The 55,913-nt window shown below is 61.7% G+C and carries 55 protein-coding genes (1 of these 55 running past the window's edge); 11 read left to right on the forward strand and 44 right to left on the reverse strand.

All coding sequences use genetic code 11. The annotated features are described in order from the left end of the window. Positions 1-171 precede the first annotated feature (171 nt). Both GIW48_RS20975 and GIW48_RS20980 read right to left on the reverse strand, forming a co-directional pair. Complete coding sequence (locus tag GIW48_RS20975) at positions 172-372, reverse strand: DUF6021 family protein (protein WP_017137593.1); 201 nt, start codon at positions 370-372, stop codon at positions 172-174. Positions 373-387: 15 nt separating this feature from the next. Continuing rightward, positions 388-567 carry a hypothetical protein gene (locus GIW48_RS20980; protein ID WP_099550507.1) on the reverse strand — a complete coding sequence of 60 codons (180 nt, stop codon included), beginning with the start codon at positions 565-567 and terminating at the stop codon, positions 388-390. A gap of 117 nt (positions 568-684) precedes the next feature. Between GIW48_RS20980 and GIW48_RS20985 the strand changes: the two genes are divergently transcribed. Further along, on the forward strand, positions 685-1,206 hold the full coding sequence (locus GIW48_RS20985) for a DUF3087 domain-containing protein (protein ID WP_099550508.1): 522 nt from the start codon (positions 685-687) through the stop codon (positions 1,204-1,206). Here GIW48_RS20985 and GIW48_RS20990 read toward each other — a convergent pair whose 3' ends face one another. From GIW48_RS20990 to GIW48_RS21025, 8 genes are all read right to left on the reverse strand, one after another. Further along, the gene (locus GIW48_RS20990; RefSeq protein WP_017137590.1) at positions 1,207-2,334 is read right to left on the reverse strand and encodes an MFS transporter; all 1,128 of its coding nucleotides are present in this window, start codon (positions 2,332-2,334) and stop codon (positions 1,207-1,209) included. A gap of 66 nt (positions 2,335-2,400) precedes the next feature. Then, a complete protein-coding gene (locus GIW48_RS20995; RefSeq protein ID WP_099550509.1) occupies positions 2,401-3,765 on the reverse strand; it encodes an MFS transporter in 1,365 nt (454 codons plus the stop codon). Between the two features lie 263 nt (positions 3,766-4,028). Next, on the reverse strand, positions 4,029-4,793 hold the full coding sequence (locus GIW48_RS21000; protein WP_236461683.1) for an HvfC/BufC N-terminal domain-containing protein: 765 nt from the start codon (positions 4,791-4,793) through the stop codon (positions 4,029-4,031). Beyond that, positions 4,790-5,614, reverse strand: coding sequence for an MNIO family bufferin maturase (gene bufB, locus GIW48_RS21005; protein ID WP_236461686.1), 825 nt, complete (start codon positions 5,612-5,614; stop codon positions 4,790-4,792). The genes GIW48_RS21000 and bufB overlap by 4 nt, the downstream gene beginning before the upstream one ends. Before the next feature lie 113 nt (positions 5,615-5,727). Further along, positions 5,728-6,000, reverse strand: a complete 273-nt coding sequence (gene bufA2 / locus GIW48_RS21010) for a BufA2 family periplasmic bufferin-type metallophore (protein ID WP_017137586.1) — start codon at positions 5,998-6,000, stop codon at positions 5,728-5,730. 39 nt (positions 6,001-6,039) lie between these two features. Continuing rightward, positions 6,040-6,807, reverse strand: coding sequence for an alpha/beta fold hydrolase (locus GIW48_RS21015; RefSeq protein WP_236461681.1), 768 nt, complete (start codon positions 6,805-6,807; stop codon positions 6,040-6,042). A gap of 21 nt (positions 6,808-6,828) precedes the next feature. Continuing rightward, positions 6,829-7,233: a DoxX family protein gene (locus GIW48_RS21020; RefSeq protein WP_138452754.1), complete on the reverse strand. Its 405-nt coding sequence runs from the start codon at positions 7,231-7,233 to the stop codon at positions 6,829-6,831. Further along, positions 7,230-7,502: a BufA1 family periplasmic bufferin-type metallophore gene (locus GIW48_RS21025; RefSeq protein WP_017137583.1), complete on the reverse strand. Its 273-nt coding sequence runs from the start codon at positions 7,500-7,502 to the stop codon at positions 7,230-7,232. Before GIW48_RS21025 ends, GIW48_RS21020 begins: the two co-directional genes overlap by 4 nt. Positions 7,503-8,079: 577 nt before the next feature. Here GIW48_RS21025 and GIW48_RS21030 point away from each other — a divergent pair. Continuing rightward, the gene (locus GIW48_RS21030) at positions 8,080-10,896 is read left to right on the forward strand and encodes an ATP-binding protein (RefSeq protein ID WP_170040710.1); all 2,817 of its coding nucleotides are present in this window, start codon (positions 8,080-8,082) and stop codon (positions 10,894-10,896) included. A gap of 51 nt (positions 10,897-10,947) precedes the next feature. On the opposite strand, the gene GIW48_RS21035 is transcribed toward GIW48_RS21030, so the two are convergent. From GIW48_RS21035 to GIW48_RS21095, 13 genes are all read right to left on the reverse strand, one after another. Next, the gene (locus GIW48_RS21035; protein WP_099550512.1) at positions 10,948-11,994 is read right to left on the reverse strand and encodes an EscU/YscU/HrcU family type III secretion system export apparatus switch protein; all 1,047 of its coding nucleotides are present in this window, start codon (positions 11,992-11,994) and stop codon (positions 10,948-10,950) included. Positions 11,995-11,997: 3 nt separating this feature from the next. Further along, on the reverse strand, positions 11,998-12,810 hold the full coding sequence (gene sctT, locus GIW48_RS21040) for a type III secretion system export apparatus subunit SctT (RefSeq protein WP_169988229.1): 813 nt from the start codon (positions 12,808-12,810) through the stop codon (positions 11,998-12,000). A 6-nt stretch (positions 12,811-12,816) separates the two neighbouring features. Beyond that, on the reverse strand, positions 12,817-13,086 hold the full coding sequence (locus tag GIW48_RS21045; RefSeq protein ID WP_016969171.1) for an EscS/YscS/HrcS family type III secretion system export apparatus protein: 270 nt from the start codon (positions 13,084-13,086) through the stop codon (positions 12,817-12,819). A 10-nt stretch (positions 13,087-13,096) separates the two neighbouring features. After that, on the reverse strand, positions 13,097-13,750 hold the full coding sequence (sctR, locus tag GIW48_RS21050) for a type III secretion system export apparatus subunit SctR (RefSeq protein WP_017137580.1): 654 nt from the start codon (positions 13,748-13,750) through the stop codon (positions 13,097-13,099). Then, positions 13,747-14,748: a type III secretion system cytoplasmic ring protein SctQ gene (sctQ, locus tag GIW48_RS21055; protein ID WP_236461677.1), complete on the reverse strand. Its 1,002-nt coding sequence runs from the start codon at positions 14,746-14,748 to the stop codon at positions 13,747-13,749. The genes sctR and sctQ overlap by 4 nt, the downstream gene beginning before the upstream one ends. Beyond that, positions 14,745-15,191, reverse strand: coding sequence for a hypothetical protein (locus GIW48_RS21060; protein WP_017137578.1), 447 nt, complete (start codon positions 15,189-15,191; stop codon positions 14,745-14,747). The genes sctQ and GIW48_RS21060 overlap by 4 nt, the downstream gene beginning before the upstream one ends. A 175-nt stretch (positions 15,192-15,366) precedes the next feature. Next, positions 15,367-16,689, reverse strand: a complete 1,323-nt coding sequence (locus GIW48_RS21065; RefSeq protein ID WP_138453891.1) for a FliI/YscN family ATPase — start codon at positions 16,687-16,689, stop codon at positions 15,367-15,369. Continuing rightward, positions 16,686-17,270: a type III secretion system stator protein SctL gene (gene sctL, locus GIW48_RS21070; protein ID WP_236461675.1), complete on the reverse strand. Its 585-nt coding sequence runs from the start codon at positions 17,268-17,270 to the stop codon at positions 16,686-16,688. Before sctL ends, GIW48_RS21065 begins: the two co-directional genes overlap by 4 nt. After that, positions 17,267-17,881: a type III secretion protein gene (locus tag GIW48_RS21075; protein ID WP_236461672.1), complete on the reverse strand. Its 615-nt coding sequence runs from the start codon at positions 17,879-17,881 to the stop codon at positions 17,267-17,269. Before GIW48_RS21075 ends, sctL begins: the two co-directional genes overlap by 4 nt. Beyond that, on the reverse strand, positions 17,878-18,660 hold the full coding sequence (gene sctJ, locus GIW48_RS21080; protein ID WP_017137574.1) for a type III secretion system inner membrane ring lipoprotein SctJ: 783 nt from the start codon (positions 18,658-18,660) through the stop codon (positions 17,878-17,880). Before sctJ ends, GIW48_RS21075 begins: the two co-directional genes overlap by 4 nt. Before the next feature lie 4 nt (positions 18,661-18,664). After that, entirely contained in the window at positions 18,665-19,099 is a 435-nt protein-coding gene (locus GIW48_RS21085; RefSeq protein WP_236461669.1) for a hypothetical protein, read from the reverse strand. Between the two features lie 9 nt (positions 19,100-19,108). Beyond that, entirely contained in the window at positions 19,109-19,351 is a 243-nt protein-coding gene (locus GIW48_RS21090) for a hypothetical protein (protein ID WP_017137572.1), read from the reverse strand. A 12-nt stretch (positions 19,352-19,363) separates the two neighbouring features. Beyond that, the gene (locus GIW48_RS21095; RefSeq protein ID WP_017137571.1) at positions 19,364-19,927 is read right to left on the reverse strand and encodes a hypothetical protein; all 564 of its coding nucleotides are present in this window, start codon (positions 19,925-19,927) and stop codon (positions 19,364-19,366) included. Between the two features lie 48 nt (positions 19,928-19,975). Here GIW48_RS21095 and GIW48_RS21100 point away from each other — a divergent pair, with 48 nt between their 5' ends. Continuing rightward, positions 19,976-20,740 (forward strand): tetratricopeptide repeat protein, encoded by a 765-nt coding sequence (locus GIW48_RS21100; protein WP_236461667.1) that lies wholly within the window; start codon positions 19,976-19,978, stop codon positions 20,738-20,740. A 461-nt stretch (positions 20,741-21,201) separates the two neighbouring features. Here the strand turns inward: GIW48_RS21100 and GIW48_RS21105 are convergent, their stop codons facing one another. From GIW48_RS21105 to GIW48_RS21135, 7 genes are all read right to left on the reverse strand, one after another. Beyond that, a complete protein-coding gene (locus tag GIW48_RS21105; protein WP_017137569.1) occupies positions 21,202-21,582 on the reverse strand; it encodes a hypothetical protein in 381 nt (126 codons plus the stop codon). A 14-nt stretch (positions 21,583-21,596) separates the two neighbouring features. Further along, entirely contained in the window at positions 21,597-22,877 is a 1,281-nt protein-coding gene (locus GIW48_RS21110; RefSeq protein WP_017137568.1) for a type II and III secretion system protein family protein, read from the reverse strand. Continuing rightward, positions 22,874-25,012 (reverse strand): type III secretion system export apparatus subunit SctV, encoded by a 2,139-nt coding sequence (gene sctV / locus GIW48_RS21115; RefSeq protein ID WP_017137567.1) that lies wholly within the window; start codon positions 25,010-25,012, stop codon positions 22,874-22,876. The genes GIW48_RS21110 and sctV overlap by 4 nt, the downstream gene beginning before the upstream one ends. Continuing rightward, complete coding sequence (locus GIW48_RS21120; protein ID WP_099550521.1) at positions 25,009-25,344, reverse strand: tetratricopeptide repeat protein; 336 nt, start codon at positions 25,342-25,344, stop codon at positions 25,009-25,011. The genes sctV and GIW48_RS21120 overlap by 4 nt, the downstream gene beginning before the upstream one ends. Further along, positions 25,344-25,700 carry a hypothetical protein gene (locus GIW48_RS21125; RefSeq protein ID WP_138449208.1) on the reverse strand — a complete coding sequence of 119 codons (357 nt, stop codon included), beginning with the start codon at positions 25,698-25,700 and terminating at the stop codon, positions 25,344-25,346. The genes GIW48_RS21120 and GIW48_RS21125 overlap by 1 nt, the downstream gene beginning before the upstream one ends. Before the next feature lie 172 nt (positions 25,701-25,872). Next, positions 25,873-26,757 carry a SctD/MshK family protein gene (locus tag GIW48_RS21130; protein ID WP_186618289.1) on the reverse strand — a complete coding sequence of 295 codons (885 nt, stop codon included), beginning with the start codon at positions 26,755-26,757 and terminating at the stop codon, positions 25,873-25,875. A gap of 85 nt (positions 26,758-26,842) precedes the next feature. Beyond that, positions 26,843-27,004 carry a hypothetical protein gene (locus GIW48_RS21135; RefSeq protein WP_016969018.1) on the reverse strand — a complete coding sequence of 54 codons (162 nt, stop codon included), beginning with the start codon at positions 27,002-27,004 and terminating at the stop codon, positions 26,843-26,845. Between the two features lie 609 nt (positions 27,005-27,613). Here GIW48_RS21135 and GIW48_RS21140 point away from each other — a divergent pair. Further along, positions 27,614-30,829, forward strand: coding sequence for a type III effector HrpK domain-containing protein (locus GIW48_RS21140; protein WP_236472922.1), 3,216 nt, complete (start codon positions 27,614-27,616; stop codon positions 30,827-30,829). Positions 30,830-30,900: 71 nt separating this feature from the next. Next, positions 30,901-31,311: a winged helix-turn-helix domain-containing protein gene (locus GIW48_RS21145; protein ID WP_017137562.1), complete on the forward strand. Its 411-nt coding sequence runs from the start codon at positions 30,901-30,903 to the stop codon at positions 31,309-31,311. A gap of 163 nt (positions 31,312-31,474) precedes the next feature. Here GIW48_RS21145 and GIW48_RS21150 read toward each other — a convergent pair whose 3' ends face one another. Continuing rightward, positions 31,475-32,335 carry a Dyp-type peroxidase gene (locus GIW48_RS21150; RefSeq protein WP_017137561.1) on the reverse strand — a complete coding sequence of 287 codons (861 nt, stop codon included), beginning with the start codon at positions 32,333-32,335 and terminating at the stop codon, positions 31,475-31,477. Positions 32,336-32,363: 28 nt separating this feature from the next. Continuing rightward, positions 32,364-32,492 carry a hypothetical protein gene (locus tag GIW48_RS29720; RefSeq protein WP_017137560.1) on the reverse strand — a complete coding sequence of 43 codons (129 nt, stop codon included), beginning with the start codon at positions 32,490-32,492 and terminating at the stop codon, positions 32,364-32,366. 237 nt (positions 32,493-32,729) lie between these two features. On the opposite strand from GIW48_RS29720, the gene GIW48_RS21155 reads away from it, so the two are divergent. Continuing rightward, on the forward strand, positions 32,730-34,346 hold the full coding sequence (locus GIW48_RS21155) for an NADP-dependent glyceraldehyde-3-phosphate dehydrogenase (protein ID WP_138449200.1): 1,617 nt from the start codon (positions 32,730-32,732) through the stop codon (positions 34,344-34,346). Positions 34,347-34,509: 163 nt separating this feature from the next. Continuing rightward, on the forward strand, positions 34,510-35,571 hold the full coding sequence (locus GIW48_RS21160) for an FUSC family protein (protein WP_236462278.1): 1,062 nt from the start codon (positions 34,510-34,512) through the stop codon (positions 35,569-35,571). A gap of 63 nt (positions 35,572-35,634) precedes the next feature. On the opposite strand, the gene GIW48_RS21165 is transcribed toward GIW48_RS21160, so the two are convergent. Beyond that, complete coding sequence (locus GIW48_RS21165; protein ID WP_236462276.1) at positions 35,635-39,312, reverse strand: hypothetical protein; 3,678 nt, start codon at positions 39,310-39,312, stop codon at positions 35,635-35,637. A gap of 301 nt (positions 39,313-39,613) precedes the next feature. Continuing rightward, positions 39,614-40,366, reverse strand: coding sequence for a TetR/AcrR family transcriptional regulator (locus GIW48_RS21170; protein WP_099550527.1), 753 nt, complete (start codon positions 40,364-40,366; stop codon positions 39,614-39,616). 359 nt (positions 40,367-40,725) lie between these two features. Here GIW48_RS21170 and GIW48_RS21175 point away from each other — a divergent pair, with 359 nt between their 5' ends. From GIW48_RS21175 to GIW48_RS21190, 4 genes are read left to right on the forward strand one after another with little or no spacing between them, the layout of a single operon-like run. Continuing rightward, positions 40,726-41,433 (forward strand): ABC transporter ATP-binding protein, encoded by a 708-nt coding sequence (locus tag GIW48_RS21175; RefSeq protein WP_017137555.1) that lies wholly within the window; start codon positions 40,726-40,728, stop codon positions 41,431-41,433. Further along, positions 41,430-42,629 (forward strand): ABC transporter permease, encoded by a 1,200-nt coding sequence (locus tag GIW48_RS21180; protein WP_236462273.1) that lies wholly within the window; start codon positions 41,430-41,432, stop codon positions 42,627-42,629. Before GIW48_RS21175 ends, GIW48_RS21180 begins: the two co-directional genes overlap by 4 nt. Beyond that, entirely contained in the window at positions 42,622-44,103 is a 1,482-nt protein-coding gene (locus tag GIW48_RS21185) for a TolC family protein (RefSeq protein WP_099550528.1), read from the forward strand. Before GIW48_RS21180 ends, GIW48_RS21185 begins: the two co-directional genes overlap by 8 nt. Then, entirely contained in the window at positions 44,093-45,340 is a 1,248-nt protein-coding gene (locus GIW48_RS21190) for an efflux RND transporter periplasmic adaptor subunit (RefSeq protein ID WP_138449190.1), read from the forward strand. Before GIW48_RS21185 ends, GIW48_RS21190 begins: the two co-directional genes overlap by 11 nt. A gap of 103 nt (positions 45,341-45,443) precedes the next feature. On the opposite strand, the gene GIW48_RS21195 is transcribed toward GIW48_RS21190, so the two are convergent. The 10 genes from GIW48_RS21195 to GIW48_RS21240 form a co-directional block, all read right to left on the reverse strand. Then, complete coding sequence (locus GIW48_RS21195; RefSeq protein ID WP_236462270.1) at positions 45,444-46,838, reverse strand: FAD/NAD(P)-binding protein; 1,395 nt, start codon at positions 46,836-46,838, stop codon at positions 45,444-45,446. A gap of 12 nt (positions 46,839-46,850) precedes the next feature. Next, complete coding sequence (locus GIW48_RS21200) at positions 46,851-47,618, reverse strand: ABC transporter ATP-binding protein (RefSeq protein ID WP_017137550.1); 768 nt, start codon at positions 47,616-47,618, stop codon at positions 46,851-46,853. Between the two features lie 3 nt (positions 47,619-47,621). After that, on the reverse strand, positions 47,622-48,962 hold the full coding sequence (locus GIW48_RS21205) for an ABC transporter substrate-binding protein (protein WP_017137549.1): 1,341 nt from the start codon (positions 48,960-48,962) through the stop codon (positions 47,622-47,624). Positions 48,963-48,979: 17 nt separating this feature from the next. Beyond that, the gene (locus GIW48_RS21210) at positions 48,980-50,029 is read right to left on the reverse strand and encodes a branched-chain amino acid ABC transporter permease (RefSeq protein WP_236462266.1); all 1,050 of its coding nucleotides are present in this window, start codon (positions 50,027-50,029) and stop codon (positions 48,980-48,982) included. Between the two features lie 4 nt (positions 50,030-50,033). After that, entirely contained in the window at positions 50,034-50,915 is an 882-nt protein-coding gene (locus GIW48_RS21215; protein ID WP_034106908.1) for a branched-chain amino acid ABC transporter permease, read from the reverse strand. Next, entirely contained in the window at positions 50,915-51,685 is a 771-nt protein-coding gene (locus GIW48_RS21220; RefSeq protein WP_236462263.1) for an ABC transporter ATP-binding protein, read from the reverse strand. Before GIW48_RS21220 ends, GIW48_RS21215 begins: the two co-directional genes overlap by 1 nt. Continuing rightward, entirely contained in the window at positions 51,682-52,593 is a 912-nt protein-coding gene (locus tag GIW48_RS21225; RefSeq protein ID WP_236462260.1) for an AMP-binding protein, read from the reverse strand. Before GIW48_RS21225 ends, GIW48_RS21220 begins: the two co-directional genes overlap by 4 nt. Positions 52,594-53,408: 815 nt before the next feature. Next, a complete protein-coding gene (locus tag GIW48_RS21230; RefSeq protein ID WP_017137544.1) occupies positions 53,409-54,788 on the reverse strand; it encodes an LLM class flavin-dependent oxidoreductase in 1,380 nt (459 codons plus the stop codon). Then, a complete protein-coding gene (locus tag GIW48_RS21235; protein WP_138453846.1) occupies positions 54,788-55,114 on the reverse strand; it encodes an acyl-CoA dehydrogenase in 327 nt (108 codons plus the stop codon). Before GIW48_RS21235 ends, GIW48_RS21230 begins: the two co-directional genes overlap by 1 nt. 12 nt (positions 55,115-55,126) lie before the next feature. Next, positions 55,127-55,913: the 3' portion of an SfnB family sulfur acquisition oxidoreductase gene (locus GIW48_RS21240; RefSeq protein WP_169988207.1), read on the reverse strand. Its footprint extends 410 nt past the window's final position; 787 of the gene's 1,197 nt are visible here — the last part of the coding sequence; its start codon lies off the right edge, out of view — the gene reads right to left on this strand; the stop codon is at positions 55,127-55,129.

The following is a 55,913-nucleotide window of genomic DNA, read 5'->3' on the forward strand; positions in this document are numbered from 1 at the left end:
CACGGATTCAAGCCGGAGTGAGGGCACACCGAGCATTAGCGAGGTGCCGAGTGGTGGGGCGAAGACCTTTTGGTTACTTTTGGGGCGTTTGCCAAAAGTGACCCGCTGTAAGAGCGGAACCATAAGCCGCCGTTACCGCAACAAAGGATATGTACACCAAAAGCGCCAACATCACCCAGGCTTCTTAAGATCCCCCAACGGATCATAATCCACCTTTTTCCGCTGCTCCTTGTCCTTATCCAACGGCGCAATCGCCGGCCCAACAGGATCAACCTGCGGGTCCGACACATCAGGCGAATCCGGATCAAACCCCAATTCATTCTCGCCGCTGGCATGCTCGCCCGAACCCGGGCCTTTCGGATGATTACTCACAGTCACCTCCTGAACCTATAGCGGGCGCGCCCTGTCATGCAGGTTTTCCAGGTCTTCCTCAACCCGCTCCACATCATCTTCGTCCTGACGCTCGGCCGGGTCATTGGGCCGCAACGCATCATTGTCACGCTCCTCCTCTCCCGGCGTACGGTCAGGGTCAGGTGTACCCGGCGGCGGTTGCTTGTACTCAGACATGATGGCTTACCTCAAAAGGGCTACACAGATTTAGAGAAACCACCCCAAGCCATCGTTCAACTTGTTTGCCCAAAGCATGCGAAGATGCCACCCCGCCTTTCTTGAGACCTGACCCGGATGTTCGAGCTCAAACCCTGCGACCCCGCAACCTTCCGCCAACAAACCCGCCGCAGCACGCTGATCATCGCCGTGCTGTTCATGGCCCTGGCCATGCTGCTATCAACCCTGGCGGTGATGCTGTTCGGCGAACCCGGCGGCGATAATTTGCGTTTCAACATCGGCGGCGTATTCGCCGGGGTGCTGATCACCGTCGCCCTGGTGCGCGGCCCATTTTGGACCCAACCATGGCTGGCGCCTGCAGTGTACGGCTGGCAGCTCAAGCGCAACCTGATGCGCGTGACCAATGTGATGCACACCCTCAAGGACCGCGCACAGGCCAACGACCCCACTGCCCTCAAAGTGCTGCGTTTTTACCACTTGGGCCTGACGCAGATGCATGACCTGGACGCCAACTCCAGCGCCCAGGCGCAACTGGTCGGCGAGATGGAAGCGCATAGGGCGAAAATGCAGGCCCTGGGCATCGACACCGAACAAACCCGCTTCGACCCCGCCTGGCTGGAAGGTTTCAAAAAACCATAATCAGTTGGAAACCTTCGCGCGCCAGCAGAACACGGCGCTGACGGCAATCGCCGCGCCTGCCAGACCGAACACCCACGGCGCCGACGCCACCGGTAGCAGCAACCCCGCCATCAGCGGCCCAAGGCCAGCGCCGACATCGCGCCACACCGCGTTGGAGGCCAGGGCCGAAACGCGCATCGAACCAGGGTTGCGCTCAGCCACCAAAGTGGTCACCAACGGCAATTGCAAGGCGCGCAGCACCAGCACCGCGGCCGCGCCGACGATCACCCAATAACTGCCAAATGCCGTCAGCGCCAAGGCACTCAAGAACGAAAACAACAGCAGCATCGAGGTGGCACCAAAACGCTGCGCCGCACGCCCACCCAGCGGGCTCAGGAGCATCTCCGAGGCATAGCGCAGTGCCATCAGGCCGCCGGCGATCAGTACCGCATCGCCGCCAAGAATCTTCTGCGCCTGGATCGACAGGCCAAAGATAAACAGCCCGTCCAACGCCACGCCTTCGATAAACGACCACACCGCCACGCTGTCCGGCCACTTGAAGCGGCGCCCGGTGCTGTGCAAATCATGCCCGGCGGTCGGCAAACCACGTGCCACCCACACGCCCGCCAGGCAGCAGCCGGCCAGAATCATGAAGATAGGTCGCGGCCCGGCCCACAGGGTCAGCCAGCCCCCCAGCGGCAGCGCCAGCATCGGCCCGAGGGCGATCACCGCCCTGGAGCGCCCTGCCCTGCGCGCCGCGCCCGCAGGCTCAGAGGTGGCCAACACTTGGGTCGACAGGTTCAGCGCGGCAAAACACAGGCCCCAAATCAGCCGCAGCCCCAACAAAGCGGCAAAACCTGACAGCATCGAGTTGCCCAAGGCGCACACCGTGGCGGCACCCGCGGCGATCATGCAGGTCAGCCGGTCGCCATTACGGGCGTAGAAATTCAACACATGGCGGTAGCCGAAAATCCGCACCAGGCGGTTGGCTGCGAGCAACACCCCGGCCTGGGCCAGGGTGATGCCAAAGGCCTGGGATTCCATGGGCAGCAGCAAGTAGAGCAACACATCACTGGGCAGGCATAACGCGAGGGTCAGTGCGGCACGTCGGGAGGTGGTATCAGCAGTGCGTAGAGCCAGGCTGGACATAAATCTGAAACATCCCGAAATATTCAGGCCGCCACGTTAGCGTTGCCGCCGCGTGTTTTACAAGGGCTAAACCTTGTGTTTATACGGCAACAAGCGCAGCCCACTGGCCACACTGCCCACCAGCGCAAACCCACAGCCCAGCCACAGCGCGTATTGCGGGCCGCTGCCCAGGGAGAGGTGAAAGCAGAACGCCACCAACGACGCCCCCAGCGTTTGCCCCAGCAAACGTGAAATCGCGACGATGCCACTGGCCCCACCGCTGCGGGCCAACGGCGCGCTGGTCATGATCGCCTTGAGGTTGGGTGACTGGAAAAAACCGAAACCGGCGCCGCACAAGGCCATGCGCCAGCCAATATCGAAGGCGCTGGCGCCGCTGCCCAAGGTCGCCAACGCCGCCATGCCCGCGCTGAGCATCAGCAAACCGATGCCGCACAACAGGCCCAGCGACACACGATCCGCCAGCCGCCCCGCCACCAGGGCCATCACCGCCACCACGGCAGGCCACGGCGTCATCAAAAAACCGGTTGCCACCTGGCTGTGCCCCAGCACCGCCTGCAACAGAAACGGCAGCGATACAAAGGCCAGGCCCTGGGCGCTGAACGCACAGATGGCCGTGAGAGAAGACAGCGCAAACACCGGGCGCTTGAACAAGTCCACGGCCAGCATCGGCGCCGGGTGACCGGCTTCACGGCGCAACAGCAATGCGCCGCACACCATCGCCAGCGCAATCAAACCGAGGGTCAGTGTGCCTTGGGCGCCATGCACCGCCGTGCCCAGGCCCAGCACCAACAGCGCGAACAGACCAGCACACAACAGCGCCGAAAACCGATCGAACGCGTGACCGGTCAACGGCAGTGTCGGCAATGACCGCAGGCCCAGCCCCAGGGCCAGCAGCCCCAGCGGCACGTTGATCAGGTACAGCCAATGCCAGCTCGCCACCGACAGAATCGCCGACGCGGCGGTCGGCCCCAGCGTGAAGGCCAACCCCACCACCAGCGAGTTATAGCCCAGGCCGCGCCCGAGCATTTTTGACGGGTAGATATGCCGCAACAACGCCGTGTTGACACTCATCACCGCCGCCGCCCCGAGCCCTTGGGCCACCCGCGCGGCAGTCAGGGTGAGCAAAGAACCGGCCAACCCGCAAAACAGCGACGAGACAATAAACAGCAGCAAGCCGCCGAGGTACACGCGCCGGTGGCCCAGCACATCACTGAGCGACGCGAACGGCAGCACCGTGGCGATAATCGCCAACTGGTAGGCGTTCACCACCCAGATCACCGAGGCCGAATCAGTGCCGATACCTTGTGCCAGCGTCGGCAGCGCCGTATTGACGATGGCGGTGTCCAGGGTTGCCATGCCAATGCCCAAAGACAAGGCGATCACCGCCGGCAAGCGTTTATTGGAAGGCAGCCCATCGGCAACAGAAGACATGAACAATCCGCACAGGTGACAAAGGCCCTTAGATTAAGGGTTGCGCGAATTTTTTTCAGTGGCCGATTGCCTGGCTGTCCGAATTTTCATGTTTGGATGGCTAAGACTATCCAGACCTTCGCTGCGAACGGGGCTGTAGTGGAGAACTGGCTTGTTATGACGAGCGGGCTTGCCCCGCGTTGGGCTGCGAAGCGGCCCCAAAACCTGGCTGACCAGGTCCGTCAGGAATACCCGAGGTGGCTTCACTGGGAGTGCTTCGCACTTCAACGCGGGGCAAGCCCGCTCGCCACAGGGTCAACGATCAACTCACTGCCTAACCACCCGGCCAGGTATTCACCGGCCTGGGCCACTCCCGCCTCTTCACCCAGGCGCGCCACCAGAAACTCGCACAGCCCGGCAAAGCTGCCGTCGGCCTGCAGGTGCAACACGGCCTCAAGCTCCAACGCACTGACCTGACGTAAACGTGAGGTGTACTGACGCCGCCACACTAACAATCCACCTGCCTGTTCCAGCATCATTGCCTGCGGCGCAAGCGCGTCTTGCCACAGTGCCGACCAGATAGCCTCAGCATTGGTAGTCAGCCCATGGCAGCGCAACGACGGCGTCAGGCGCAAAACGGCGCTGTCCCAATCCAGCTCGGCCAGGGCTTGCAACGGCAAGGGCGTCGCATCGGCGGCGACAAACGCCTCATTCAGCGCCGACTCGATCCAGGCCAGTTCATGCACATCCGGGTTATTCGGCAATACGGTCTTCAAGGTCGCGTAAAACCCTTCGGGATACGCATCCAGGGTCCAGGCATGCGGGGGTTGCTGGTCGATATGGGTAATGCTGGCCGCCAGAAACGCCTCCTCGCCCAGCCAACGTCGCACAATCGGAAACGCCTGTTCCAGGCAACCCACCAGCTGCGCGCGATAGTTGTTCTGGTACACCGCCAGGCCTGCGTGCCGGTCGCCCAGCAGTCGGGCCGAATCATCCGACGCACTCACCAGCCACGTGCGAAATGCCTGCTGCCACTGCGCCAGCTTCATTGCGCCAGCCCCAAAGCCCGCGCCATTGACAGCTCCTCAAGCAATTCGGCCAGCGGTGGGATGGCATCATCGCGCTCAATCATCGTGGCCACCGGCCCGAGCAACCCGACAGCCTTGGCATACAACGCCCAAACCCCGCTGCACACCGGGCTGTCGTGGCTGTCGATCAACAGCTCACGGCCCTGGCTATGGCCGGCCAAGTGAATCTGGCGCACGCGCTCAGCGGGAATGCCTTCGAGAAAGGCCAGGGCATCAAAGCCATGATTGCTGGCACTGACAAACACATTATTGACGTCCAGTAGCAACTCGCACCCCGTGCGCTCGGCCATGGCGGCGATAAATGCGCATTCGCTCATGCTGGCACCGTCAAACGCCAGGTAGCTGGACGGGTTTTCCACCAGCAGCGTGCGGCCCAACACCTCCTGGGCCTGGTGGATATTGGCGCAAACGCGGTCCAGAGCCTCGTCCGTATAGGGCACCGGCAACAAATCGTGGGCATTGAACCCCCCGCTGCGCGACCAACTCAGGTGGTCGGAGACAAACAGCGGCTCCACCTCATCCACCAGCGCTTTGAGACGCCGCAGGTACTCCGGGTCCAGCCCTTCGGCCGTGCCGATCGACATCGACACCCCGTGCAGCGCCACCGGGTAACGCTCGCGAATCTGGCGCAGGATGTGCCGTGGTTGCCCACCTGCGACCATAAAATTCTCAGAAATCACTTCGACAAAATCCACGGGCACCAAGGTTTCCAGGAAGTCGCAGTAATGCTCCTTGCGCAGCCCCAGGCCATAGCCGGAAAAGCGCGGGTTAAATGTCGGCATCATCGGTACTCCAGCAAAAACTGTGGCGAGGGAGCTTGCTCCCGCTCGGCTGCGCAGCAGTCGCCCGTTTCTGGAGGCGCTGCACAACCAAGCTTGCTCGCCACAGGAAGGCGTTATTTCGGCTCAGTCAACGTGCCACCGGCCTTTAGGCATTCAGACGGCGTCTTGACGATCACGCCCTCGCCCTTGCAACTGTTGAGGCCCTTGCAGTCGTGCTTGGCGGTGGCGCACAGGCTTTCGCCCTTGCAACTGTTGACGCCGTAGCATCGGCCGGGCTTTTCCTGCTGATCGGCGGCGCTGGCGGCACTGGCGAATGACGCCGACGCCATGGCAATCAGGGCGGCGGCGGCGGCGAGGCTCAGACGGGATTTAAGTGCAGTGTTCATGGTTATTTCCTTTTGAGGTCTTGTGTGGGGTGAGAGGGATTATTTGATAACGGAAGCCGCGTCTTCGATGACCTTCGCCACAGCCTCAGGCTGGGAGATGTACACCAAGTGGCTAGCCTTGATTTCGGTGACCTTGGAACCGGCGCGCTGGTACATCCAGCGTTGCAGCGCGGGGCTCAGCGCACGGTCTTCGGTGGACACCACGGCATACGTCGGCTTTTTGTGCCACGCCGCCGCCCACACGGTGCCGCCGAACAAGGCGGTGGTAGCCGGCACTTGGGAGGCGGCCATGAAGTCGGTGCGGTTGGGGGTCAGGTCGGCGGCAAAATCGGCGTTGTATTTGCTGCGATCAAAGAACAGGTGGCCGTCGCGGCTCTGCTTGATGTCATCGCTGGGCGCCGGCATCGAGCCGATCAACTGGGCCATGTTCTCGCCCACTTCCGGCTGCAGCGCCGAGACGTAGACCATCGACTTGACCTTGTCGCGGTCGCCGGCAATCGAGATCACCGCGCCACCGGAACTGTGGCCCACCAACACCACGGGGCCGACTTGTTGCTCCAGCACTTCACGTGCCTCGGCCACATCCGCCGCGAGGTTTTCGTGGCCCTGGTGCACCACGGTGACCTTGTAGCCCTTGTGAATCAGGATGTCGTGCACCACACGCCAGCCGGAACCGTCGACAAACGAGCCGGGCACGATCACCACACTTTTGCCGGTGCCGGGCTGCGGTGTATCGGCCGCCTGGGCCAGCACGGGGACAGTCAGGGCCATGGCCATGGCCATGGCCAAAGAAGAAAGCATGCGCATCGGGTATCTCCATCAGGGTTGTTAAGGTTTGCCGAACAGCCGGCGATCCAGCGACCACGCCCCGCCGCCATAGGCCAGCAGCGGCAGCAACAGGCCCGCCCAAGTCAGGTGCGTCGGCCAGGCCTCGGGGTATACGAACACCTCGATCACCAGGGTCATGCCCAGCAGCGCGGCGGCCGCCGGGCGCGTCAGCAGGCCCACTAGCAGCAACAGCGGAAACAGGTGTTCGGCGTAGGTCGCCAGGTGCGCGGCCCAGTCCGACGGGATCAGCGGCAAGGCGTATTCCGAACGGAACAAGGTGTAGGTCGACGGTTTGAGGCTCAGAAAACCGCTGACCTTGGTGCGTCCCGACAGGAAGAACACCGCTGCGATGCCCAGCCGAGCCACCAGCAACAGCAGCGCTTGGGGCAACAGGCGCTGGATCACGGCTGTTCCGTCAGGCTGCCGAAGCCTTTGGGCGTCTTGATCTGGGTGCAGGTGCCCTTGTCGACCAATACCCAGGCGTTGCCCTGGTAATCGGCGGTGGCGGTACCGGCGCACGAGGTGCCTTTACCGGCAGCGCAGTCGTTGGCACCGGCGAGGGCGACGCCGAAGCATTTTTCCTGGGGCTTGGCGTCGTCGGCATGGGCCATCGCCGCAAAGGCGCTGAGGGACAGGGCGAAAGTGGCCGCAAGGGCCGCGTAGGGTCGCTTCATCGGTGTATCTCCTGGCTTGACTGAGTGTGGCCAGGGCGCGTGTGGCGGTGGGTGACCGCCTGCGCCAGCTGGTGAACAGAGTTAAAGCCAGGCGTGTATCCGGTCTGTGTCGCCGACACGCCAGAACGTCATGCCGATGTATCAAGGTGGTGCGGGGATACTTTGTAATACAAAGCCAATAAACCACCGCCAAATCGCCAGCGTTTCAGTCGGCATCCCGAACGACACAATTAGAAATATTCGTGTTTCCGAACGAAGGCATTCGCTGGTCGCCAACGACCCTAAAAATCACCATAAATTTCATATGGTTGTTGTCATCTTTGGTACATGCCAACTGGCATACATTCTGCTTTATCAGGGTTTCTGGTAATAAAATGTTTCAGCTTTGCGACAGTCTCATCCTCCGGGACATGCGCTGTGATACGCCCATAACAACGACTACGCCCCAAAGGAGGGCGGCCTTTCCGACGTTTTGATCGACATCAACTTTCCAAGACTGCTGCTGCACATCTGTACCCCAAAAAGGGCGAATGGCCTGATCGCCAATAACAAGCCCGACTATAAAAAGGACGATTTGATGAGCTCGAGCAAGAACCACGCGGTGTCCTTGATGGACGCCGATCACCCGACCCCGGCAGCCGCCGAGAATGTCCTGGGCTTTGGCCCCTTCCTGTTACTGGCCAGGCAGCACGTGCTGCTGCGTAACGGCGAGCCGGTCAGCCTGGGGAGTCGCGCCCTCTACCTGTTGATCGCCCTGGCGACCCGCGCCGGTGAATTGCTGGAGAAGACCGAGCTGATCGCCTTCGCCTGGCCCAAGGTGGTGGTGGAGGAATGCAACCTGCGTGCACAGATCGTCGCATTGCGCCGGGCACTGGGCGACGATGGCAACTTCAGCTATATCGTCACCGTGCCGGGGCGTGGTTATCGCTTTGTGGCGCCGGTGACCGTGCAAACCGCCGGCGAAGAAAGCCTGCCGGTGCTCTGCGCACGCACCGAGGAGCCCGCGCCGCCAGTGCCGTCCTGCGAGGTCATCGGCCGCGACAGCTTGATTTCAAGCCTTGCCGAGCAGTTGCTCAGCCAGCGCTTCGTCACCCTCACCGGCCCCGGCGGCATCGGCAAGACGACCGTGGCCACCGCCGTGGCGCAGCGGCTGGCGCATGAATCCAAGCTCGACACCTGCTTCGTCGACCTGGCGCCCGCCACCAGCGGGCAATGGGTGGCCGGTATGCTCGCCAGCGCCCTGGGGATCCAGACCGTCAGCACTGAACCGCTGCCGACCATCGCCGCCGCCTTGGCCGAACGCCGTCTGCTGCTGGTACTGGACAACTGCGAACACGTACTGCCGGCCGCCGCCGACGCGGTGGAGACCCTGCTGCGCTGCGCCCCACAATGTTATGTACTGACCACCAGCCGCGAACCACTGCGCGCCGACGGTGAGCGGGTGCATGATTTGGCGCCACTGGAAGTGCCCGACGAAGGCACCCGCCTCAACGCCAGTGAGGCAATGGCCTGGTCCGGCGTGCGCCTGTTTGTCGAGCGCGTGCGCGCCCTCGACCCCGACTTTGTGTTCAACGACACCGACGTGGCAGCCGTCTGCGCCATCTGCCGCAAACTCGACAGCAACGCGCTCGCCATCGAAATCGCCGCGGCCCGGGTACGGACCTTTGGCGTCCAGGACCTGGTCGGCCTGCTTGACGGCAGTTTCCGCCTGCAAATGACCGGCCGACGCACCGCCCTCGCCCGCCATCGCACACTCAGTGCCACGCTGGACTGGACCTACTCGATGCTCAGTGGTGACGAGCAGGCCATGTTGCGTCAACTGGCGGTGTTCACTGGCTCCTTCACCCTGGATGCGGTCAAGGCCATGACCGCCAGCAGCAGCCTGGACCCACGCAACGCCCTGCCGTTGCTCGAAAGCCTGATGGACAAATCGCTGTTGATCGCCGGTGAGGCGCAGTTGCTCAAACGCTATCGCCTGCTGGAAACCACCCGCGCCTATGCCCTGGAAAAGCTCGAAGAACACGGCGAAGTCAATGCCACCAGCCGGCGCCACGCCCACTATGCCCTCGGCGTATTGCAAGAAGCCGGGCAAACCCTGGACGGCCTGTCGCCAGACACCTGGATCGCCCTCTACGGCCCCGAAAGCAGCACCATTCGCTCGGCTCTGGACTGGGCCTATTCCGCCAGCGGCGAGCTGCCCCTGGCCATCGAACTGACCCTGGGCGGCGTGCCGTTGTGGTTGCGCCTGTCGCGGGTCAGTGAATGCCGAACCTGGGTCGACAAGGGCCTGGCCAGCGACGCCGTCGCACCCTTGGCCGTGCGTCAGCGCATGCTGCTGCAAACCGCCCTGGCCAGCGTACTGATGCTGACCTACGGCACCGGCGCGGAAATGCGCGAAGCCTGGCGCCAAGTCCGCGATGATGCCCGCGACCTGGGCGATGCCGAACACAAAATGCGCGCCTTGTGGGGCCTGTGGACCGACCGCTGCGGCTGCAACCAATACACTGAAGCCCTGGAACTGGCCGAGCGTTATATCGCCCTCAACAGCGGCGGTAATCAGCAATTGCTCGGCAAACGCATGCGCGCCGTGGCGCTGTTTCATATGGGCGACCTGCTGGGCGCGCGGCAAAACATCGATGAAGCGCTTGGCTCGCCGTCGGCACCGCGCTCGCACATCATCGACGTGCATTTTGACCAACGCATTGCCGCCCGTTGTCTCAAGGCCAAGGTGCAATTGCTCGAAGGCGACGTCGACCCGGCGCTGCGCCTGATCGCCAGCTGCGTCGACGATGCCATCAGCCTCGACCACCCCGCCACCCTCTGGTACACCCTGTGCCTGGGCGCACTGCCGCTGGCGCTATTGGCGTCCAACCTGCCGCAGGTGCGCTATTACCTGGGCCTGCTGCAAAGCAGCACTACGCTCCAGGACTTGCCGATCTGGCGGCAATTTCGCCTGTGCTTCGAGAACATCCTGCTGATCCGCGAGGGCTCACCGGAAACGGGCGTGCCGCAACTGGGTGAAGCCTTGCACCACCTGCAAAGCCAGGGCGACAGCCAGCTCTACAGCCTGCTGCGCTGTGAATACGCCTTGGGCCTGGCGCGCCTGGGCCTGGAAAAACTGGCTTTGGAGGTGTTGGAAGATACGCTGCAATTGGCGATTGGCCATCATGAGCGCTGGTTTGTGCCGCAGATGTTGCGGATCAAGGCGCAACTGATCTTGCGCCAAGGTCACTATGGTTCGGTTGACAAGGCCAAGGTGCTGCTGCGCCAGGCGTGGGTGGATGCGCAGTTGGCGGGGGCGCATTTTTGGCGGGCGCAGATTGCTGCTGACTTGGCGCGGTTGCAGGAACCTAAGTTGCGGATTGCTGCGTTGCCGCGGTTTCAGCATCGGTGATGGGGTGGGTATATATCCGTCATTTGGGTAACGGCTGAGTGGTGTGTTGGGTCAGATCAGGCGGGCGGCGACCAGCCAATCCGCCACGGCCTGGAATGAGGCGTCGGGCACCGGGTCACCGGGTACGGTTCTGCGCGCAATCTCCGCCGCCAAAGCCCGGTCCGGCGCATGCGGGATGCCTAAATCGTAAGCCTCCTGCAACATCAGCAACGCCTCCTCCGGCGCGGCGCGGCAGACAATCACTGGCACCGGCGTTTCGCCGCGCACATAGCGCACGCCGATCACCCAGCCATCGGTAGTCCCGATCATCATCGACGCACGGCCCAACCCCAGCTTGGTCGCAAGTGCCTGCATTTCATTGCGCTGGCGCCGGCGCTCGCTCTTGATCAGCGGGTCGCCGTCGATGTCCTTGCGTTCACGTTTGGTTTCGCTGCGGGTCATTTTCATGTCGCGGCCGAACAGCCAACGCTGCATTAACACGTCAACGGCGCCCACGGTGATAAAGGCGCACAGCACGGTAAACACCAGCGGCTTGAGCACCAGGAAAAACGTCGACTCCATGCATTCGGCGCCACAGCGCGAAGACTCCATCAGCGCCTGCAGCGCGTGCTTGCCGACCACATAGAACGCAATCGCCAACACGTGCACCTTGACCAACCCCTTGATGAACTCCACCAGGTTACGCAGGGCGAAGATCTTCTTCATGCCCTCTGCCGGGTTGATGCGCTTGAACTCCGGCTTGATCGGGTCCACCGAGAACACAAAGCCGCGCATGGTGATGATATTGGTCAGGATCACCACCCCGGTGGTCACCGCCATCACTGGCAGGGTAATACCGATGATCAACTGCTCGGCATGGTCCAGCACCCGCGGCCACACGGTGGCGAACGGCTCGATATAGATTTGCGCGGTCAGGTCGATCAGCGCCGTCACCTGGGCCATGGCCCGTGGCGCCAGAATCGAGATGCACAGGGTGCAGAACAAAATGACCATGCCCGACACCAGGTCCTGGCTCTTGGCGACCTGGCCTTTCTTGCGCGCGTCGCTGAGTTTTTTGTCCGTTGCCGGCTGGGATTTCTCTTCGCTGGTATCGGCCATGGGCTACTCCATGCCCGCCAGGGTTTTAAGCAGCTCGACGGTGCCACGAAACTCGGCCAGTTGGTCGAGCATCAGCGGGATCAAAAAGCCGATGTAGATCACCATCAGAATCGAGAAAAACAGGTTTTTCACCGGCAACGACAAGTCGAAAATATGCAGGTTCGGCGCCATCCGCGACAGGTACGCAAGCATCAAGTCGGTGACCAGCAACGCGATCAGCAACGGCGAGACCATCAGCACGCCAACCCGCATGATCTGGTCGAGGATCGACAGCACCGCCAGCAACGCGGAGCTGGCAAATACCGGCGTAAATGCGGTCACCGGCCATAACTGGTAACTGTGGTAATAGCCGTCGACCATCAGGATAAAACCGCCGGACATAAAGAACAGCGTGATCAGCATCACCGTGAGCAAGGTCGACATCACGCTCGACTCGCCGGTGGACAGCGGGTCCACCAGCTGCGCCATGGTCGAGCCGCGTTGCAGGTCGATCAACTCCCCCGCCACTTCCGCCGCCCAGAACGGAATGCCGAATAGCAGGCCGATAAGGATGCCGATCAAGAACTCCTTGATCAGCAAGCCGGCGATAAACACGCTGCCGTGTTCGGGCATGTGGGTCAGCGCATCGAACACCGGAAAGAACATCGGGATGGAAATCGCCACGGCCACACAGCCGCGAATCATGCCGGTGAGGCCCAGGCGGTTAAACGCCGGGGTGATCACCACCACACCCATGGCTCGACAGGCGGCGAGCGAGGCAGAACTGATCACCGGATAGGCGACTTCCAGGAACTGCGCGGTCAGGCTGGCATCCATGGGCGGTCAGCGCGTCCACATCGGGAAGTTGTCCAGCACCTGGCCACCCAGTTCCGCGACTTGCCCGGCCAATACCGGGCCGAGAAACACGATGGTCAGCAATACCGCCACCAGCTTTACCACCTGCGGCAGGGTCTGGTCCTGGATCTGCGTCAGCGCCTGGAACAGCCCTACGCTCAAACCCACGATAATCGCCACGCCCAGCGCCGGCGCCGAGAGCATCAGCACCGTCATCAGTGCCTGTTTCATCAATGACAGGAACACATCCTGGCCCATGGGTCGTGCCTCAGCCGTAACTCAGAATCAAACCGTGCATCAAGCGCGACCAGCCGCTCAAGGACACGAATAAAAAGATCTTCAGCGGGATCGAAATCAGGTTCGGCGAAACCATCGACATGCCCATCGCCATCAGCACGTTGGACACCAGCAAGTCCACCACCAGAAACGGGATATAGAGCAAAAAGCCGATCTCGAAGGCCCGCGTCAGTTCCGAACTGACGAACGCCGGAATCAACACCACCAGGTCATCGTCGCGCAAGTCGGCCCGCGCCTCCGGCGACCAGATGGTCTCGGTGGCCTGCACAAAAAAACCGCGCTCGGACTCGTTCGCAAAGCGCTTCAAATGCGCCTGCAAGGGCGGGCGCAGCGCATCGCCCAGATCCTTGAGCTGCTCCACATGCTCGATATTAAGGTCGCGGCCCTCCACTTGCCGGTACATGTCACCAATCAACGGCGTGGTCACATACACCGAGAGGATCAGCGCGATGCCGTACAGCACCAGGTTCGGCGGGGTCTGCTGCACACCGAGGGCGTTGCGGATCAGGAACAGCACCACCGAGATCTTCATGAAACCGGTGAGTGTCACCACCGCCAACGGGATCAGCCCGATCGTCGCAACGACCAGGATGATCTCGATCAGGTTGGGCTGATAACCGGTCATGGGGTGGCAAAACTCAGCAGGCGCACACCCAGGCCGTCACCGATTTTCACCAATTGGCCCTGGCCGACGCGGCGCCCGTTGACCATCAAATCGACGCTGTCCACGCCGGGTGTATTGAACTGCAACAAGCTGCCGGCGCCCAGTTCACGCAGTTGCGCCAGGGTCAATTCCAGGCTGCCGACCTGGCACACCAGTTTGAGCGGCAGATCATCCAGGGCCGCAGCCGCATCAACATCAGTCATAGTGTTCTCCATGTGCAAAAGAGGTGCTTGCAAGGCTTCCTGCAAGCGCAAGACTTCACCCTGGTATTGGCAGCGGGCCTGCAGGCGACCCGCCAGCTCCAGCAGCAAACCCGGGCCGGGTTCGAGCATCAGCACATCGCCGGGGCGCAGGCTGCGCAGCTCACCGAGGCTCAAGTGCTGCTGCCCGGCCAGCAGCGCCAGGCTCTGGCGCAGGTCGGGCAATGGGTCCGGCTCAAGCTGGGCGTGTTGATCCAGCAACTGCGCCAACAACACGGCGGCGCCTTCGCTCAGGTCCAGTTGCGCGTGCGTGGCAGGCTGGTTGGCGAAGGACAATTCCAGCGCCAGGTGCAGCGCATAAGGCTGTTGGTCTTGCGGCGCTTCGAGCAATTGCAGCGGCTGACCCAGCAGCGGTTCGAGACGCTCGATCAGGTCCAGTACCGCCAGTTCCAGCAGCAATGTACGCGGCAGCGCCGGCAGCAGTTGCACGTCAAACTGCAACGCCAGCGGCACCAACACCTGCTCTAAGGCGGCGGCCGACAGCCGCAAACGCACTGGCGCGCGACCAAGCAACAGCAGCACCTCGCGTGCCGCATCAAGCGGCTGCGGTTCAGCGGCCCAGTTCACGCGCAGGTCTTGCCCGGCGCAGCGGCCCCGCCAGGCGCGGCGGCGCCGGTGCAGTTGGTTATGCAGCGCCAGCAAGGCCGGGTCGTAGTGCGTCAACCATGGCGACAGCGGGTCGGCAAGGGCTGCAATCATGTGCCGGTGCCTTCATCACGCAGTTCACCGACGCGGCGCTCATCGCTTTCACGCCCTTCCAGCAGGCTCTGCCAGGCATCGGACTGACGCTGGCGGCTCAGGCGTTCCTGGCGGAACAGGTCGCGCTCACGCTCCTGGCTTTGCAGGGTGGTGGACACGTGGCTCACGTCGTTTTCCAACTGCTGCTGGTCATCCGACAGCCCACGCAAACGATCCTGAGCCGCCTGCCAACTGGCTACCGACAAGCCCTCGGTGAGCGAGGCGTACACCTGACGGGCTTCCTCGGCAATTGCCTCACGGTGCAGGCGCAGTTGCTCCTTGGCATCGGTCAACACGCCATGGGTCTGCTCGCAGCGTTGCTGCTGGGCGGCCAGCTGGCTGGCAGCACGTTGTTCGCGCAGTACCCGCAAGGTTTGCAGGGTGCGCAGTTGGTCGGTTTTCATTGGGCGTTTTCCTTTCTAATGCCAGCGACTACCGTTTCCGGATCAGCGAAGATCGACTGTGGGAGCTGGCTTGCCTGCGATAGCGGTGTATCAGTCACAACAGGGCTGACTGACCCACCGCTATCGCAGGCAAGCCAGCTCCCACAGGGTTTTGCGTGTATCTCGATTGCGCGGCTCATGCCAACACCTGGCGCATGTGCATCAGGGTCTGTTCCAGGTTGCTGGGCTCGCCCGCGTTCTGGCGCAGGAATGCTTCGATGGCGGCGTGGCGTGCAATGGCTTCGTCCGCCAGCGGGTCGCTGCCGGCGGAGTACTCGCCCACACGGATCAGCATTTCGATTTCGCCGTAGCGCGCCATCAGCTCACGGATTCGCATGGCCAGGCGCTTGTGCTCCTCCCCGGCGACCTGCTCCATCAAGCGGCTGCGACTGCGCAGCACGTCCACCGCCGGGAAGTAATTGCGCTGGGCCAACTCGGCGCTCAGGGCGATATGCCCGTCGAGGATCGAACGCGCTTCCTCGGCCACCGGGTCGCTCGCGGCATCGCCTTCAGTGAGCACGGTGTACAGCGCGGTAATGCTGCCGGTAGGGCCGGGGCCGGCGCGTTCGAGCAGCCGTGGCAACGCCGAGAAGAACGACGGCGGGTAACCGCGACGGGTCGGTGGCTCGCCCACGGCCAGGCCGATTTCGCGCTGGGCGCGGGCAAAACGCGTGAGGCTGTCCATTAGCAGCAATACATTGCGGCCTTGGTCGCGGTGGTATTCGGCCAGGGTGGTGGCGACGAACGCGGCACGTACACGCTCGGCCGCCGGGCGATCCGAGGTGGCGACCACCGCCACCGTGCGCGCGCGCGCCTGGGCATCGAGTTGCACGTCGAGCAACTCGCGCACCTCCCTGCCCCGCTCGCCGATCAGGCCGATCACAATCACATCGGCTTCGCTGTTACGGATGATGCTGGCAAGCAGCGACGATTTGCCCACGCCTGGCTCGCCAAAGATGCCCATGCGTTGGCCCTGGGCCAAGGTCAGCAAGCCGTCGATGGAGCGGATGCCCAAGGCCATGGAGCGCACGATCAGCTGCCGCGAAAACGGTGCCGGAGGCTCGGTGTGCAGCGGATAGCTTTTCAGGGCCAGAGTCGGTGGCAGGCCATCACCGTCGAGAAAGTCGCCCATAGGGCTGATCACACGCCCCAACTGCGCATCACCGACCGCCACGCCGAGGGTTTCGCCGGTGGCGGTGATCTGCGTGCGGGTCGACAACCCTTCCATCGAGCCGATGGGCGACAGAATCGCCTCGTCACCATCAAAACCAATGACCTCGGCACTCAAGCTGCGGCTGCTGCCGGGATCGCGCAATTGGCACAGCTCACCAATGCTCGCACCGGCCACACTGGCGCGCAGCAGCACGCCGCGAATGCTCAGCACGGTGCCGTGCATTGGTCGCGGGCGCGCCTGGGCCAGGCGCTCAGTCAGGCGTGGCAGCAACTGCTCCAGGTTCATGCCACACCTTCTTCGGCAAAGGGCAGCAAGCTGCGGCGCAGGGTTTGCAATTGCGCTTCCAGGCCCAGCTCCACCGAGCCGGCCGGGCTGCTGAGGCGTGCCTGGCCGGCGCCAAGCTGTTCATCGGCGTCCACTGCAAGCGCCAAGCCTTCAAGCTTAAGGCGTTGGCGCAATGCGTCGACCTCGGCGGGTGGCACCCACAGGGTCAGTGCCTGGTCCTGGCGAAACGCGCTCAAGGCTTGGCGGGTGCAGCGCACGACGCGCTCGGCGTTATCCAATTCACCCAGCACTTCACGCACGATGCCCAACGCCAAATCGGCCAGCGAAGTCTCCAGGCTGCTCAGGTAGTGCTGCACCTGGGCTTGGGTCTGCACCAGCAATTGCGCGACCTGCTCGGCACCAGCCTGCCGGGCGCTTTCAAAGCCCTCGGCGCGGGCGGCGTGCAGCCACTGGTCGCTGTCGGCCTTGATCTGTTCGGCCTGGTCTTTGGCCGCTTGCAGGAAGGCAAAACCGTCGGTCCACAACGCGGCTTCTTCGGCCCGCAAAATACGCGCAGCCGGACGGCTCGGTAGTTCATTCATGGGGCAACCTCCTCGGCCAGCAGGCAAGCAGCGGCGGCCTGGACGATTTCCAGGTCACGCGGCACGCGTGCGCTGTAGCCCTGGGGAAAGTCAAAACGCAAGCGCAGCCAGCCTTGCCAGTCAGCGTGCTGGGCCTGCAGCCAGGCGGCGACACAGCCAAGGCCGTCACGGTCGATGGCTTCGATCAACTCGACCGGTTCACGCAGCAGATCCGCCGCGCCCCCCAGTTGGCGCAGAGCCAGGGCAGCCACAAAGACCTCGGCGCCGAGGCCTTCACGCAGCTCATTGACCACCTCGCGGCGGATCTCACGGCTCAAGGTTGCGCCGTGCCAGATAGCCCCGCATAACCTCGGCAGGCGCGCAAATTGCGCGGGCGACAGCAGCAACACCGGCAGGTCGGCCGCCAACGGCGTGACCAATTGCTCGATCGGCGCCAACTGGTAGTGCTTGACCAGCAACTGCTGCAGGCGCGGGCGAAAACGTGGCTGGGCCTGCATGGCCTGCAACACGTCATCTGGCAGCTCAGCGGCAAAACACGCGCCCAGGCTAGGCCCGCGCACAAACTGCAAAGGCTCGGCGATCAACCCCTGCCAGCGTTCGAATAAACTCATTCACCCTCCTTGAGCACATACAGCGCCTGGGACTGGCGCCGCGCCCACTGCTGGCGTGCCAATACACCGAGGGCGCCAAGCGCAATCAGCAACAACGTGCCGAACATGAAACGCGCCTGAGGCACGTTGTCTTCCAGCATCCACAAGCCCATAAAGCGCGCCAGCCGTGGTTGTGCCGGGTTCTGGCTGATGGCGACAGCTGCCTTGATCGCCGTGACCGAAACGCCTTCGTAGCTCAGACCGGAAATGCCGTTGGCCACCAGCGTCTTGATCTGCGGGATCAGCGTATTGATGTCGGTACCCGGGTCGTAACGCACCAGTACCGAGGCCGACGAGGGTGAAATCACGCGTTTGAGCAGGTCGTTATCGGGCAGCACCACATGCACGCGCGCAGCGACGATGCCGTCGATCTGCGACACCGAATGCGAGAGCTCCTCGCTCAGCGCATAGATCATCTGCGCGCGCTCCTGCACCGGCGACGACACCAGGCCGTTGCCCTTGAACACTTGGCCCATATTGGAAAAGCTCTGTTGCGGCAGGCCGGCGTTGTCGAGCAGCGTCATGGCTTCGGCGAAACGCTCCTCGTCGACCACCACTTTGAGCTGGCCGTTGTCCTGGGTCTTGCGCTCCGCCGGGATACCACCGCGCAGCAGCACCGCGACCATGGCGTTGGCATCGCGCTCGCTGAGGTTGGTATAGAGGTCGGTGTTGCACGCCTGCAACAGACTGGCCAGCAGGCCGATCAGCAACAGACGCAGGGCGCGGTTTGGGCTTGGCATGGCGTTATTGACCCTTGAGCAGCGTGTTGGCGGAGCCGGAAATCTGCGTTGCACCGCGCACCACCATCTGGGTTTCGATGGAGTAGTCGAACATCTTGCCCAGGGAATGGACGATCTGGTCGACCTGCTGCTCGCCGACTTTTTTTCCCGACTCAGCCAGGGGAGAAGCACTGGCCGTACGGATTTCGGCCTGCGCGGGTGGCGGCGCCGAGGGGTTGTTGGTGAGCAAATCCGCACGCTCGGAGAACGCTCGCGAACGGTCGATAAAGCTGTTCATGCGCTCCATCAAGCCCGAACCGATCTGGTGCGGGCTGGCGCCCTCGGGCATGCCCTTGGCGGTGTTGGCCATGTGTTCGAACAGGTTCTGCGAGGCCCCGGCGGGCCCCGCACCGGCGGACGGCGGCAAGGCCGTGGCGCCGGCGGCGAGACTGATAGTCATAGGGGCCTCCTACTCGTCGTCGTCATCGGACATGGCGTCGTTCAGCAGTTCCTGCATCTTCGGCATGATGATGAACTGGCCGCCGATGGTGACGGCCTGGGTAATCAACGCGTCGTTGAATTTGGCGTCGTCGGCGTCCGAGGTGTCCGCCGGTTTGTCGGCGGCCTTGGCGTTATCCACCGCGGCATTGAACTTGGCTTCAGGGCTGGCGCCACCGGGGGCGAGGTTGCTGTCTACGGCCGTTACGGACATGGTGCTGCTCCTTTACTGGGTTGGGGTTTCGGTACTGACTTGCGCGCCGCGAAACACCCGCACACCCCGCTCGCGGGCCACCGGGGCGGCCACGGCGTTGGGTTGCAGGTGATCGACGTGCTGTTGCACCAGCGCCAGGTACGGCGGTGGCCCGGACACGAACACTTCATCGCCTTCGGGGCCATTGCGCATCGACAGCTGCTGGCCGAACACATCAAGGGTGTTGAGGTAAGCCTGCAATTGGTCGAGGTTCAATGCGCTGGCCTTGAACAGTTTTGTGCCGATCTCATCGTTGGCGTTGAGGTACAGAAGGTTGCCGTCGAAGTACCAGGTCAGGCCGTTGGTGTTGCACAGGGTTTGCAGGAACTCACCGGCGCTGGCGGCGCGAATCGTGCTGCGCGCCTTGCCGCGCACCTTGTCCGAGAGCACCACGGGGATGTCGAGGTTGTGGCCGAACTCTTCCAGTGCGCCGCGCACATCCTGGTCGACCAACACGTAGGCATAGGGTTTGGAAAACCATTCGGGCGCTTCGGCCGCGTGGGCCAAACTGGCGCCGAACAGGCATAGGATGGCCATGAAAAATATGCTTACATGGCCTGCGCCTTCGCCCGACGAGTTGTGACGATGACCAAGAATTTCCTGCTTGCCAGTACCCTGCTGTTGGCTGCCTGCTCCAGCAAACCTGCGACCGATTCCGACAAGTCCCTGCAACTGGCCAACGACCTGAACAAGCGCGGCGATTACGCCAGCGCGGCTGCGCTGTACGAGCGCGCCACCCAGCAACCCGGCGCCGGCATCGACCTGTGGCTCAAGCTCGGCCAGGCCAGGCTCGACGCCAAGGACGCGTCGGGCGCCGAGCGCGCCTTCCAGCAAGCCCTGGGTTTGGACGCCCGCAACGCCGACGCCCTGCTCGGCCTTGGCACCGCGCAGTTGCAACTGGGCAAGACCCAACGCGCCGTCACGGCGCTGGGCCAGGCCGCCGAGATCAACCACCTGCCGGTCGCCTACACACGCCTGGGCATCGCGCAGGTCTTGAACGGCCAGGCCGTCGCCGCACAAACCGCCTTCGCCCAAAGCCTCAGCCTGCAACCCGACAACCTCGACAGCCGCTGCAACCTGGCCCTGGCTTATGCGCTGGGTGGGCAATCGCAACAGGCGCTGGACACCATCGCCCCCGTCACCCAATCGCCCCGGGCCTTGCCACGGCATCAGCGTAATGAACTGTTGGTGATGGTGTTGGCGGGGTATGAACAAAAGGTTGCCGGGCTGGCGCTGGATGATATTCCGGCGGCTGAGCGGGCACGTTTGATAACCGAAGCCAAGCGCATCAAAGCGATCAGTGATCCGGTGGCGCAAGCCAAGGAGCTGGGGTTGGTGGACCCGCGCTGATACACGACCAACCCGCTTTTGATCTGGCTTGTGATCTGGCTTTTGATCTGCTTTTGATGTTGATCTGAGTCGCCCCGTTAAACCACGCTGGCCGAACGCAGGCTTTGGAGCGAGGGTAACCCGGCAGGACGCCGGGTTAGCCGCGTTGGGCCAAGGATGGCCCATCGCGGCGGCCCACGCTCCAAAGCCGGAGTGAGGGCACACCGAGCCTAAGCGAGGTGCCGAGTGGTGGGGCGAAGACCTTTTGCTTACTTTTGGGTCTTTCCAAAAGTGAGCCGCTGTAAGAGCGGAACCATAAGTGGCCGTTACTACAACAACGGATATGTACGCCGACTCACCGCTATCGCAGCGGTGCGGCGATCCGACAAGCCAGCTCCCACAGTTAGACCGGGTAGCTTCAGTTGGGTAGTGGTCGACCATGAGGCCGCTTTCGCGAGCAAGCCCGCTCCCACATTGGGGCCTCATTGCTGGCCTCCTGCAGCGCCGGCCTTGGCTTCCTGCTGGTCCTTGCGCCGCTGCAACTGCTCGCGGTCGAACCCTTCGATATACACCTGCGCCGCCCGGCCCACCGGCGCGGCCATTGCTGGCCCGGTCGCGCGGCCCTGGGTCAGGTCCTGCTTACGCTCGACCATCTGCATCAGGTTCAAATTGTTCGCGCAGCCCAACGGCAAGGTCGGTTTGAAGTCTTCATCCAACCCAATCTCATCCTTGGCCGCCGGTTGCTGGCACTGGCTCGGCACGCCATCGGCGCGGTATTCGGGCGAGTAATACGTCGGCGCCAAATGGGTCTTGCAGCCCACCAACACCAAGGGCAACAGCATCAACACACGCAAAACAGTCATGGCAGGCCCCTTAGTCAATTCATGTAGAAACCGAACGCCCCGCCGCTGCGCGGTCCGCTGGCTGCGGCAGTGGTCGGTAAGGCGTCCAGGGGCGTGGCCAGACCGCGACCGCGTACCGGCTCGACCAGGTACGGGGTAATCAGGATCACCAGTTCGGTTTCATTGCGTTGGAAGCGCTTGGAGCGGAACAGGTTGCCGAGGATCGGCAGGTCGCCCAGCAATGGCAGTTTTTCGATGTCCTGGCTGCTCTCGCGCTGGAACAACCCGGCGATGGCGAACGTCTGCCCACTGCCGACTTCCACCCGCGTGTCGGCGCGGCGCACGCTGAAGGACGGCACATGGAAATTGCCGAAGTCCACAGTGCCGCCGCTGACCACGCTGCTGACTTCCGGGCGCACTTGCAGGGCGATACGCCCGTTAGGCAGCAAGGTCGGGTTGAACAACAACGACACACCGAAGGACTTGTATTCGATGCCCACCAGGTCGCGGTTGACCGGCACCGGGATCGCCACTTCGCCACCAGCGAGGAAGCTCGCGGTCTGGCCGGTCATGGCGGTGATATTCGGCTCGGCCAGGATCTGCAAGATGCCATTGGCTTGCAGCGCATCGAGCATGCCGTCGATATTCACATTGCCGGAACCGGTGCCCGCCGTCGCCAAGCCACCGGCCGTCGCTGCCGCCAATGGGCCGCCCGTGATCAGGCCGAAGGAAAACGTGCCGTTATTGAACATCGCGTTCCAGTTCACGCCGTAGTGCAGCAACTCGGAACGCGACACTTCGGCAAAGCGCACCCGTAGGTTCACCTGGGCGGCACCGGCATATTCGGTGGTGTTGATCGCGCTCTGGAAACCTTGGCCCTGAGGGTTGAGCAGCGCGTTGAGGTCGGTGGCCTCGGCCACCGAACCGAGCGTGCCCTTGGCAATCAGGCGGTTGCCGGCGCCGCTGATCTGCGCACCGTTGCCGGGGTGCAGGGTCTGCATCGGCGTGGTCACCGCCTGGCTGTCACTGCTGACCGAAAGCGTCAGGCTGGCCAGTTGTTTGCCGTCGTTGCCCAGGGCTATCAGGCTGGTGTTGCCCGGCGCCTTGCCGAAGATATAGATAGTGCCGGGCGACACCACTTGCAGGTCGGCCACATTGGGTTCGGCCACCAGCACCGAATCCACCGGCGCCACGAAATGCAAAATGCGCCCTTCACCGGACGCCAGGTTGATCGAGCCGCCAGCACCTCGGGCAATGTCCTGGGCCTGACTGGCACACGCAATCAAAGCGAGTAACAACACACAAAAACGCATCATGAGGCAGACGCCAGGGGAGTGACAGAAGCCGCAGCAGGCGCGCGGCGATTGGAAATATCGGTGAGGCTGATGGTCACCAGCGCTTGCAGGTTGTACTCGGTGGCCAATTCGCGGAACGACAGCACCGCCAGTTCCAGCTCGCCGCGCAGTACCAGGCGACGCAAGCTGCGGCGCAGTTCCGGGTGCACCAGCAACACGGCGCTGTTGGCCTCACGGGTGTTCTCGCAAGCCTGACGCAGTTGCGCAAGCAAGGCGCGGCTGACGTCTTCGGGGATCAACTCGCGCTGCGGCTCCTGGCGACGCAAGGACGCACGAAGCTGGTCTTCCAGGCCCGGCGCCAGTACCAGTGCGCCGATCACCCGGTTGCGATCCGCATACTGATGACTGATCTGCCGCGCCAGCGCTGCACGCAAATGCTCAGCCAGGCGCCCGGCATCAGTTTCACGCGCGCCCCACTCCACCATGGCTTCGAGCAAGGCGCGCTGGTTGCGGATCGACACGCCTTCGCCGACCAGCAAGCGCAGGGTTTCGGCCACGCGTTGCAGCGGCACCAGGCGCAGGGCCTCTTTGACCAGTTCGCCGTAAGTGGCTTCGGTGCGCTCGAGCAACAGACGGGTTTCCTGGATGCCGAGGAAGTCCGCGGCATAGCGGCGCAGGCTGCGTTCCAGCACACCGCGCAGCACTTCGTCAGGCAGCAAAAAGCCGATGCCGGCATTGCGCAAGGTGTCTTCGTGCTGACGCTCGATCCAGTGCGCAGGGCGGCCATTGAGCGGCGAATCGGCTTGTACGGTAGCGATATCGAGCAACTGCACATGCACCGGGTCGTCCTGCAACAGCAGGCAGTTGATCGGCAATTCGCCCTCGCTCACCGGCACGCCTTCCAAAGACACGCGAAAACTGCCCGGCGTGGCCTTGGCTTCCATGTAGATGCCTGGCACTGGTACGTCCACGCCAAGCTCGGTGCGAATGTCGTGACACAGCGCTTCGACACGCTGGCGCAGCATCTGGCGCGGCGCGCTTTGGGACAGGCCGCTGCCGAGGGTCAGCAGTACACGGGTGTCGGGCAGCAGGTTGTCATCCTGTTCGACCGGCACCTCGACCACCGGCTCAGGTGCTTGCACCAACGCTTCAAGTTCACCCTGGGGCTGACGGGCCTGCCGGCGATACATCAAAAATGCCGCACTGCCAAAGGCTAAGGACAAACCGATAAATACCCAGGTCGGAAAACCCGGCAGCAGGCTTACGCCGATCATGATCAGCGCCGTCAGGCCCAGCGCACGGTAGCTGGCGCCCAGTTGCTTGATGATCTCGCTGCCCAGGTCGCCGGCCTCGCCGTCGCTGTTGACGCGCGTCACGACGGTGCCCGCCGCGACTGAAATCAACAGCGCCGGGATCTGGGCGATCAGGCCGTCACCCACGGTCAGCAGCGAATAGGTGTGCACCGCCACGCCGAACGGCATGTCGCGTTCGAGCATGCCGATCAGCATGCCGCCCAGCAGGTTGACCGCGAGGATCACCAGCCCTGCGATGGCGTCGCCTTTGACGAACTTCATCGCGCCGTCCATTGCGCCGAACATCTGGCTTTCCCGCTCCAGGCGCGAGCGCCGACGGCGGGCTTCGGCCTGGTCGATATCGCCATTGCGCAGGTCGTTGTCGATGCTCATCTGCTTGCCGGGCATGGCGTCCAGGGTAAAGCGCGCCGCCACTTCCGCGACGCGCTCGGCACCTTTGGTGATAACCACGAACTGCGCCACGGTGATGATCAGGAACACCACCATGCCGACCACCACTTGCCCGGCAATCACGAAGTCACCGAACGCCTTGACGATATGCCCGGCGTCACCGTGCAGCAGAATCAGGCGCGTGGTGGTGATCGACAGCGACAGGCGAAACAAGGTGCTGAGCAGAATCAGCGGCGGCAGCGCAGAGAATTCCACGGAGTGGCCGATGTAGAACGCTACGATCAGGATCAGGATGCTCAGGGCAATATTGAGGCCGATCAGCATGTCCACCAGGTAGGTGGGCAGCGGGATGATCATCATCACAATCGCCATCAGCATAAACGCGACGATGATCACGTCAGTGCGCTGCGCAGCCATGCGCGCCACATTGTTCAGACGATTGAGTACGCTCATGGGTTGGCCCTGCGTGCGGCTAAGTAGCGTTTGAAGCACTGGCGCGCTTCGTCCTTGCGCTCGCCGTACCACAGCGCACGCGCGCGCAGCAGCAACAGGCTGGCGGACTCACCTTCCAGCGCCACCAGGCGGTCGAGGGCGCCGAGTGCCCGCGCGGCATCGCCACTGTCGGTGAACGCCAGCACCAGCGCACGCAACAGCACGCAGTCGTGGGGCGCGACACTCACGGCAATCAGCAACATCACCAGCGCGCGCTGGGACTGACCATTGCGCCGGTACAGCTCGCCAATGCCCTTGAGCAGTTGCACGGCGTCCTCGTTATCGCGGGCCATCAGGCATGCACCTGTGAGCGCTGCTGTTCGAGGTTGCGGCGCATCTCGATCTCTTCGCTGATCAGGTCATGGGCCAGGGCCTTGATCTCGGGCTCAGCGTCCAGGCTCGGCAGGATGTGTTCCATCACATGCTCCAACAGCTCCAGGGAACGCGCGCTGCCGAACAGCAGGGAGTCCACCCCGGCGGCGCTGGTGAGGGCTTCGAGGTCGCTGCGCAGCGAGCGGCGGGTTTGGGTCTTGCGGGTCTTGAGCACCGCTTCGAAGGCGGTGGCCTGGCGTGAATTGACCGGGTGAATCGCTTCGATAGGCGCGCTGCGCACATCACTGGGAATTAACGGGCGGGGTTCGACTTTCATGCCGGGGCCTGTTGATCGTTCCCACGCTCTGCGTGGGCATGCATCCTGTGACGCTCTGCGTCACCTTGCGCAGGGGTCACGCATTGCGCTGATTTCAGGACGCGGAGCGTCCGGGGCGGCATTACCACGCAGAGCGTGGGAACGATCATGTGTATACGTCCCATAGACCGACTCATAAGGTGAAGGTAAAGCGCTCATCGCCACGGGCGAGGATCACTTGGTTGTTCTCGATGCGTTCCAGCACCCAGTTGTCCGCCAGCGCAGCGCCGGGGTACAGGCGCTTGCCGCTGTCATTGATCACGTAGGGGTGGGCGCCGAACCACACGGCCTGGAAGCGCACGCGTGGGCTCGCGGCATCGGCACGCGCGGCAACGCGGGGGTTGAGCACGATCTGCTGGCCGTAGCGCTGGTCGAAGGCTTGTTGCAGGGCCAGCCATTGAGGCTTTTGTGACTGTTCGAAACTGCCCTCGGCGCTGAGCTGGCCGTTGCTGTTGGTGACGCTCACCGCATCCAGGCGGGCGGCTTGCAACTGTTGCTCCAGCCAGGCTTTGGCCTGTTCGCGAGACGGCTGTTTAATCGCCGGCACATCGACCACTGCCGCCACCTGCGCCAACGGCGGGTCACTGCGAAAGGCCAGTGCCCCTGCACAGATAAACAGCAGGCCGAGCGCGACAATCCAAGGCGTTAATCTGCGCGGAGCGCGGGAGGGTTGCTCTGCCTCTTCAGGCAGCGCCAGGCTCACACCGGCGGTGCCGATGCGCAGTTGCAAAGGCAGTCGCGCGCGATGACCATTGCCCCGGGGAATTCGCACAGTGCCGGCGACCAGCACCTCACCGCCCAAGGCTTCGACCGCCACATGGCCGCCCTCAAAACGCAGGCGCAGGTGCAGGCCGGCGATACCGGGGTCGCTGAGCACAAGGTCGGCCGCGAGGTCCGCGCCGATGGTGTAGACAGGCTGATCAAGCACCAGGGAACTGCCCTGGTGCAAACCGGCGGTCACAGTGAGGGTCGGTGCGCCAGTCGCAGCCACCGGCCCCAAAGAAATCAAGGCTGTCATGTGTGGGTTTGCCCCCTTGAAAATGTGCAACGGGGTCAAGAATCAGCAGGTAAACGGGCAGCGCCAGCGCCGCCCGTTTGGCAAATCAGTTCTGCGGACGCTGTTTGGTGGCGTCGAGCTCAGCTTTTTTCGCGGTGCTGATTTCGGTGATCTTGGCCGACTTCTCGATAGCCATGTTGAAGGTCGCTTCCATCTTCGCGATAGCGTCGTCGGCGCCGCCGGCTTTTACTGGTGGGACATCAGCCATGTTCATCTCCTTGCATCGATAGGGAAGTTATTCAGTTGCGCAACAGCAAGCTGAAAGTATGCAAACCCGGTAAATGCCCAAAACGTCAGACAGTGAGCGTTTGAACCGTCGTTGGTTTGCATGGGGGCCATACTACTCACGAACAAAACGCCTTCGTTGTGAAAGCTTGTGAAACGTTTCGGCTACAAGGTGTGAATTGTTTGGCTCAACCCGGCGTTGAAAAAAACTCATGCCGGTTCGCCCGCGGAACTTTTAGCGAAACGTTCAAACAAGGCCAAAGCCCCTTATTACGCGGCGTTGCACGCACACCCCGACATTCTCTTGAACAATAGGCGGCAGGTTTACAGCGTAAAAACGCGCAGTCCGTCACGACGTCGACGTCTTTTTTGTATCGACTTCACATTTTTCGCTAATAGCCTTTTGCCCAACTTCGCAGATATTTCCATTTGTAACAAAAGCGACTTACTCATCGCGTTTCATAGCTCGGCGCGAGCGACCTTAATGCTCGCGGGCAACTAATTTCCTGCGCCTGATTAGTACAGATGCACTAATAGCTAAATAGTCAGTGTGCAGGCCCTGATATATGAAACAACTTCCAGGTGAGCATGTATGCCAGCGATCCCAAGTAGTCGTGACCCTGCGCAAACACCGGGCACAGACGGCTCGCAGAAAAAATTCGAAACCGCGTTGTACACCGCCGTCAACCAGCCGACCTTCGACCCGTCGAAGATCCGCGGCCCGTCGATCCCACTGCCCTATCAAAACGTTCAGGCGCCGGTGAACAACAGCATCACCTACACACCGTTGGGCAGCGACAAGCCAGTCACTCTCAAGCAGAGCGACAACCCGCGTCTCTACGAAACACTGGTCAACCAGTACAACACCCAACAGAACGATGCGAGCTTCGAAAAAAACCTCAGTGACAGTAAAGCGGCCGGCTACACCCATGCCGATGCGAGCACCGTGGCGCCGGGGCTGGGCAACTACACGGCCATCGGCAGCCCGACTGAACTCGGCCCCGGGCTGATCCGCTATGAGACCGCCTCGGGTGACAAGGTGGTGGTCAGCCAGAAAGACACGCCGCAGCTGTTCGATCAGGTCAGTGGCGACTTCACCAAGCTGTCGGCGATCAATGCCAGCGGCGCCGAAGGCTATCGCCTGGCCGGTGCCAACGAGAGCATCGACCCAGCCACCCATATCGGCCCGCCCGAGGAAGTCGGGCCAAGGTTGATCCGCTACCAGACCGCGTCCGGCGACAAAGTGATCGTGTCCCAGGACATCACCCCTGCCCTGTACGACCAAGTGGCCAAGCTTTACGCCGGCACTACTGGAGCGGCAGGCGCCTGCGATACTTCGTGGGTCGACAACTCGTCGTTCGGCGTGTCCGGCGCCAAGGACTGGAACAGCATCACCGGCAACACCAGCGGCACGCCGACCAAAGAAGAACTCGACCTGAACCGCCCGCGCGCCGCCGCACAATTGCTCTCGCAGAACTGGGACGCCTGGGGCCTGCACGGCGCGCCGATCGACTTTGCCAACCCGCCGACCACCTTGCCGCCCCAGGCTCAGGCCGTGCTCAAGTACGTGGCCAGCAGCCCGAACCTGATGGCCGCGCTGGACAGCGGTGGTCGCGGCAAAGCCGACAATGTGATCACCCATTCCGACGTTGACCATTTCATCAGCAACACCAACAGCGATATCGGCGCGGCGGCGAAGTCCTATGGCAGCTTTATGGGCAGCCACCCAGGCGACTTGGCCAAGGCCAACGCCAAGTCCGCCGCCATCGTGATGGCCAACGAAAGCCTGGTCGCCAGTTCCGGCACCGCCATGCGCCCAGGTGACAACCAGCGCAGCAACGACGGCATGATCCGCCCCGATAACCTGCAAGCCCTGGGCAGTGATTCGGCCTTGAGCAACGAGCTGACCGGCGCTGCAGCAATGTGGTCGCGCCCCGGCCTGTTCCACGCCCTGGAAACCGGCGGTGACAACCCCGCCACCGGCAAATCCGACAACATCGGCACCCGCGACAACATCGGCGCGTGGCTGGAGAAACAGGCGCCGAAAACCGACAGTGACACCCTGACCTTCCTCGACGGCGCCGCCACCCGCGATGCCGTCGCCGGTGTGGATACCTCCAAGCTCACCGCCGATATCCTTGCCAACCCGCAGAACTACACCGGCGAACAAAAAGCCGCCGTGATGGTGCAACTGACCGATGCACAAACGCGCCTGCTGGTCAGCGACTACGTCGGCAACGCAGGCTTGATGGACAAGTACACCTCGCCCAACTGGGGCCTGAACCCCAACGAAGACAAGATCAAGGCGCAGCTGCAAAGCGGCATCGAGACCCTGTCGGCAGACCCGGATGTGCAAAGCTTCCTGCAGAACAATCGCGGCCCCGCGCTCAGGGATATCGTTAGCAGCGACCCGAGCATGAAGGTCGCGATGCAGAACTACTTTGAAGGTGGCATCGAGTCGGGCAAGAACCTCAACGACAACCTCAATGCCAAGGACCAGAACGGCAAGCAGATCGACATGGGCATGGGCCTGCAAAACGCCGCCAACGACGCGACGATCGCCAACCTCGCACTGGGGGGCAACGGCCATGTGGACCTGACCAAGGTGGCGGCCAACGCCGGGCAAAGTGACGCGATCCTCAGCTACTACAAGAACCAGCTGGTGACCGGCAAAGCCTTCACCGATGCGGTAGCCGGTGGCCTGGACCCGACCGTGGCGGCCAGCAGTTTCGCCGCCAGCACCGCGTCGGCCCAGGCCTTTCTGGGTGACAAGGCCACGGCGGATGACGCGGCGACCTTGCAGGTCAACTTCAACGAAAACCTCGGCGATGCGTTGCTCGGCGGTGCGACCACCGACACGTTGAACGTCACGCTCGGCGATGGCAACGGCAACTTCGACGACGCCAAAGTCACCGCTGCGATCAACGACGCGCAGCAAAAAGACCCCGAGATGTTCACCACCTCCGACGGCGGCAAGATCGACCCGGCACAGGTGGTGTCGATGCTGCGGTCGGTATGGGACATCGGCCGTCAGGGCAACAAGATTGCCGATGCCTTGCCCAAGGCTATCGAAGGTATGAAATTCGGGGATGTCAGCCCGGCGTTCAAGCAAGGCCTGCTGCACATTGGCAGCGCGGTGTTGATGAGCGGCGTGCTGATGGCGCGTTCGGCCAGCGGCAGCACCACCCCGGTGGCGGATGCCAACCGCGTATCGGCGGGCCTGCAATTTGCCGGGTTGCTGCTCGAAGGCGGGACCAAATACGCCAAGGAAGCCGGCTATGGCGTCACCTGGGTCAACCGCCCGGACGGCGGTACCATTGGCGATTTTCCCGGCAAAGTGCCGGTGGGCAAAGGCCCGCTGTCGGCGCAACAGATCGCCAATATCGGCGCGGCGGGCAAGATCATCGGTTCGGCCGGCGGCATTATCGGCGGCGTGATCGGGATTATCGGCGGGGTCGACTCCTTGAAAAAAGGCGACTACCTCACCGGCAGTTTCTCGGTGGCCACCGGTGTGCTCGGCACAGGTGCGGCCGTCGCCGGCCTGGTGGAAGCCGGTGCCGGTTTGTATGGCGCCACCGAAATCGGTGCAGTGGCCGGCACCATCAGCGGCATCCTTGGCGGCGCCACGGCGATTCTCGGGGGTATCGGCAGCGCGTTCCTGCCGTTCGCCCTGGCCGATGCCCATGGCAAGGCGCAAGACGCGTTCTACGGGCAACTGACACCTGTGCTGCAGCAATACGGCCTCACCGGTGGCCCGACGATGGATGGCGATTATCCGTCTGACCCGATCCCGGCGATCAACACCTGACTCTCCCTGGCAACCCGGCGTAAAAAGGAGCCGCGTCGGGCTGCAATGTCCACGCACAAAGGTTAACTGACATGACGTACTCGACTCGCAGCCACCTCACCGATGACGCCTCTTTCGGCATTCACTTCGGCCCGTTCCAACTGCTGCCCCACCGTTATCTGCTGCTCAAGCATGGGCAACCCGTGAACCTGGGCAACCGCGCCCTGACCTTGCTGATCGCCCTCGCCTCCCGGCCTGGTGAATTGCTGCATAAACACCAATTGCTCGACATCGCCTGGCCCAGGCTGGTGGTGGAGGAATGCAACCTGCGCACACAGATCAAGACCCTGCGCCGCGCGCTGGGCGACAATGACTCGTTCTACATCGCCACCGCAGCGGGCCTGGGTTATCGGTTCGTCGCGCCCACCTGGTTGGAACCCGAGCCGGTGCAGGTGATGAAACCGTCGGTGGATGGTGACGATAAGCGCCAGTGGGTGGCGTGATCTACGCCCCCACACAATCAAACTGTGGGAGCTGGCTTGTGTGCCGAGGGAGCTTGCTCCCGCTGGGGTGCGAAGCGCCCCCAGGATAGCTGCGACTGCTGCGCAGCCGAACGGGAGCAAGCGCCCTCGCCACAGACCCCCACACTGTTTCAGATCTGGGGGATCAGACGAGTGCGCTCACGTCCAAATGCCCATCCTTCACCGGTGGGCACCAGTAGTAGCCACCGGTCAGCGGCGTACTGATCCGATACAACCCATCCACAATCCCGTCTTCCAACCCGCTCATGCGCCGCAGTTGCGCTTCAAACGCATCGAAGGAATGCCCAAACGCCAGGAACATCAACCCCGCTTGGCCGTTCTCGGCCCACGGCATCGAGCGGCGCACCACAAAGGCTTGCGGGGTAAAACTTTCCTGGGCGGTACGCTTGGTGTGAGCGGATTCGGGGGCGTCGTCCAGCTCTTCGTTATCGCCATGGCGGCGGCCGATGATGTGGTCACGCTCCTGGGCGGGCAACGCGGCAAAACCGTCGAGGTCGTGTTGCCATTGCTGGATCGCGGCAAAGCTGGCGCCGCTGTCGGTCAGGGCGGCTTCGACGGCGGCGGCGGCGTGGGGGTTTTCGGTGCCGTCTTCGTAATCGGTCAGATCGAAGCCGGTTTTGTAGCGGAAGCCTTCGGTCATCTGCACCAGCCGGAATGCCGGAGCCAGGGCCTTTTCAAATGCGCGGCTGCGCAGCAGCAGTTCACCGCGATCCACACCGTGCAGCCACACCCACAACGCCTGCTGGGTGGACGGGTTATGGGCGCCTGGGCCAGTAACGGCAGGGAATGCGCGCAGCCCTTCAATGTGCGCGCCGAGCGAAGTTACCAGCGGCTCGCCAACACCGACCACTGCGCCCGCGTCCGCCAACTGCACCAGCGCGTCTAACGCGGCGGGTACGGCTGCCAGTGCATCAACGGCAAAAAACAGATGGCGTGCCTGCAACGGCACCGGTGCGGCAAGAATGCCCGGCTGGTAGTGACTCATGTGAACTCCTTCTGAAAAGCCGCGCAGTTTAACCGGCCAGCGCGGGCTTTTGCTCAAGGTTTTCCAGATCACGCGGTTCCAGGCCCAATTGCGCCTTGAACTGCGCCCAGCCTTTGGGCGTGACCCGCACCGCACGCGAATCCCTGGCGCTGATCAATCAGGCGTGCGCCACGGCCTGCTGTATGGCCTGCTGTTTGTACTCAGCCTGTATTTCTGGGCGTCTCGCCGCTGCGCACCGGCGTGGCGTTCCTGCCACTGACGGTGTTGGTGAGCATCGGCAGCCTGACGGCCGGCGAGTGCGTGCGCGCCTTCGTAACGCGTCTGGCGCTTGCCACACAGCCCTTGGATGGGTGACTCTCTAGTCATGTTTTGCAACTATTCCAGGGGTAGCGACATGACCACCAGTAACCTGCTCGCCCAGCTGTTTCCCACCGCCGCCAGCGAAATTCCCGAGCAATTCCGCCTGGCCGCGCCCATCGAACAGCGTGATTACCTGGTCGACGGCCAGTTGCAGGTGTGGAACGGCCCGCTGGCCAAGGTGCAAAGCCCGGTGCAACTGGGCGATGAGCGCGTACACATCGGCAGCACGCCGCTGCTGGATGCCGACACCGCCCTCACCGCCCTGGACGCCGCCGTGCGCGCCTATGACCGCGGCCAGGGTGAATGGCCGACGATGCGCGTGGCCGAACGTATCCAGCATGTCGAAGCCTTTTTACGACGCATGCGCGAACAGCGCGACGCGGTGGTCAAGCTGCTGATGTGGGAAATCGGCAAGAACCTCAAGGACTCACAGAAAGAATTCGACCGCACCTGCGACTACATCACCGACACCATCAACGCCCTCAAGGAACTCGACCGCCGCAGCAGCCGCTTCGAGCTGGAGCAGGACACCCTTGGCCAGATCCGCCGCGTGCCACTGGGTGTGGCGCTGTGCATGGGGCCTTACAACTACCCGCTCAACGAGACCTTCACCACGCTGATCCCCGCGTTGATCATGGGCAACACCGTGGTGTTCAAGCCGGCCAAGCTCGGCGTGCTGTTGATTCGCCCGCTGCTGGAGGCGTTCCGCGACAGCTTCCCGGCCGGCGTGATCAACGTGATCTACGGCAGCGGCCGCGAAACCGTCAGCGCGCTGATGGCCAGCGGCAAAATCGATATCTTTGCGTTTATCGGCACCAACAAGGCCGCCAGCGACCTGAAAAAACTGCATCCAAAGCCACACCGCCTGCGCGCAGCCTTGGGCCTGGACGCAAAAAACCCCGGCATCGTGCTGCCCGAGGTCGACCTGGACAATGCCGTGAGCGAAGCGGTCACTGGCTCCCTGTCGTTCAACGGCCAACGCTGCACTGCGCTGAAGATCCTGTTCGTGCACGAAGCGGTAGTCGACAGCTTCATCCAGAAATTCAACAGCAAACTGGCGACGCTCAAACCCGGTATGCCCTGGGAAGACGGCGTATCGCTGACGCCGTTGCCGGAAGTCGGCAAGGTCGATTACCTCAACGCGTTGGTGGCCGACGCCGCGCAGCACGGCGCCAAGGTGGTGAACCCCAATGGCGGCGAAAGTCGCGGTTCGTTCTTCTACCCCGCCGTTTTGTACCCGGTGAACCCGCAAATGCGCGTTTACAACGAGGAACAGTTCGGCCCGGTTGTACCGATCGTGCCGTACCGTGACCTGGAGACCGTGATCGAATACGTACTGGACTCGGACTTCGGCCAACAGTTGAGCATCTTCGGCACCAACGCCGTGGAAGTCGGGCGGCTGGTGGACACCTTTGCCAACCAGGTCGGGCGTATCAACATCAACGCCCAGTGCCAGCGCGGGCCGGACACCTTCCCGTTCAACGGGCGCAAGAACTCGGCCGAGGGCACGCTGTCGGTGCATGACGCGCTGCGCGTGTTCTCGATCCGCACGTTGGTGGCGACCAAGTTCCAGGAGAGCAACAAGGCGTTGGTCAGCGATATCTTGCGTAATCGAGATTCGAGTTTCTTGACCACGGATTACATTTTCTGAAGACAGCGCCGCTCCCTGTATAAACAGGTCAGAGTGGGAGCTGGCTTGCCTGCGATAGCATCACTGCGGTCTGACTGAAAGACCGAAGTGCCTGCATCGCGGGCAAGCCCGGCTCCCACACGCGATCCGGTCCACCCTGCATAATGAGGCCACTTTAATACCGATGAACCTGCCCTTCTTCGCCCGGCGCCTGCTGCGCCCTTTGCTCGACCCCTACCGCCGCTACCGCCACGCCAAGCTGATCCACGCCGTGCGCGTGTCCATCGGCCTGCTGGCGACCATCCTGCTCACCACCGGCATCAACCTGCCCCACGGCGAGTGGGCCTCGGTGACCATGCTGATCGTGATCGGCGGCTTGCAGCACCACGGCAATATCGGCAAAAAAGCCGTGGAGCGCGCCTACGGCACCCTGATCGGTGCCAGCGTCGGCCTGCTGCTGGTGGTGCAACAGGCCTATTTCGGCATACCACTGCTGACCTATCTGCTGATGTCGGTGGTGTGCGGGTTCTTTTCCTATCACGCCATCGGCAAAGGCGGTTACATCGCGCTGCTGTCGGCGATCACGGTGTTTATCGTCGCCGGCCACGGCGACAACCCGATCTCGGATGGCTTGTGGCGCACCGTCGATATCCTTATCGGCATCGTGTTGGCACTGGCGTTTTCCTTTGCCCTGCCGCTGTACGCGGTGTATTCGTGGCGCTACAACATGGCCAGCGCACTGCGCGACTGTGCGGCGATTTACAGCCGCATCATCAACGGCCAGTCAGTCACTGACGATGAACACTTCAAGCTGCTCAACCGCCTGAATGCCGCCATACTGCAACTGCGCTCGCTGATGCCTTCGGTGTCCAAGGAAGTGCGTATCTCGATGACCGAGTTGGACATGATTCAACGGCACCTGCGCATGTGCATCAGTACCCTGGAGATTCTTGGCAACACCCGGCCGGACCCGCGTGATGAGCAGGCAATGGTGCGGATGCAAGTGATGTTAAAGGCCGAGCACCGGCAGATTCGCGTGCAATTGGTGGGGATGGCGCGCGCACTGAAATCCGGGTTTACCGAGCGCCTGGAGCGGCCTGCGGTGCACGCAGCGGATGAAGCTGGGTTGGATGCACCGGTGCAAAGTGCATTGGATGGGTATCGGTTGTTGACGTTGCAACTGGTCGGCAATGTGGAGGCGATGCGGCAATTGCTGGCGAAGACGGCAAGTCATTGGAAGATTTGAGTGGTGCAAAAAGGGACAGCCTACGGTTAGGTAGAGCTGTCCCGATTGTTCAGCGAGGCAGGATCATGTCAGGCGAGAAATGTAGGCCGAGTGAACGAAAAAATCGTTACCCCAGCCGCTATTCTGGTAATTGTGAAGGACAACCGCCTTTGTTCCGTTCGTCGAAACGCCAAAGTCTGCGGTAAACATGTACCAGGTATTTTTGGGCGGCACGATCGTACCCGACATCTGTACACCGCCTACGAATATCGCGAGTGAGGGATCCACATTGATCCCGCCCGATGGGGAATAATTAAAGATGTAGAATGAAACCCGATATCTATGGCCTATATAAAAATTTGAATTAGTCGTTACTACTACACCGGCATAATTCGATCGATCCGCATGCGTACGTATGTTCAAGCCTGATGCTTCAATACTGGCTCGATCTGCGTTATTACCTAACGCCCAAGGCCCTACTCCGTACATAAAACTAGTGGTCAGGGCGGCAAATGAATCAGACTTGACATACTGCGCCAACGGGAACACCAACGCTCGGGCTTTGTCCACACCGCCATTGAAGGCAACCCTCACCTCCAATTGAAACGTCGTACCATTAGGCAGTGCCGTCAGCGTGCCACGCAATACGGGCATATTGACAAAACCATTTTTTACTTCATCCACAGTGATGGTATGAGCGGGCACTATTTCCACCGACCTGCCACCACCAATAAGGTCAATCCATAGTGTTTGCCCTGCCTTACACAGTGGGAACGTGACCATGTCCGTTCGTGTATTGCCGGCAAAGGTATTCAAATCGATGGTGGTACCAGCAGCTTGATTATTGATCGTTGCCTTCGGAAGGTTAGCGGGCGCAATCGTAGTAACCGATACTGTCTGCACTTTCGACGGTGTTGTTTTCCCACCCCTCACAAGAAAACACTGTAACTGAATCACACTGTTTACACTATTGTGCACCACTTGAGCCGGCGTCAGATCAAATACCAGCGTACCACCCGCAGTGCCTGGAAGGGTCTTTGAATACTTAGTACCGTCCTGGTGAATCCAATCCAGCGTAACGCTGTCCTTCACGGTTCCATTCGGAATCTTAACCGTAACGCTGGTGCTCTTTTCAAGCGACAACGGATCTACCGTAATCTCCTGCGCGGTGCTTGAAACACCGTTAAGGGTTGGATAAGGCAACTCCATGGGCAGTTTCTGAATAATATAGTTTGCCACTGGAAACGGTGTTGCCGTTTGCAAGCTGGGGATTTTTGGAAAACTCACAAAAAAACTGATGGTAAAAGGACTCCCCTCTTTGAGGGTATCCAAGCCCTCCGGGACCCGCATGGAAACGCCTTTTTGAAGTTCGTTCTCGGTAACCTTTTCGGCGATAACAACTTCCTTTATATACGCCTCGCCGTCCTCCAAGGTACCTTTGCACGTGCACCATTTCACCTCATCTACCAGCATGAAGTCCCACACAGGCACATTGATGCGCGCCCCTTCGGCTACTAGGTCAATCGGCAGCACTGTAGAGTGTTCAAACCCATCGATATGAGGGGTAGGCAGAACCTTGAGAGGTAGCAGCAGAATATTCAACGTCTCAAACGGGTAACTCCTTTTCCCCTTATTCAAAACAGCTGTCACGGTAATATTGTTGCCATCAGGACGTAGACCTTTTGCGATCACATCGTACGGAATATCCACATCGACGAAACCAGTCTTAGGGTCTACAGATGCTCTTCCCTCCATTTGACTGACATCAAACTTGCCAAACAATTTCCAGGAAACCACACCGCCTATCACCGGCGAATGACCGATACGCAGGGTCGCCCCCTGAGTGACCTTGCTCGGTTTGAGCGTTCCATTGACCTTATCAGCCTCAAGAATTTGAAGTGGTTGGAGTACTACTGGCGGACCAACGCTGATCTCATGTTGTTCCGAATACAGGAACGTAGACGGTGAGCCCGGGGTTTCCACGTTATAGTAGGCTTTGAAACTGCTATTGTTATTTGCCTTTAGAAAATCCAGGGGTATACGTATGCCCAATTGCGTGAGGTTGACACCGGCTAGCGCCGCGCTGATAGAAATGGTGCCCGTGATAAAGTTTTGTGATGATGACGCTTCTCCAACAAAAGTATAATTCACCTTTTGCTTCTCGACCGTGCCGGTGTAGGTAATGAATGCCTCAATGTAGGTACCCGATACGTTAGCAAGGTCCACGTTACCATCCAACGCATCTGGAACATGCATTTTTTGCAACTCTGCAATAACGTCTCCAATCTCGACACTCAATGGCTCTGACCTGCGAATAGAGCCCGGGCGACTTTTACCGTCGTCGGTTTGGTAATAAAGGTTAAAAGGCCCTTTTTTATCAAAAACTTGCAATTTCGCCTTGGCAAGCTGTCGTATATCCCCCTGTGGGCCAGCTATCTCTATGAAGGGAACAAGTTGGGAGCCGCCCGTTGATGCATCACTGGCATAAATAATTTCCACATTCTGCTCGTCGTGAGGCGAGTAGTAAGGCATTTCTACAGACGCAGTTGTATCGCGAGGAATAACCCTTCCTCGACACGGAGGAAGTAGCTTAACCGGCGGCATTATTGTCGGCGTGCCCACCGCCCTGATCAAAATACTACCGGATGTACCGAGTTCCACCCCCGCAGGCGTTTTGTACTTGCACGACACCCGGAACTGCCCTCCCGCCAACTTGGCGACAATACTGTTGGGAATAGGGACTTCTATAGTCCTGCGCCCCGTAGCCTTAATTATCGGCAAAAATACCGTTTCCAAGTTACCAAGTTTATCCCTCGTTTCCAGCGCCACATGGACCTCATTCGGTGACTTAAGTACTACATTTTTTATCACTAATGAGACTTCTACGCTGAGAGCAGACTGACTGTGTTCGTCCAGATCAAGTTGTAAGGCAACCTCACCGGCTACCAAAAATATCGGAGCATCCACAAGACTGGTATCAAGTTCACTGATATATTCCAAGGGCATGGAATACGTATATTTTCCTTCAGGTTTGTTTTGCACCACATCTTCAACTGTGAATGCGAACCCCACTGTACCCTTCTTCGACATCTTGAGCAGATCTGCCTCCTCGATAGGGATCCTGATCGGCTGAGTACTTTTTGCCTCTGCGGGACTCACAATGTGGGTCACCGGCCTCCCATCAACGGAAACTGTGATTATGTCGTTCGAACGAATATACAAATACGGTTGAATCAGGCACGTCAGGCCACCGGCAGCAACCTCCGCATTAATGATCGAACCCGGGGCGAAATCTTCGATCCACATAATGAAACCACTGTGCCAGGGCTCCCAAGGCCTGCGATCATACCCCCCCGGAATTGTCAACTTGATGAGCATCGTTTGAATCGGTGAGCGACTTTCATTCCCACTACTGCGCACCACCCGACAGAAGTACGGGACGGCGTCGCCCTCTGCCAGCTTATTGGCTGGAACTTCAAAAATGTGATGGGGAAGACCATCTTTATCGATTTTTTCGATATCCTCAAGCGTGAACTCAGTTGATGCAATCGCCTCCCCCAAATTACCCACGCGCAGGCCGAGATAATTGCTAGCCACCAGGCCGGGCCAATAGGGAACTAAGAATAACCCGTAGGGATATAATGCGCGCCGGCCTGCTCCAATCTTGGACTTTTCAGGGTACTTAGCCTTGTTCGTATCTGTCAGATCGACGGTGAAACTATTAAGAAAAGGGGGGAGGAGGTCTTCTTCATAGGTCGCCATAGTTATCACCTTGCTGGATTAAGGCCGCGCAGGAATAGCGCGACGAGCAAGGTAAATAAGGCGCTTGGAGCAATCGGCAAATCTACTGTCAGAACTGACAGTGGCGACGAGTGGCTGGCGCGTAGGTAAAATCCGACAGACCACGCGACCAGCGTAAATCTGTCTACCCCAGCCATTTTCTTACATTTTTTTCACGATTTATTCACATCCGCAGCCGTAGGGTGAAGCCTCATCCGTTACAAACGCTGCACATCAAAACCCGCCGCCCCAGCGGGTTTTTTTTTGCTTTGGATTTAGGGATTTAACGTGCGGCTTTGGTGGCGGGCGCAGCGGCTTGTTCGCGAATGGCGCGCTGGGTGTCGAGCACCTTGGCCAGTGCGGTTTCCGCTTCGGGGCTTTGCTGCGGTACGCGAATTGCGGCCGAGACCAGGGTGATCAGCTTGGCCATGACCTCGGCATCCGTGGCCGGGCGGCCCAGGCTCATGGAGTTCATCAGCAGGCGCAGTTCAGTGCCGGCCATTACCCCGGAAATCGCCTTGAGGGCGAATTGCAGACGCACGCCCAGCTCATTGCGCGGCAGATCCGGCAGGGCCAGGGCGAAGGCTTCGAAGAAGCGCTGGAACACCGGCTGGTAATGCACCTTGAGGTATTCCTGGATAAACGGCGAGGTGTCGCTGTACACCCGGCCCAGGAAACGGATAAATGATCGCCCTTCCCCGCTGGCCGGGTCACTGCGTTCCAGGCCCATGGCCGGGGCGAACAGCACGCCGAGCAAGGTGTCGCAGTCGAGCGGGCCATCGGCCTCGGCTTCGCAGCGCGCGAGCAGCTCCAGGCGCTGCTCGTTGAGCGGCTCCAGGCGTTGCATCAGCAGGGTTTTCATCAGGGAGTCCTTGTCCCCGAAGTGGTAGTTCACGGCGGCCAGGTTCACCTGGGCGCGCTCGGTAATCTGCCGGAGCAACACGGCGTCATAGCCGTATTTGATGAAAAGAGCCTCTGTCGCATCCAGCAGTCGAGTCTTGGTAACGTTTGGAGCGCTGAGTTTCTTCGCGACCATGAAAGGTTCCACGTGGGAAATATTGTTTTAAAAAATAATTTGATTTTTTATACCGGGGCAGCCCTTCGAAAGCAAGTAGTGACACTGCGCCATGCTACGAAAGGCCTGTATAAACAGGCCTGTCGAGGGTAGCCGAAGGGATTTTCAGGCGCCGCAGCCGAACGACCGGCAAATCGTCACAAGAGGTGAAACCGCTCTACATCCATGGCTGGCGAAGCGCGTTGATCGCGGTTACTATTCAAACAATATTTTAAAAACAAGAAATAAAACCAGTCCGTGGCGCGTATCAGGCAGTTCCCGAACTTGTTACAAGGCTTTGCCGGGGGCGTGGCGATAGCGTCGAGACTGCAGGCGTAGTCATGATGACAGATACCCCCGCGCACCCAGGCTTGATCTCCCTGCAAGGCATCGGCAAGAGCTATCAGCTCGCCGGGCAACACCTGTCGATTCTCAATGACGTGTGCCTGTCCATCGCCCCCGGCGACAGCTGCGGCATTCTCGGCGCCTCAGGCTCCGGCAAAAGTACCCTGCTCAATATTCTTGGCCTGCTGGACTTGCCCGACGGCGGCCAGTACCACTTTGCCGGCCACGATATCTTCAGCGCCACGCCGGATGAGCTGGCGGCGATCCGCAACCAGCAGATCGGCTTTGTGTTCCAGAGTTTCAACCTGCTGCCCCGCCTCAGTGCCCTGGACAACGTCGCCCTGCCCCTCAGTTACCGTGGCGTGTCGCGCCATGAGTCGGTGGAACAGGCGCTGCGCATGCTCGCGCAAGTCGGCCTGGCAGAGCGCGCCCACCACCGCCCGGCCGATCTTTCCGGTGGCCAGCGCCAACGCGTAGCGATCGCCCGCGCGCTGGTCGGCAAGCCGTCGGTGATCCTCGCCGACGAACCCACCGGCAACCTCGACAGCACCACTGCCCAGGAGATCATGGACCTGCTCCTGGCCCTGAACCGCGAGCAGCAGGTGACGCTGATTATCGTCACCCACGATGCACACATCGCCGAGCGCCTGGAGCGCAAGATCCTGGTACGCAATGGCGTGGTGCATGAGGCTGGGCGCCTATGAGCCAGCGGATCGAACAGAGCCTGAGCCAACTGCTGCATGAAGCCTTTGTGAGCCTGCGCACCCTGGGCAAACGTTCGATCCTGGCGTTGCTGGGCATTGTGATCGGCAGCTCATCGGTGGTGGCCCTGATCAATATCGGCCATAACGCGGCGGTGGACGCTGCGATGATTTTCAAGGACATGGGCACCGACACCCTGATCGCCCAGTTCCCGCCCAAAGGCAACAGCAATGCGCCGATGCTCGCCAGCCTCGACCTGGACGCGGTGCGCCAGGCGGTGCCGGGCATTGCTCATATCGGCGCGCTCAGCCTGTTCAGCGGGCCGCTGGTGTTCCAAGGCCGCACGGCCAACGCCAACTTCGTCGGCAGCACCGCGGACATCAAGGACGCCATGCGCCTGGCCCTGCGCGAGGGGCGCTTTCTGTCCGCCTTCGACGCCAACGAAACCTACGGCGTGATCGGCGATCAAGTCGCCCAGGCCTTGGGCACGCCGGGCAACCCGCTGAAGCTGGGCGACCGTGTGCGTATCAACGATTACCTGTTCCTGGTGGTGGGCATCCTGCACAACCAACCCCGCGCGATGCTGATGCCGGTGCAGGCCAACGAATCGCTGTTTATCCCCGCCGAAGGCATGCGGCGCATCTACCCGACGCCGCAGATCGGCAATGTGATCATTCGCGCCGCACCCGGCCAGGACATGGAGCGCATCGCCCGTGAGGCCGCGATTGCCCTGAAAAGCCAGCTCACCGACCACGATGTCGACATTCAGGTGCCCCAGCAAATGATCGATGGCATGACCCGGCAAAGCCGCACGTTCGCCTACTTGCTGCTGGCGCTGGGCGCGATTTCCCTGGTCGGTGGCGGTGTCGGCGTGATGAACGTGATGCTGATGAATGTCTCGGAGCGCCGCCGCGAAATCGGCATCCGCATGGCCCTGGGCGCGCGCCAGCGTGACATCCGTAATCTGTTTTTGCTCGAAGCGGTCACGCTGACGGCAGTGGGCGCGCTGTGTGGTGCAGTGCTGGGCATGACCGCCGCGTGGCTCTACGCCTGGCTGTCAGGCTGGGAATTTGCCCTGGCCGCCGCAGCGCTGCCACTGGGGGTGGGCAGCACCTTGCTGGTGGGCTTGTTCTTTGGCATCTACCCGGCGGTCTCGGCCTCGCGGCTGCAGCCGGTGGAGGCCCTGCGCGATGAATAAATGGCTATGGTTACTCGCCCTGGCAAGCCTGCCAGCCATGGCCGCCGATGTGGTAATCAACCCGTCAGCGCCGAGCACCACCCGCAGTGGTTATGACCGCAGTGTGTCGCTCAATAACCAGGTCACGACGCTGACCCTGGGTGATGCGGTGTACCTGGGCCTGCGCAAAAACCCGGCGATCCGCAGCGCGTACCTGCAACGCGTGGCGCAAAAGTTCGACCTGCGGGTGGCCGAAGACACCTTCAACCCCAAGCTCTCCCTCAACAGTTACTACCGCCAAAGTCGCGGCTCGGCCGACAACGCGCGCAATGCCAACCTGGCACCGAGAGCGACCTTGCTCAGTGAGTACGGCACCCAGTTGAGCATGGCCTGGACCCAACAACTGAACAACGCCGACCGCGCCGGCCGCTACCGCAGCGACGGCCTCGACCTCACGCTGATCCAACCGCTGATGCGCGGCGGCGGCTGGGACGCCACCACCGCGCCGCTGCGCCTGTCGCGCCTGTCGGAGCAGGCCAACCGCCTGAACCTCAAGGCCACCGTGGCGCAGACCATCAGCCAGATCATCGCCACCTACCGCGAACTGCTGCGCGCCCAAGAGCAGTTGAGCATCGTCCAGGACGCACTCAAGCGCTCCAACACCTTGCTGGACGTGAACAAGGCGCTGATCAGCGCGGGGCGCATGGCTGAGTTCGAAATCGTGCAGACCGAAGCCGATATCGCCACCCAGCAATTGGGCGTGGAAGAGGCCCAGAACCAACTCGACACCAGCCGCCTGGCCTTGCTGCGCCTGCTGGCGCTGGACCTGTCGACGCCGATCCGCGCCAGCGAAGCCCTGGAAGCCAAGCCGATGACCATCGACAAACGCCAGGCCTTCAGCCTGGCGCAGACCCAGCAGCCGGAGTACCTCGCCGCCCTGCTCGGCAGCCAACAGGCCGACCTCAACCTGGTGATCGCCAAAGACTCCGGGCGCTGGCAGGTGGACCTGGTGGCAGGCGCCAACCAGCTGCGCGATGCCTACAGCAACAATGACAGCGGCAACAACAATAACCGCACCTGGAACAGCTACGCCGGGGTGCAGGTGCAGATTCCCATCGGCGACATCAGCACCCGCCAGGCCGAGGTGCGCGCGCGGGTCAATGTGGAAGACCAGGAGATCCGTATCACCGATGCGCGCCAGGAACTGGAACGCAGTGTCAACGACGTGGTGCGCGACCTGGGCACGCGTTGGCGCCAATATGAAATTTCCCAGCGCGCCGTCGAGCTGTCGCGGCGCAAGATCGAAATCGAGCGGGAAAAACTCAGTGCCGGGCGCTCCACCAACTTCCAGGTGTTGAGTTACGAAACTGACCTGCGCAACGCCGAAAACGCGCGGCTCAATGCACTGATCGCTTATCTGAACGCCCAGACCCAGCTCGATTTGACCCTGGGCATGACGCTGGAAAGTTGGGAAATCGCCCTCAATGACTACTGATAAAAAATACCTGCTGGGTGCCGTGATCGTCGTGCTGTTGGCGGGCGCAGGCATTGCCCTGCGCAGCCCGGCTACCGATCAGCCGGCCGCAACCGAGCAATGGCTGGCAGTCAAGCCCGACCCGTTGGTGCACCAGATAGGCCTGGTGGGCAAGATCGAACCCGACACCACCATCACCCTCACCGCGCCGTTCGACGGCAATGTGCTGGTCAACCTGGTTGAACAAGGCCAACGCGTCGAGGCCGGCCAGGTACTGTTGCGCATGGACCCCTCCACCCTCGAAGTGCAACTGCGCGACGCGCTTTCCGCCCAGCTCAAGGCCCGACGCACCGTGCAAGAGATGCAAGACTGGGACAGCAGCCCCGCCGTCAGCCGCGCACGCCGCAGCCTGCGCACCGCAGAAATGACCGCCGGCAACACCCAGCGCAAACTCACCGAGAGTGAAAACCTGTTCAAGCGCGGCATCATCCCGCGCAACGAGCTGGACGATCTCAAGCAGCAGACCCAACAGCAACAACTGGACCTGGCCTCGGCCCGCAGCGAGCTGCAGCAGGCGCAAGATCAGGGCAAAGGCGAATACCGACAAATCGCCGAGATGGAGCTGACCAACGCCACGGTGAAATACGACGCCCTGCACAAGCTGCTCGACGGCCAAGAGGTCAAGGCGCCCTTCTCCGGCATCGTCGTGCCGGCGCCGGGCAGCAATAACTCCTCGCCAGGGGGAGCCAATAACAACGCACCGGTGCAGGCCGGCAGCAAGGTCAGCCAGGGGCAGGTGCTGTTCGGGCTGGCCAATATCGAACGGCTGAAAATTGTCGCCAAGGTGTCGGAACTGGACATCAACCAGTTGCATCAGGGCCAGGCCGTGGAAGTGATGGGTGATGGCTTTGACGGCGAGCGCCTGACCGGCTCCGTCAGCGTGGTCAGCGGCCTGGCGATTGCCAGCGATAGCCAGGGCAGCGCGCAGTTTCCGGTCACCTTGTCGATCCCCACGCTCACTGCGCAGCAATTGCAGCGGGTGCGGCTGGGGATGAGTGCGCGGTTGACCATCGTCACCTACAACAATGCGCAGGCGATTGTGGTGCCGAGCCAGGCGATCCAGCCGGACATGAGCGTGGAATATCGGGCCGCGATGGATAAGCCGGTTGAGCGGGTGAAAGTCACCACAGGACAGTCAACCGCCGAAGGTGTCGAGGTGTTTGGGCTCAAGCCGGGGTTTGTAAAAACATCAAAATAGCCGGAGATCCAAAGGTGGGAGCTGGCTTGCCTGCGATGGCGGACTGTCAGTTAGAACAGCTGTGCCTGACCCACCGCTATCGCAGGCAAGCCAGCTCCCACATTCATGCTGAGGTGAGTTTGGCGGCCAGGGCCTTGGCTTGAATCGCCACGTCGGTGACTGCCGTGCTCTCCCACCACATCCCCCGCAAGGGCGGGCCCATGGCAAACAGGCGTTGGCTGACCTGGCCTTGAGCATCCAGCACTGCACCTGATGTATCCGCCGCAATTCCCAACGCCAACGGCCCAGGCTTGATCAACCCACGTTTGAGCAACTGCTGCGGCAGCGGTTTGGCCACTCGCCGCCAGTCGTACTCAATACCGCTGGAGTTAATCAACGCAGCGCCCGACACTTGAGTGACGGCTTGTTCGCCGCGCCGTCGCAGCTTGATCGTCACCCCGTTGTCCGACGCCACCAGCCCCTTGAACGACGCCGCCTGAATCCGCAGCCGTCCTTCTGCATGCAACCGCGCCACCAACTGCGCGCTCAATGGCGGCGAGCGATGGTGATGGCTCTCCCACCACGGCCTTACATGGCGCACGAACTGGCGTTTCTCGCGCTCACTGGCCTGGCTCCACAAGCGGCCGATATGCGCTCGCACCGTGTCCAGCGGCGCTTGCCAATCAATGCCCTGTTCCACCGCCAGTTGGCATTGGCGCCGCACCTCGCGCAGCAACTGTCGAGGGCTGCGCAGGTTGTGGTCGTCGGCCAGGAAGTCCACCCAGCTCGGCGGTTGCCGGCGTACGTGGGGCAGCAGGCCGTGGCGCGAAAATATCTCGATTGGCCCACGATGGCCGGCCTGCTCCAGGGACACCACGGCATCCACCATGGTAAGCCCGGACCCGATGATCAGCACCGTCGACTGCGGCTCGATCTGGCGCATGGCCTTGACGTCCCACGGGTCCACTGCCGCTGCATTCAAGCCGCTGGATTCGGTCTGCGGCGTGCGTGCCGCCGGGAACATGCCAGTGGCCAATACGGCCTGGGCACCGCGCAATTGTTGGCCGTCATCCAGCGTCAGCCGAGTAGAGTCCCCTTCCACTTGCAAGTCGACCACCTCGGCACGAATATGCTCGACCGTGGAAGCCGAGAGCGCCTTGGCCTCAGCCAGACGCTGTTGCGCATACACGCCAAAAATCCCGCGTGGCGGGAACAACTCACTGATGGGTACAGGCTGCTGATTCGACTCCGGCCAGCCCCCAGCGCCGATGTAGTCGGTGAGCCATTGGGTCAAGTCATCGGGGTTGTCCGGGTCGACACTCATGCGCGCCGCATTGCCGTTCAGGGTGTGCCCCAGTTCGACGGCACTGTAGGCCTCGCCACGGCCAAGTTCCTCGCGTGGTTCAATCACCAGGATCTGCCGCTTGCCAGGCTGGCGCAGCAGTTGCACCGCCAGCATGGTGCCGCTCAAGCCGCCGCCGATGATCAGCACATCAGCGTTGCGGATGGATTCAGTCATGCACATTCGCCCTTACTGTTTGCCCAGATAAATATCATGCAAATCACCCCGCGCCAGCAGTTCAGCCGCACTGCCGCTCAAAACCACGCGCCCAGTATCCAGCACATAGCCGTGGGAGGCATAGTTGAGCGCGACATTGATGTTCTGCTCGGCGATCAGGAAGCTCACCTGTTGCTCGCGGTTAAGCTGGGCGATGATTGCGAAAATCTCCTGCACGATCATCGGCGCCAAGCCCATGGAAGGCTCGTCGAGCAAGACTAAAGTCGGCCGAGTCATCAATGCGCGGCCAATGGCGACCATTTGCTGCTCGCCGCCGGAGGTCAGCCCGGCGCGGGTGTGGCGCTTGGTCTTGAGCCGAGGGAACCAGGCGTAGATACGCTCCAGGTCGTGCTCCATGTCTTGGCGGCTCAGGCGCCGCACAAAGCCGCCGCTGCGCAGGTTGTCTTCCACGCTCAGTTGGCCGAACACATGGCGGCCTTCCAATACGTGGACCATGCCCTGGCGCACCCGTTGGCTGGGGTCGATGCCGGCCAGGTCGCGGCCGGCATACTCGATCACGCCACGGCTGACTTCGGCGCGCTCGGCGCGTACCAGCCCCGAAATGGCCTTGAGCGTGGTGCTTTTGCCGGCGCCGTTGGCACCCAGCAACGCCACGATGGCGCCCTTGGGCACGTGCAGCGAGACCCCGGCCACCGCCAGTATGGCGCCGTCGTAGATCACTTCGATGTCATTGACGTTTAACAGTGACGGGCTCGCAGGTTCAGCGGCGGGCTGGCTCATGGCTTATTCATCCCCGGTGCAGGTACGCGGCGTCAGGCCTTTTTCCTTGGCAAACGCGGCGGACTTTTCATCGATCAGCGGGCGCAGCAGCGCACGGTCGGCGGCGATCCAGTCGCTGATCAGCGTCCAGTTGGCGCCGTCCCACTGTTGCACACGCGCCGAGCCGCCGCCTTCGTGGTCGCGGCACGACAGCTTGAGGTTCTGCATCAGGCCCAGATAGCCCATGTCTTTAAGGCGCGCATCATCGATATTCAAGTGTTCCAGGCCCCAACGGCCTTCCTCGCCATTGAGTGGGCGCTTGCCGAACTTGGCCTGGGCAGTGCGAATCGCTTCCACCGCCACGGCGGCATTCACGAGGCCGGAGTTGTAGTAGACGCTGCCGAAGTTTTTCAGGTCCTTGAGGTCGCTGTGGCCCTTGTCGAGGATGTACTGTTTGAGGCGTTTATGGATCTCGAAATCAGCGCCTGCCGGGTAAGGCGTGAGCGCCAGGTAACCTTTGGCGGCGGCACCTGCGGGCAGCACGTCTTCGCTGGAACTGGCCCAGATATCGCCAATGATGTGGTCAACCGGGAAGCCAAAGCGCGCAGCGGTCTTTACCGCCACCGGCGTGGACACGCCCCAGGTGCGCAAAAACACCCAGTCCGGATTGGCCTGGCGCACCTGGCGCCATTGCGCCGACTGCTCGTTGCCCGGGTCGGCCACGGGAATCTGGATATTTTCAAAGCCGTATTTCTCGGCCAGTAACTTCAACGGGCCGAGGGTTTCACGGCCGTAAGCCGAATCGTGATAGACCGTGGCGATCTTCTTGCCCTTGAGTTTGTCGAAGCCGCCTTCGCGCTGGGCAATGTAATTCACCAGTGTGGACGCTTCGCTGTAGAAGGTCAGCATCACCGGGAAGTTATACGGAAACACCGTGCCGTCGGTGGCTTCGGTGCGGCCATAACCGAGGGTAATCAACGGGATCTTGTCGACTTCCGCACGCTCGCTCAGCGCATACGCCGCCGGTGCGCCGTTAGGCTGGTAGACCGCGACCGGCGCGCCATCCAGGCCATTCTTGAAGCGCTCGTAGCACTCGATGCCCTTCTCCGCCGTCCATTCGGTCTCGCATTCCTGCCACACCAGTTTGACGCCGTTGATGCCGCCTTCGACCTCATTGATATAACGCAGGTAGTCGATCATCCCGGCCCACACCTGCACGCCGCTGGAGGCATAGGCGCCGACGCGGTAGGTGGCCAGCGGGATAAATTGCTGGTCGGGCGAGGCGATTGCCTGGGGCACAGCACCGGCCAAAGCTGCCAACGCAAAAGCAGCGCCGACAAGGGAACGTTTCAAGGATGTACGCATAGGAGTTCTCATCAAGGTCAGAAACGCAGCGGCCATTGCCGCAGACGGTCACGCAGGTTGTGCAAGAGGCGAATCAAGCCTTCGGGTTCCTTGATCAGGAACACGATGATCAACACGCCAAAAATGATTTTCTGCAGGTTCTGCAACTGCCCCGCATCCACCGAGCCACCGAACAGCGCCTGCCCGGCATGGCTGAGAAAAATCGGCAGCAAACTGATAAATGCCGCACCGACAAAGTTGCCGGCAATGCTGCCCATGCCGCCGATAATGATGATGAACAGGATCTGGAACGAGCGGTTGATATCAAAACTGCTGGCGCTGGCCGTGCCCAGGTAGGCGAAGGCCCACAACGCGCCGGCAACCCCTAAGTAGAACGAACTGACCGCGAAGGCCAGGCGCTTGTAGCGCACTACCGGGATACCGACCACGGCGGCGGCGGTGTCCATGTCGCGGATTGCCATCCAGTTACGCCCTACCTGGCTGCGCACCAGGTTGATGGCAGTCCAGGTCAACAGCAGCACCGTGACCAACGTCAGCCAGTAGCGGCCCAGCGGCGTATTGAGGTCATGGCCGAACAGCGAAAGCTTCGGCGCGGAAATGGTCCCGGAGGAACCGTAGTTGTAGAACCAGGGGAATTTGACGAACAGCCACTCCAAAAAGAACTGCGCCGCCAGCGTGGTGACCATCAAGTAGAAGCCTTTGATCCGCGAGCTGGGCAAACCAAACAGCAGCCCAACCAGCGCGCTGATCACCCCACCGCCGAGCAGCGCCACCGGCAGGCCCAGCTCGGGCAGACGCAGCAGAAAACCGTAGGTGGCAAACGCGCCAACGGCCATGAAACCCGCCGCGCCCACTGAGGTTTGCCCGGTATAGCCGGTGAGCAGATTCAGGCCCAGACCGGCCAGCGACAGCACCAGAAACGGGATCAGGATCGCGTTGAGCCAATAGTCATGGCCCCACAGCGGCACCCCGATAAAGGCCACTGCCAATAAGCCGGTCAGGCCCCAAGGCAGGCGCCGCTGAATCAGTAATAACGGCGCGGTTTCTTGAACAACGGGTATCGACATGGTTTCAAACTCGCTCGATGGCGCGCTCGCCGAACAGGCCGGCGGGACGGATATACAGGAAGGCCAGGGCCAATACATAAGCGAACCACGGCGTGATGCCGCCGCCGATCAACGGGCCGATATACACCTCGGCGAGGTTCTCCGCCGCGCCGACAATCAGCCCGCCGACAATCGCCCCGCCAATCGAGGTAAAGCCGCCGATGATCAACACCGGCAAGGCCTTGAGCACCACCAGCGAAAGGGAAAACTGCACGCCCTGGCGCGCGCCCCACAGCAACCCCGCCACCAACCCGACAATGCCGGCCACGGCCCAGACGATCTGCCAGATACGGTTGAGGTTGATGCCGATGGACAGCGCCGCCGTGGTGTCATCCGCCACGGCGCGCAACGACACACCGATGCGAGTCTTGTTGAACAGCAACGCCAGCACGGTTACCAGCACCACGGCAGCCGCCGCGGCGATCAAATCAAACTGGCTGAGCATCAGCGGCCCGACAAACAGCGGCACGTCGTCGATGCCCAAGTCCAGCGCACGCACCTGCGAGCCCATCAGCCCTTGGGCCAGGCCTTCGATGATGAACGAAAGGCCCAAGGTGGCCATGAACAGGGTGATCTGCGAGCGGTTCACCAGCGGGCGCAGTACCAGCCGCTCGATGAGCAAGGCGCCGATGATCATCACGATTACCGTCAGCAGCAACGCCAGGGCAAAGGGCACGCCCTGGTCATGCAGGCTGACAAAGGTCAGCGCGGCAAACAGCAGCATCGAGCCCTGGGCGAAATTGAACACGCCGCTGGCCTTGTAGATCAGCACGAAACCGATGGCGACCAGCGAGTACATGGTGCCGGCGAGCAGGCCGCCGAGCAGGGTTTCAAAGAAGAACGTCATCAGTGTGCAACTCCCAGGTACGCCGCGATCACCTCGGGGTCGGCCTGCACCTGCGCAGGTGTGCCGTCGCCGACTTTGCGCCCGTAGTCGAGCACCACCACATGGTCGGACAGGCCCATCACCACGCCGATGTCGTGTTCGATCAACACCACGGTGGTGTCGAGGTCGCGGTTGACGTCGGCGACAAAGCGCGCCATTTCCTGTTTTTCCTCGGCGTTCATCCCGGCCATGGGCTCGTCCAGCAGCAACAGGCTGGGGCCGGCGATCAAGGCACGGCCCAGCTCTACGCGCTTTTGCAAACCGTAAGAGAGGTTGCCCACCAGCACATCGCGGTGCGCTTGCAGTTCGAGGAACTCGAGGATGCCTTGGCCGCGCAGGCGAAAGGCTTCGGCCTCACGGCGGGCGCGGGGCACGCCCAGGGCTTGCTCGATAAAGCTGGTGCGCATATGCCGCGACAGGCCGGTAAGGATGTTGTCGAGCACGCTCATTTTCTTGAACAGTGCGTTGTTCTGAAAAGTACGCCCGATACCTCGACGCGCCGCACCCAAAGGGTCGATGCGGTGGAAGTGTTGTTGCTCAAACACAATCTCACCGGCATCGAAGCGGTACACGCCGTTAAGCACATTGAGCAGCGAACTTTTACCGGCGCCGTTGGGGCCGATCAGCGCACAGATTTCGCCGCGCTGCACCTCAAAGGACAAGGCATTGATGGCCTTGACGCCTTTGAACGACAGCGAGATCTCGCGCACCTGGAGAATGGTCTGGCTCATGCGATGTCCCGTTTGAATTCAGCCAGCCATGCTGGATCGCGGCTGGTTTTTTGCGCGCTGGCTGGCTGCCAGATATAGGTCAACCGTTGGAAGCCCAGCAGCCTGCGTACACGATTTTTCAACAGGCGCCGCAGGCCACTTTGCGGGTGAGCGATGGCCCACTCACACACGCGTCGGCGCCAGGTGCCGTGGGGCGCCAGGCGGCTTTCGATATCGTCGGCCAGGTGCTGTAAACGCTCGGGGGACAGCAGCAGGCCGGTCGGCGCGACCTCACCGCGATCACGTCGGGCCGAGGCCGGGCTTTCCGGAAAAGCCAGGCCGTGGCCGCTGTTCAACCATTGCTCCAGGACTACCGCCAGGCCGCCTTGCCAGTGGGTGCCCTCCTCGCTCCACAACACGGTTTCACCGCTCGGTTGCCACCAGCGCTGCAGGTGTTGCGCCGGGTCTGCCGGGCCGAGCAATTGGGTGAAATCCAACAGATTGGCAGACTGCCAGTGCCGCACCTGCTGCCGCCCCTGGGCATACGAATGGCTGGGGTGAATGCGCCATAGCTGTTGGTACAGGGCTTCTGGCTCCAGGTCATCGGCCAGGGTCAACACCTGCCCGCCGGCAGACTGCGCGGCCAGCGCCAACAGCAGCAGGTCAGGCTCGAACGTGCCGCTTAAGGCCAAGCGTGATTGCGCGCTGAAACCTTGCTGGCGCAAACCATCGGCCAGGCGCTCGACGTCGCGCAACACGTCGATCCAGCGCCAGGCATACCACTGCCCCTGGCGCTTGTGACGCAGGGCGATGTGCAGCGGGGTGAGCTGCGCCCAGTGCTGCAAATGCTCCAGGGCTTCGGGCAGGTTGCCGAGCAGTTCGGCAGGCCATTCCAGCGCCTGCGGACGTTTGAGTTCGTGCACGCTCATAGGGGTAATGCTCCTATTCAAGTAGTGTGCGTGCGGTGGTCCGCTGGCCAGGTCAGGTGGTTCAACAGCGATCAACTGTGGCAAGCCAGCTCCCACATGGACCGAGGTGCTTCAGTTAGATTGCGCTGGCTTTGAGGTCGCGGTGGTCCGCTGGCCTAGTCAGGTGGATCAACACCAATCAACTGTGGGAGCTGGCTTGCCTGCGATGGCGGCGTGTCAGCTGGCTCATTTCTGGCTGACCCACCGCTTTCGCAGGCAAGCCAGCTCCCACATGGACCGAGGTGCTTCAGTTAGATTGCGCTGGCTTTGAGGTCGCGGTAGCCCGCTGGCCTAGTCAGGTGGATCAACACCAATCAACTGTGGGAGCTGGCTTGCCTGCGATGGCGGCGTGTCAGCTGGCTCATCTCTAACTGACCCACCGCTTTCGCAGGCAAGTCAGCTCCCACATTGACCGAGGTGCTTCAGTTAGATTGCGCTGGCTTTGAGGTCGCGGTAGCCCGCTGGCCTAGTCAGGTGGATCAACACCAATCAACTGTGGGAGCTGGCTTGCCTGCGATGGCTGCGTGTCAGCTGGCTCATTTCCAGCTGACCCACCGCTATCGCAGGCAAGCCAGCTCCCACATGGACCGAGGTGCTTCAGTTAGATTGCAGTGGCTTTGAGGTCGCGGTGGTCCGCTGGCCTAGTCAGGTGGATCAACACCAATCAACTGTGGGAGCTGGCTTGCCTGCGATGGCGGCGTGTCAGCTGGCTCATTTCTGGCTGACCCACCGCTTTCGCAGGCAAGCCAGCTCCCACATGGACCGAGGTGCTTCAGTTAGATTGCGCTGGCTTTGAGGTCGCGGTAGCTTGCACCCGGATGGTTTGGGGCCAGCCGCGCACCGTCGCCGAATAACTTTTCGCGCAGGGTGCCCTGGGCGTACTCGGTCTTGTATACGCCGCGCTTTTGCAACTCCGGCACGAGCAGGTCCACGGCGTCGATGAAGGTTTCATGGGTCAGCGCGTAGGCCAGGTTAAAACCATCCACGTCGGTCTCTTCGACCCACTCCTGCAACAGGTCGGCCACGGTTTCCGGGCCGCCCACGAACAACGGGCCAAAGCCGCCGATGCCAACCCAATCGGCCAGTTCATTGGGCGTCCAGACCTTGTTCGGGTCCGCCGTGGAGAAGGCTTCCACCGCCGATTGAATCGCGTTGGTGTGTACATGCTTGAGCGGCTCATCGGGCTTGAACTGGCTGAAGTCGATGCCGGTCCAGCCGGAGATCAGCGCCATTGCGCCCTCGTAGCTGACGTAGGATTTGTATTCGTCAAACTTGGCTTTGGCCTTGGCATCGGTCTCGCCGACGATCACCGTTTGCAAGTTGAAGATCAGGATTTTCTTCGGATCTCGCCCGGCCTCAGCGGCTCGGCGGCGGATGTCGGCGACGGTTTTTTTCAGCAGCACCTTGGACGGTGCGGCCACGAACACGCACTCGGCCTGTTCGGCGGCGAACTGCTTGCCACGGCTGGAGGCCCCGGCCTGGTACAGCACCGGCGTGCGTTGCGGCGACGGTTCGCAGAGGTGAATGCCGGGCACCTGGAAGTGTTTGCCGACGTGGCGGATCTCGTGGATTTTGCTCGGGTCGCTGAAAATGCGACGCTCGCGATCACGCAGCACGGCGCCCTCTTCCCAACTGCCTTCCCAGAGTTTGTAGCAAACCTCCAGGTATTCCTCGGCATAGTCGTAGCGCGCATCGTGTTCGGTCTGGGCTTTCTGGCCGAGGTTCTTGGCGCCGCTTTCCAGGTAGGACGTGACGATGTTCCAGCCGACACGCCCTTTGGTCAGGTGGTCGAGGGTCGAGAGCCTGCGGGCGAACGGATACGGATGTTCAAATGACAAAGAAGCGGTCAGGCCAAACCCCAGGTGTTCGGTGACCAACGCCATCGGCGCAATCAGCGACAGCGGGTCGTTGACCGGCACTTGTGCGGCCTGGCGAATCGCCGCGTCGCCATTGCCGTTGTACACGTCGTAGATGCCCAGCACGTCGGCGATAAACAGGCCGTCAAACTTGCCACGCTCAAGAATTTTGGCGAGGTCCGTCCAGTACTCCAGATCCTTGTACTGCCACGAGCGGTCACGCGGGTGCGCCCACAAGCCGGGAGATTGATGGCCTACGCAGTTCATGTCGAAGGCATTCAAGCGGATTTCACGGGACATCAAAGCACTCCGTTGAGGTGGTAGTTGCCGACGATCTGATATTTGCGCCGCAGTGGGTCGTCGAGAGTCGACGCCAGCGCGGTACGTTGGCCGGTGAGTTCAAATTCGGCATTACTGGCGGCAATCAAGGCTTCGGCAGCGGCGATTTGTGCTTCGGTCAACGCCACCGGGCTTGGGTGGGTTTCAGCGCGTTCAAACAAGGCGGCGGCTACGTCGACGCGGATCTGCAAGTCGCCAAAGCGGCTGATCACGTACGGGTCATCGCTGGCGTGTACAAACCGTCGGGTACTTTCCAGCAGTTGGCGCGCTTGATTCAGGGCGGTCATGAATAAATATCCTCAGTTCCAGGCGTGGCGCGCAGGCTTCACGCCGTTGAGCACGAAGTTGCCGATCAGGTGGTATTTCCAGCGGGCCGGGTCATGCAGGGTGTGGGTGCGTGCGTTGCGCCAGAAGCGGTCGAGGTTGTGCTTGCCGGTGACCGAGCGGGTGCCGGCCAGTTCGAAGAGTTTGCTGCTGGCGAGCAAGGCGGTTTCGGCCGACAGCACTTTGGCCTGGGCGACCACCAGCGAGGCGTTGGCGACTGTGTCTTCGTTGGGCTCGGCCAGGGCCAGGTCGACAGCCTTGCCGGCCCTGGCAAGGATCGCTTCGGTGCCGTGCACGCGCCATTGCAGATCGCCAATGGCCGCGATGGTGAACGGGTCTTGCCAGCCGTGATCCTGCTGGCTGTCGATCCATGGGCGCGCCTGGCGGGCGTGGATTTTCGCCTGTTCGAGGGCGCCCAGGGCGATGCCGGTGTCGACGGCGGCCTGGATAATCTGCGAGATCGGGCCGTTGGCGGTGGGCTGGTCGAAGGCTTGGTGCGCAGGAATGATCGCGCTAAGGGGCACACTGACGCCGTCGAGGGTCACGCCGCCACTGGCGGTGGTGCGCTGGCCGAAGCCGTCCCAGCTATCAATCACGGTTAGGCCCGGCGCATCGCGTTCGACAAAGGCAATAAACGCCTGGCCGTTCTCGTTGTTGCCGACCGTGGGCACGAGGTGGGCAAACAGCGCGCCGGTGCAGTAGAACTTCTCGCCATTGATAGAGGCCGTGTCGCCGTCAAAACGAATCTGAGTGTCGAAGGTG

The sequence above is a fragment of the Pseudomonas sp. PA-6-3C genome, assembly GCF_021605825.1.
GTDB lineage: Bacteria > Pseudomonadota > Gammaproteobacteria > Pseudomonadales > Pseudomonadaceae > Aquipseudomonas > Aquipseudomonas edaphica.

What these genes read in the sequence shown, in the direction of transcription:
- GIW48_RS21030 (WP_170040710.1), top strand. Translation starts at nt 8,080, where the DNA reads ATGAGCTCGAGCAAGAACCACGCGGTGTCCTTGATGGACGCCGATCAC.
- sctR (WP_017137580.1), bottom strand. Translation starts at nt 13,750, where the DNA reads ATGACCGGTTATCAGCCCAACCTGATCGAGATCATCCTGGTCGTTGCG.
- GIW48_RS21195 (WP_236462270.1), bottom strand. Translation starts at nt 46,838, where the DNA reads ATGACTGAATCCATCCGCAACGCTGATGTGCTGATCATCGGCGGCGGC.
- GIW48_RS21175 (WP_017137555.1), top strand. Translation starts at nt 40,726, where the DNA reads ATGATGACAGATACCCCCGCGCACCCAGGCTTGATCTCCCTGCAAGGC.
- GIW48_RS20985 (WP_099550508.1), top strand. Translation starts at nt 685, where the DNA reads ATGTTCGAGCTCAAACCCTGCGACCCCGCAACCTTCCGCCAACAAACC.
- GIW48_RS21165 (WP_236462276.1), bottom strand. Translation starts at nt 39,312, where the DNA reads ATGGCGACCTATGAAGAAGACCTCCTCCCCCCTTTTCTTAATAGTTTC.
- GIW48_RS21145 (WP_017137562.1), top strand. Translation starts at nt 30,901, where the DNA reads ATGACGTACTCGACTCGCAGCCACCTCACCGATGACGCCTCTTTCGGC.
- GIW48_RS21100 (WP_236461667.1), top strand. Translation starts at nt 19,976, where the DNA reads ATGACCAAGAATTTCCTGCTTGCCAGTACCCTGCTGTTGGCTGCCTGC.
- sctQ (WP_236461677.1), bottom strand. Translation starts at nt 14,748, where the DNA reads ATGATTGCAGCCCTTGCCGACCCGCTGTCGCCATGGTTGACGCACTAC.
- GIW48_RS21105 (WP_017137569.1), bottom strand. Translation starts at nt 21,582, where the DNA reads ATGACTGTTTTGCGTGTGTTGATGCTGTTGCCCTTGGTGTTGGTGGGC.
- GIW48_RS21060 (WP_017137578.1), bottom strand. Translation starts at nt 15,191, where the DNA reads ATGAAAACCGACCAACTGCGCACCCTGCAAACCTTGCGGGTACTGCGC.
- GIW48_RS21130 (WP_186618289.1), bottom strand. Translation starts at nt 26,757, where the DNA reads ATGACAGCCTTGATTTCTTTGGGGCCGGTGGCTGCGACTGGCGCACCG.
- GIW48_RS21035 (WP_099550512.1), bottom strand. Translation starts at nt 11,994, where the DNA reads ATGGCCGATACCAGCGAAGAGAAATCCCAGCCGGCAACGGACAAAAAA.
- GIW48_RS21180 (WP_236462273.1), top strand. Translation starts at nt 41,430, where the DNA reads ATGAGCCAGCGGATCGAACAGAGCCTGAGCCAACTGCTGCATGAAGCC.
- GIW48_RS21000 (WP_236461683.1), bottom strand. Translation starts at nt 4,793, where the DNA reads ATGAAGCTGGCGCAGTGGCAGCAGGCATTTCGCACGTGGCTGGTGAGT.
- GIW48_RS21120 (WP_099550521.1), bottom strand. Translation starts at nt 25,344, where the DNA reads ATGGCCCGCGATAACGAGGACGCCGTGCAACTGCTCAAGGGCATTGGC.
- GIW48_RS21160 (WP_236462278.1), top strand. Translation starts at nt 34,510, where the DNA reads ATGAACCTGCCCTTCTTCGCCCGGCGCCTGCTGCGCCCTTTGCTCGAC.
- GIW48_RS21140 (WP_236472922.1), top strand. Translation starts at nt 27,614, where the DNA reads ATGCCAGCGATCCCAAGTAGTCGTGACCCTGCGCAAACACCGGGCACA.
- GIW48_RS21085 (WP_236461669.1), bottom strand. Translation starts at nt 19,099, where the DNA reads ATGACTATCAGTCTCGCCGCCGGCGCCACGGCCTTGCCGCCGTCCGCC.
- GIW48_RS21230 (WP_017137544.1), bottom strand. Translation starts at nt 54,788, where the DNA reads ATGTCCCGTGAAATCCGCTTGAATGCCTTCGACATGAACTGCGTAGGC.
- GIW48_RS21075 (WP_236461672.1), bottom strand. Translation starts at nt 17,881, where the DNA reads ATGAGTTTATTCGAACGCTGGCAGGGGTTGATCGCCGAGCCTTTGCAG.
- GIW48_RS21125 (WP_138449208.1), bottom strand. Translation starts at nt 25,700, where the DNA reads ATGAAAGTCGAACCCCGCCCGTTAATTCCCAGTGATGTGCGCAGCGCG.
- GIW48_RS20980 (WP_099550507.1), bottom strand. Translation starts at nt 567, where the DNA reads ATGTCTGAGTACAAGCAACCGCCGCCGGGTACACCTGACCCTGACCGT.
- GIW48_RS21185 (WP_099550528.1), top strand. Translation starts at nt 42,622, where the DNA reads ATGAATAAATGGCTATGGTTACTCGCCCTGGCAAGCCTGCCAGCCATG.
- GIW48_RS21135 (WP_016969018.1), bottom strand. Translation starts at nt 27,004, where the DNA reads ATGGCTGATGTCCCACCAGTAAAAGCCGGCGGCGCCGACGACGCTATC.
- GIW48_RS21235 (WP_138453846.1), bottom strand. Translation starts at nt 55,114, where the DNA reads ATGACCGCCCTGAATCAAGCGCGCCAACTGCTGGAAAGTACCCGACGG.
- GIW48_RS20990 (WP_017137590.1), bottom strand. Translation starts at nt 2,334, where the DNA reads ATGTCCAGCCTGGCTCTACGCACTGCTGATACCACCTCCCGACGTGCC.
- GIW48_RS21215 (WP_034106908.1), bottom strand. Translation starts at nt 50,915, where the DNA reads ATGACGTTCTTCTTTGAAACCCTGCTCGGCGGCCTGCTCGCCGGCACC.
- GIW48_RS21015 (WP_236461681.1), bottom strand. Translation starts at nt 6,807, where the DNA reads ATGCGCATGCTTTCTTCTTTGGCCATGGCCATGGCCATGGCCCTGACT.
- GIW48_RS21210 (WP_236462266.1), bottom strand. Translation starts at nt 50,029, where the DNA reads ATGTCGATACCCGTTGTTCAAGAAACCGCGCCGTTATTACTGATTCAG.
- GIW48_RS21200 (WP_017137550.1), bottom strand. Translation starts at nt 47,618, where the DNA reads ATGAGCCAGCCCGCCGCTGAACCTGCGAGCCCGTCACTGTTAAACGTC.
- GIW48_RS21150 (WP_017137561.1), bottom strand. Translation starts at nt 32,335, where the DNA reads ATGAGTCACTACCAGCCGGGCATTCTTGCCGCACCGGTGCCGTTGCAG.
- GIW48_RS21025 (WP_017137583.1), bottom strand. Translation starts at nt 7,502, where the DNA reads ATGAAGCGACCCTACGCGGCCCTTGCGGCCACTTTCGCCCTGTCCCTC.
- GIW48_RS20995 (WP_099550509.1), bottom strand. Translation starts at nt 3,765, where the DNA reads ATGTCTTCTGTTGCCGATGGGCTGCCTTCCAATAAACGCTTGCCGGCG.
- GIW48_RS21205 (WP_017137549.1), bottom strand. Translation starts at nt 48,962, where the DNA reads ATGCGTACATCCTTGAAACGTTCCCTTGTCGGCGCTGCTTTTGCGTTG.
- GIW48_RS21045 (WP_016969171.1), bottom strand. Translation starts at nt 13,086, where the DNA reads ATGGGCCAGGATGTGTTCCTGTCATTGATGAAACAGGCACTGATGACG.
- GIW48_RS21095 (WP_017137571.1), bottom strand. Translation starts at nt 19,927, where the DNA reads ATGGCCATCCTATGCCTGTTCGGCGCCAGTTTGGCCCACGCGGCCGAA.
- GIW48_RS21065 (WP_138453891.1), bottom strand. Translation starts at nt 16,689, where the DNA reads ATGAACCTGGAGCAGTTGCTGCCACGCCTGACTGAGCGCCTGGCCCAG.
- bufB (WP_236461686.1), bottom strand. Translation starts at nt 5,614, where the DNA reads ATGCCGACATTTAACCCGCGCTTTTCCGGCTATGGCCTGGGGCTGCGC.
- sctL (WP_236461675.1), bottom strand. Translation starts at nt 17,270, where the DNA reads ATGAATGAACTACCGAGCCGTCCGGCTGCGCGTATTTTGCGGGCCGAA.
- GIW48_RS21110 (WP_017137568.1), bottom strand. Translation starts at nt 22,877, where the DNA reads ATGATGCGTTTTTGTGTGTTGTTACTCGCTTTGATTGCGTGTGCCAGT.
- GIW48_RS21220 (WP_236462263.1), bottom strand. Translation starts at nt 51,685, where the DNA reads ATGAGCCAGACCATTCTCCAGGTGCGCGAGATCTCGCTGTCGTTCAAA.
- GIW48_RS21190 (WP_138449190.1), top strand. Translation starts at nt 44,093, where the DNA reads ATGACTACTGATAAAAAATACCTGCTGGGTGCCGTGATCGTCGTGCTG.
- bufA2 (WP_017137586.1), bottom strand. Translation starts at nt 6,000, where the DNA reads ATGAACACTGCACTTAAATCCCGTCTGAGCCTCGCCGCCGCCGCCGCC.
- sctT (WP_169988229.1), bottom strand. Translation starts at nt 12,810, where the DNA reads ATGGATGCCAGCCTGACCGCGCAGTTCCTGGAAGTCGCCTATCCGGTG.
- sctJ (WP_017137574.1), bottom strand. Translation starts at nt 18,660, where the DNA reads ATGCCAAGCCCAAACCGCGCCCTGCGTCTGTTGCTGATCGGCCTGCTG.
- GIW48_RS21090 (WP_017137572.1), bottom strand. Translation starts at nt 19,351, where the DNA reads ATGTCCGTAACGGCCGTAGACAGCAACCTCGCCCCCGGTGGCGCCAGC.
- GIW48_RS21225 (WP_236462260.1), bottom strand. Translation starts at nt 52,593, where the DNA reads ATGAGCGTGCACGAACTCAAACGTCCGCAGGCGCTGGAATGGCCTGCC.
- GIW48_RS21170 (WP_099550527.1), bottom strand. Translation starts at nt 40,366, where the DNA reads ATGGTCGCGAAGAAACTCAGCGCTCCAAACGTTACCAAGACTCGACTG.
- GIW48_RS21155 (WP_138449200.1), top strand. Translation starts at nt 32,730, where the DNA reads ATGACCACCAGTAACCTGCTCGCCCAGCTGTTTCCCACCGCCGCCAGC.
- sctV (WP_017137567.1), bottom strand. Translation starts at nt 25,012, where the DNA reads ATGAGCGTACTCAATCGTCTGAACAATGTGGCGCGCATGGCTGCGCAG.